The organism is Mycobacterium sp. RTGN6, assembly GCF_033804605.1.
Taxonomy (GTDB): Bacteria; Actinomycetota; Actinomycetes; order Mycobacteriales; family Mycobacteriaceae; genus Mycobacterium.
In genome coordinates, this window is sequence record NZ_JAPZKZ010000017.1 from 57,202 (window position 1) to 111,054 (window position 53,853).

The 53,853-nt window shown below is 67.0% G+C and carries 65 protein-coding genes (2 of these 65 cut by a window edge); 23 read left to right on the top strand and 42 right to left on the bottom strand.

The genetic code is table 11. The features are described from left to right. Nucleotides 1-68, top strand: partial view of an FAD-dependent oxidoreductase gene (locus tag SLQ33_RS31720; protein WP_319457904.1) — the 3' end only. 1,996 nt of this gene lie to the left of the window's left edge; 68 of the gene's 2,064 nt are visible here — the last part of the coding sequence; its start codon lies beyond the left edge, outside the window; it ends in the stop codon at nucleotides 66-68. Between the two features lie 8 nt (nucleotides 69-76). Here SLQ33_RS31720 and SLQ33_RS31725 read toward each other — a convergent pair whose 3' ends face one another. Beyond that, nucleotides 77-634, bottom strand: coding sequence for a CGNR zinc finger domain-containing protein (locus SLQ33_RS31725; protein ID WP_319457971.1), 558 nt, complete (start codon nucleotides 632-634; stop codon nucleotides 77-79). Between the two features lie 75 nt (nucleotides 635-709). On the opposite strand from SLQ33_RS31725, the gene SLQ33_RS31730 reads away from it, so the two are divergent. Genes SLQ33_RS31730 through SLQ33_RS31745 form a run of 4 tightly spaced genes read left to right on the top strand, consistent with a single transcriptional unit; the run spans nucleotide 710 to nucleotide 3,852 of the window. Then, nucleotides 710-1,732 (top strand): EamA family transporter, encoded by a 1,023-nt coding sequence (locus SLQ33_RS31730; protein ID WP_319457905.1) that lies wholly within the window; start codon nucleotides 710-712, stop codon nucleotides 1,730-1,732. A 19-nt stretch (nucleotides 1,733-1,751) separates the two neighbouring features. Further along, nucleotides 1,752-2,420, top strand: coding sequence for a cutinase family protein (locus SLQ33_RS31735; RefSeq protein WP_319457906.1), 669 nt, complete (start codon nucleotides 1,752-1,754; stop codon nucleotides 2,418-2,420). A 24-nt stretch (nucleotides 2,421-2,444) separates the two neighbouring features. Continuing rightward, entirely contained in the window at nucleotides 2,445-3,119 is a 675-nt protein-coding gene (locus tag SLQ33_RS31740; RefSeq protein ID WP_319457907.1) for a cutinase family protein, read from the top strand. 31 nt (nucleotides 3,120-3,150) lie between these two features. Beyond that, complete coding sequence (locus SLQ33_RS31745) at nucleotides 3,151-3,852, top strand: cutinase family protein (RefSeq protein WP_413467689.1); 702 nt, start codon at nucleotides 3,151-3,153, stop codon at nucleotides 3,850-3,852. Between the two features lie 74 nt (nucleotides 3,853-3,926). Here the strand turns inward: SLQ33_RS31745 and truA are convergent, their stop codons facing one another. The 8 genes from truA to infA all read right to left on the bottom strand — a co-directional run bounded on the left by truA (nucleotide 3,927) and on the right by infA (nucleotide 8,602). Next, nucleotides 3,927-4,808 carry a tRNA pseudouridine(38-40) synthase TruA gene (truA, locus tag SLQ33_RS31750; RefSeq protein ID WP_319457908.1) on the bottom strand — a complete coding sequence of 294 codons (882 nt, stop codon included), beginning with the start codon at nucleotides 4,806-4,808 and terminating at the stop codon, nucleotides 3,927-3,929. 10 nt (nucleotides 4,809-4,818) lie between these two features. Next, on the bottom strand, nucleotides 4,819-5,400 hold the full coding sequence (gene rplQ / locus SLQ33_RS31755; RefSeq protein ID WP_319457909.1) for a 50S ribosomal protein L17: 582 nt from the start codon (nucleotides 5,398-5,400) through the stop codon (nucleotides 4,819-4,821). A 56-nt stretch (nucleotides 5,401-5,456) separates the two neighbouring features. Continuing rightward, nucleotides 5,457-6,509 carry a DNA-directed RNA polymerase subunit alpha gene (locus tag SLQ33_RS31760; protein WP_319457910.1) on the bottom strand — a complete coding sequence of 351 codons (1,053 nt, stop codon included), beginning with the start codon at nucleotides 6,507-6,509 and terminating at the stop codon, nucleotides 5,457-5,459. Between the two features lie 79 nt (nucleotides 6,510-6,588). Further along, nucleotides 6,589-7,194 (bottom strand): 30S ribosomal protein S4, encoded by a 606-nt coding sequence (rpsD, locus tag SLQ33_RS31765; RefSeq protein ID WP_319457911.1) that lies wholly within the window; start codon nucleotides 7,192-7,194, stop codon nucleotides 6,589-6,591. A 20-nt stretch (nucleotides 7,195-7,214) separates the two neighbouring features. Next, nucleotides 7,215-7,631, bottom strand: a complete 417-nt coding sequence (gene rpsK, locus SLQ33_RS31770; protein ID WP_319457912.1) for a 30S ribosomal protein S11 — start codon at nucleotides 7,629-7,631, stop codon at nucleotides 7,215-7,217. Nucleotides 7,632-7,637: 6 nt separating this feature from the next. Then, nucleotides 7,638-8,012, bottom strand: coding sequence for a 30S ribosomal protein S13 (gene rpsM, locus SLQ33_RS31775; RefSeq protein ID WP_319457913.1), 375 nt, complete (start codon nucleotides 8,010-8,012; stop codon nucleotides 7,638-7,640). Nucleotides 8,013-8,180: 168 nt separating this feature from the next. Continuing rightward, on the bottom strand, nucleotides 8,181-8,294 hold the full coding sequence (gene rpmJ, locus SLQ33_RS31780) for a 50S ribosomal protein L36 (RefSeq protein ID WP_003879483.1): 114 nt from the start codon (nucleotides 8,292-8,294) through the stop codon (nucleotides 8,181-8,183). 86 nt (nucleotides 8,295-8,380) lie between these two features. Further along, nucleotides 8,381-8,602 (bottom strand): translation initiation factor IF-1, encoded by a 222-nt coding sequence (infA, locus tag SLQ33_RS31785; protein ID WP_003418601.1) that lies wholly within the window; start codon nucleotides 8,600-8,602, stop codon nucleotides 8,381-8,383. Nucleotides 8,603-8,935: 333 nt separating this feature from the next. Here infA and SLQ33_RS31790 point away from each other — a divergent pair, with 333 nt between their 5' ends. Genes SLQ33_RS31790 through rfbC form a run of 6 tightly spaced genes read left to right on the top strand, consistent with a single transcriptional unit; the run spans nucleotide 8,936 to nucleotide 15,510 of the window. After that, the gene (locus SLQ33_RS31790) at nucleotides 8,936-10,633 is read left to right on the top strand and encodes an FAD-dependent oxidoreductase (RefSeq protein WP_319457914.1); all 1,698 of its coding nucleotides are present in this window, start codon (nucleotides 8,936-8,938) and stop codon (nucleotides 10,631-10,633) included. A 12-nt stretch (nucleotides 10,634-10,645) separates the two neighbouring features. After that, the gene (locus tag SLQ33_RS31795; protein WP_319457915.1) at nucleotides 10,646-12,115 is read left to right on the top strand and encodes an ATP-binding protein; all 1,470 of its coding nucleotides are present in this window, start codon (nucleotides 10,646-10,648) and stop codon (nucleotides 12,113-12,115) included. A 58-nt stretch (nucleotides 12,116-12,173) separates the two neighbouring features. After that, entirely contained in the window at nucleotides 12,174-13,019 is an 846-nt protein-coding gene (locus SLQ33_RS31800) for an LLM class F420-dependent oxidoreductase (RefSeq protein ID WP_319457916.1), read from the top strand. A gap of 17 nt (nucleotides 13,020-13,036) precedes the next feature. Then, complete coding sequence (locus SLQ33_RS31805; RefSeq protein WP_319457917.1) at nucleotides 13,037-13,888, top strand: LLM class F420-dependent oxidoreductase; 852 nt, start codon at nucleotides 13,037-13,039, stop codon at nucleotides 13,886-13,888. Nucleotides 13,889-13,906: 18 nt separating this feature from the next. Beyond that, complete coding sequence (gene rfbB, locus SLQ33_RS31810) at nucleotides 13,907-14,902, top strand: dTDP-glucose 4,6-dehydratase (protein ID WP_319457918.1); 996 nt, start codon at nucleotides 13,907-13,909, stop codon at nucleotides 14,900-14,902. After that, nucleotides 14,845-15,510: a dTDP-4-dehydrorhamnose 3,5-epimerase gene (gene rfbC / locus SLQ33_RS31815; protein ID WP_413467688.1), complete on the top strand. Its 666-nt coding sequence runs from the start codon at nucleotides 14,845-14,847 to the stop codon at nucleotides 15,508-15,510. Before rfbB ends, rfbC begins: the two co-directional genes overlap by 58 nt. Before the next feature lies 1 nt (nucleotide 15,511). On the opposite strand, the gene SLQ33_RS31820 is transcribed toward rfbC, so the two are convergent. Next, on the bottom strand, nucleotides 15,512-16,387 hold the full coding sequence (locus tag SLQ33_RS31820) for a dioxygenase (RefSeq protein WP_319457973.1): 876 nt from the start codon (nucleotides 16,385-16,387) through the stop codon (nucleotides 15,512-15,514). 249 nt (nucleotides 16,388-16,636) lie between these two features. On the opposite strand from SLQ33_RS31820, the gene SLQ33_RS31825 reads away from it, so the two are divergent. From SLQ33_RS31825 to mmsB, 3 genes are read left to right on the top strand one after another with little or no spacing between them, the layout of a single operon-like run. Beyond that, nucleotides 16,637-18,157, top strand: a complete 1,521-nt coding sequence (locus tag SLQ33_RS31825; protein WP_319457920.1) for a CoA-acylating methylmalonate-semialdehyde dehydrogenase — start codon at nucleotides 16,637-16,639, stop codon at nucleotides 18,155-18,157. A gap of 15 nt (nucleotides 18,158-18,172) precedes the next feature. After that, nucleotides 18,173-19,336: an acyl-CoA dehydrogenase family protein gene (locus tag SLQ33_RS31830; RefSeq protein ID WP_319457921.1), complete on the top strand. Its 1,164-nt coding sequence runs from the start codon at nucleotides 18,173-18,175 to the stop codon at nucleotides 19,334-19,336. 18 nt (nucleotides 19,337-19,354) lie between these two features. Continuing rightward, nucleotides 19,355-20,230, top strand: coding sequence for a 3-hydroxyisobutyrate dehydrogenase (mmsB, locus tag SLQ33_RS31835; RefSeq protein ID WP_319457922.1), 876 nt, complete (start codon nucleotides 19,355-19,357; stop codon nucleotides 20,228-20,230). A 15-nt stretch (nucleotides 20,231-20,245) separates the two neighbouring features. Here the strand turns inward: mmsB and SLQ33_RS31840 are convergent, their stop codons facing one another. The 3 genes from SLQ33_RS31840 to SLQ33_RS31850 form a co-directional block, all read right to left on the bottom strand. Then, nucleotides 20,246-20,662: a type II toxin-antitoxin system VapC family toxin gene (locus SLQ33_RS31840; protein ID WP_319457923.1), complete on the bottom strand. Its 417-nt coding sequence runs from the start codon at nucleotides 20,660-20,662 to the stop codon at nucleotides 20,246-20,248. After that, a complete protein-coding gene (locus SLQ33_RS31845) occupies nucleotides 20,659-20,892 on the bottom strand; it encodes a type II toxin-antitoxin system Phd/YefM family antitoxin (protein WP_319457924.1) in 234 nt (77 codons plus the stop codon). Before SLQ33_RS31845 ends, SLQ33_RS31840 begins: the two co-directional genes overlap by 4 nt. A 157-nt stretch (nucleotides 20,893-21,049) precedes the next feature. Further along, on the bottom strand, nucleotides 21,050-21,817 hold the full coding sequence (locus tag SLQ33_RS31850) for an HAD hydrolase-like protein (protein ID WP_319457925.1): 768 nt from the start codon (nucleotides 21,815-21,817) through the stop codon (nucleotides 21,050-21,052). A 105-nt stretch (nucleotides 21,818-21,922) separates the two neighbouring features. Here SLQ33_RS31850 and SLQ33_RS31855 point away from each other — a divergent pair, with 105 nt between their 5' ends. Further along, nucleotides 21,923-22,576, top strand: coding sequence for a response regulator transcription factor (locus SLQ33_RS31855; protein WP_319457926.1), 654 nt, complete (start codon nucleotides 21,923-21,925; stop codon nucleotides 22,574-22,576). A gap of 56 nt (nucleotides 22,577-22,632) precedes the next feature. Next, the gene (locus tag SLQ33_RS31860) at nucleotides 22,633-23,829 is read left to right on the top strand and encodes a GAF domain-containing sensor histidine kinase (protein ID WP_319457974.1); all 1,197 of its coding nucleotides are present in this window, start codon (nucleotides 22,633-22,635) and stop codon (nucleotides 23,827-23,829) included. 7 nt (nucleotides 23,830-23,836) lie between these two features. Here SLQ33_RS31860 and SLQ33_RS31865 read toward each other — a convergent pair whose 3' ends face one another. The 11 genes from SLQ33_RS31865 to secY form a co-directional block, all read right to left on the bottom strand. Continuing rightward, complete coding sequence (locus tag SLQ33_RS31865) at nucleotides 23,837-24,409, bottom strand: RICIN domain-containing protein (protein WP_319457927.1); 573 nt, start codon at nucleotides 24,407-24,409, stop codon at nucleotides 23,837-23,839. Nucleotides 24,410-24,536: 127 nt separating this feature from the next. Further along, nucleotides 24,537-25,052, bottom strand: coding sequence for a MarR family transcriptional regulator (locus SLQ33_RS31870; RefSeq protein WP_319457928.1), 516 nt, complete (start codon nucleotides 25,050-25,052; stop codon nucleotides 24,537-24,539). Nucleotides 25,053-25,090: 38 nt separating this feature from the next. Next, a complete protein-coding gene (locus tag SLQ33_RS31875; protein ID WP_319457929.1) occupies nucleotides 25,091-26,110 on the bottom strand; it encodes a pyridoxal phosphate-dependent aminotransferase in 1,020 nt (339 codons plus the stop codon). Beyond that, the gene (locus tag SLQ33_RS31880; protein WP_319458280.1) at nucleotides 26,107-27,168 is read right to left on the bottom strand and encodes a 3-oxoacyl-ACP synthase III family protein; all 1,062 of its coding nucleotides are present in this window, start codon (nucleotides 27,166-27,168) and stop codon (nucleotides 26,107-26,109) included. Before SLQ33_RS31880 ends, SLQ33_RS31875 begins: the two co-directional genes overlap by 4 nt. Continuing rightward, entirely contained in the window at nucleotides 27,165-27,812 is a 648-nt protein-coding gene (locus SLQ33_RS31885) for an SRPBCC family protein (protein WP_319457930.1), read from the bottom strand. Before SLQ33_RS31885 ends, SLQ33_RS31880 begins: the two co-directional genes overlap by 4 nt. Continuing rightward, entirely contained in the window at nucleotides 27,793-29,454 is a 1,662-nt protein-coding gene (locus SLQ33_RS31890) for a thiamine pyrophosphate-binding protein (RefSeq protein ID WP_319457931.1), read from the bottom strand. Before SLQ33_RS31890 ends, SLQ33_RS31885 begins: the two co-directional genes overlap by 20 nt. A 72-nt stretch (nucleotides 29,455-29,526) precedes the next feature. Continuing rightward, nucleotides 29,527-30,267, bottom strand: coding sequence for a zf-HC2 domain-containing protein (locus SLQ33_RS31895; protein ID WP_319457932.1), 741 nt, complete (start codon nucleotides 30,265-30,267; stop codon nucleotides 29,527-29,529). Further along, nucleotides 30,264-30,779 carry a sigma-70 family RNA polymerase sigma factor gene (locus SLQ33_RS31900; protein ID WP_319457933.1) on the bottom strand — a complete coding sequence of 172 codons (516 nt, stop codon included), beginning with the start codon at nucleotides 30,777-30,779 and terminating at the stop codon, nucleotides 30,264-30,266. Before SLQ33_RS31900 ends, SLQ33_RS31895 begins: the two co-directional genes overlap by 4 nt. 127 nt (nucleotides 30,780-30,906) lie before the next feature. Then, a complete protein-coding gene (gene map, locus SLQ33_RS31905) occupies nucleotides 30,907-31,710 on the bottom strand; it encodes a type I methionyl aminopeptidase (protein ID WP_319457934.1) in 804 nt (267 codons plus the stop codon). Beyond that, nucleotides 31,711-32,256, bottom strand: a complete 546-nt coding sequence (locus SLQ33_RS31910) for an adenylate kinase (RefSeq protein WP_319457935.1) — start codon at nucleotides 32,254-32,256, stop codon at nucleotides 31,711-31,713. Then, entirely contained in the window at nucleotides 32,253-33,578 is a 1,326-nt protein-coding gene (secY, locus tag SLQ33_RS31915; RefSeq protein WP_319457936.1) for a preprotein translocase subunit SecY, read from the bottom strand. The genes SLQ33_RS31910 and secY overlap by 4 nt, the downstream gene beginning before the upstream one ends. Before the next feature lie 272 nt (nucleotides 33,579-33,850). On the opposite strand from secY, the gene SLQ33_RS31920 reads away from it, so the two are divergent. The 3 genes from SLQ33_RS31920 to SLQ33_RS31930 are packed head-to-tail and all read left to right on the top strand — an operon-like array spanning nucleotide 33,851 to nucleotide 36,602. After that, complete coding sequence (locus SLQ33_RS31920) at nucleotides 33,851-34,780, top strand: class I SAM-dependent methyltransferase (protein ID WP_413467687.1); 930 nt, start codon at nucleotides 33,851-33,853, stop codon at nucleotides 34,778-34,780. Then, entirely contained in the window at nucleotides 34,777-35,682 is a 906-nt protein-coding gene (locus tag SLQ33_RS31925; protein ID WP_319457937.1) for a class I SAM-dependent methyltransferase, read from the top strand. The genes SLQ33_RS31920 and SLQ33_RS31925 overlap by 4 nt, the downstream gene beginning before the upstream one ends. An 11-nt stretch (nucleotides 35,683-35,693) precedes the next feature. After that, nucleotides 35,694-36,602 carry a class I SAM-dependent methyltransferase gene (locus SLQ33_RS31930; protein ID WP_319457938.1) on the top strand — a complete coding sequence of 303 codons (909 nt, stop codon included), beginning with the start codon at nucleotides 35,694-35,696 and terminating at the stop codon, nucleotides 36,600-36,602. On the opposite strand, the gene sppA is transcribed toward SLQ33_RS31930, so the two are convergent. Next, complete coding sequence (gene sppA / locus SLQ33_RS31935) at nucleotides 36,599-38,377, bottom strand: signal peptide peptidase SppA (protein ID WP_319457939.1); 1,779 nt, start codon at nucleotides 38,375-38,377, stop codon at nucleotides 36,599-36,601. The two genes, SLQ33_RS31930 and sppA, sit on opposite strands and share 4 nt — an antisense overlap. Before the next feature lie 140 nt (nucleotides 38,378-38,517). On the opposite strand from sppA, the gene SLQ33_RS31940 reads away from it, so the two are divergent. Then, entirely contained in the window at nucleotides 38,518-38,856 is a 339-nt protein-coding gene (locus SLQ33_RS31940) for a PE-PGRS family protein (protein WP_319457940.1), read from the top strand. A gap of 54 nt (nucleotides 38,857-38,910) precedes the next feature. Here the strand turns inward: SLQ33_RS31940 and rplO are convergent, their stop codons facing one another. The 14 genes from rplO to SLQ33_RS32010 form a co-directional block, all read right to left on the bottom strand. Continuing rightward, the gene (gene rplO, locus SLQ33_RS31945; RefSeq protein ID WP_319457941.1) at nucleotides 38,911-39,354 is read right to left on the bottom strand and encodes a 50S ribosomal protein L15; all 444 of its coding nucleotides are present in this window, start codon (nucleotides 39,352-39,354) and stop codon (nucleotides 38,911-38,913) included. 7 nt (nucleotides 39,355-39,361) lie between these two features. Continuing rightward, complete coding sequence (gene rpmD, locus SLQ33_RS31950) at nucleotides 39,362-39,541, bottom strand: 50S ribosomal protein L30 (RefSeq protein ID WP_319457942.1); 180 nt, start codon at nucleotides 39,539-39,541, stop codon at nucleotides 39,362-39,364. A gap of 2 nt (nucleotides 39,542-39,543) precedes the next feature. Beyond that, nucleotides 39,544-40,221, bottom strand: a complete 678-nt coding sequence (gene rpsE, locus SLQ33_RS31955; protein WP_319457943.1) for a 30S ribosomal protein S5 — start codon at nucleotides 40,219-40,221, stop codon at nucleotides 39,544-39,546. Nucleotides 40,222-40,249: 28 nt separating this feature from the next. Then, nucleotides 40,250-40,663, bottom strand: a complete 414-nt coding sequence (gene rplR / locus SLQ33_RS31960; protein WP_319457944.1) for a 50S ribosomal protein L18 — start codon at nucleotides 40,661-40,663, stop codon at nucleotides 40,250-40,252. Nucleotides 40,664-40,665: 2 nt separating this feature from the next. Continuing rightward, nucleotides 40,666-41,205: a 50S ribosomal protein L6 gene (gene rplF, locus SLQ33_RS31965; RefSeq protein ID WP_319457945.1), complete on the bottom strand. Its 540-nt coding sequence runs from the start codon at nucleotides 41,203-41,205 to the stop codon at nucleotides 40,666-40,668. 13 nt (nucleotides 41,206-41,218) lie between these two features. Further along, nucleotides 41,219-41,617, bottom strand: a complete 399-nt coding sequence (gene rpsH, locus SLQ33_RS31970; protein ID WP_319457946.1) for a 30S ribosomal protein S8 — start codon at nucleotides 41,615-41,617, stop codon at nucleotides 41,219-41,221. A gap of 101 nt (nucleotides 41,618-41,718) precedes the next feature. Next, on the bottom strand, nucleotides 41,719-41,904 hold the full coding sequence (locus SLQ33_RS31975) for a type Z 30S ribosomal protein S14 (RefSeq protein WP_056557202.1): 186 nt from the start codon (nucleotides 41,902-41,904) through the stop codon (nucleotides 41,719-41,721). A 4-nt stretch (nucleotides 41,905-41,908) separates the two neighbouring features. After that, on the bottom strand, nucleotides 41,909-42,478 hold the full coding sequence (gene rplE / locus SLQ33_RS31980) for a 50S ribosomal protein L5 (RefSeq protein ID WP_319457947.1): 570 nt from the start codon (nucleotides 42,476-42,478) through the stop codon (nucleotides 41,909-41,911). After that, nucleotides 42,475-42,798, bottom strand: a complete 324-nt coding sequence (gene rplX, locus SLQ33_RS31985) for a 50S ribosomal protein L24 (protein ID WP_319457948.1) — start codon at nucleotides 42,796-42,798, stop codon at nucleotides 42,475-42,477. The genes rplE and rplX overlap by 4 nt, the downstream gene beginning before the upstream one ends. Beyond that, a complete protein-coding gene (gene rplN / locus SLQ33_RS31990) occupies nucleotides 42,799-43,167 on the bottom strand; it encodes a 50S ribosomal protein L14 (RefSeq protein ID WP_319457949.1) in 369 nt (122 codons plus the stop codon). It lies immediately after the preceding gene. A gap of 367 nt (nucleotides 43,168-43,534) precedes the next feature. After that, nucleotides 43,535-44,416, bottom strand: coding sequence for a formylglycine-generating enzyme family protein (locus SLQ33_RS31995; protein WP_319457950.1), 882 nt, complete (start codon nucleotides 44,414-44,416; stop codon nucleotides 43,535-43,537). A gap of 14 nt (nucleotides 44,417-44,430) precedes the next feature. Next, a complete protein-coding gene (locus tag SLQ33_RS32000) occupies nucleotides 44,431-45,132 on the bottom strand; it encodes a hypothetical protein (protein WP_319457951.1) in 702 nt (233 codons plus the stop codon). Beyond that, nucleotides 45,132-47,483, bottom strand: coding sequence for a sulfatase-like hydrolase/transferase (locus SLQ33_RS32005; RefSeq protein ID WP_413653781.1), 2,352 nt, complete (start codon nucleotides 47,481-47,483; stop codon nucleotides 45,132-45,134). The genes SLQ33_RS32000 and SLQ33_RS32005 overlap by 1 nt, the downstream gene beginning before the upstream one ends. Before the next feature lie 11 nt (nucleotides 47,484-47,494). Continuing rightward, a complete protein-coding gene (locus SLQ33_RS32010; protein WP_319457952.1) occupies nucleotides 47,495-48,172 on the bottom strand; it encodes a DUF2306 domain-containing protein in 678 nt (225 codons plus the stop codon). Nucleotides 48,173-48,227: 55 nt separating this feature from the next. On the opposite strand from SLQ33_RS32010, the gene SLQ33_RS32015 reads away from it, so the two are divergent. The 3 genes from SLQ33_RS32015 to SLQ33_RS32025 all read left to right on the top strand — a co-directional run bounded on the left by SLQ33_RS32015 (nucleotide 48,228) and on the right by SLQ33_RS32025 (nucleotide 52,853). After that, complete coding sequence (locus tag SLQ33_RS32015) at nucleotides 48,228-48,956, top strand: TetR/AcrR family transcriptional regulator (protein ID WP_319457953.1); 729 nt, start codon at nucleotides 48,228-48,230, stop codon at nucleotides 48,954-48,956. Nucleotides 48,957-49,041: 85 nt separating this feature from the next. Continuing rightward, nucleotides 49,042-50,541 (top strand): glucose-6-phosphate dehydrogenase, encoded by a 1,500-nt coding sequence (gene zwf / locus SLQ33_RS32020; RefSeq protein ID WP_319457954.1) that lies wholly within the window; start codon nucleotides 49,042-49,044, stop codon nucleotides 50,539-50,541. A gap of 374 nt (nucleotides 50,542-50,915) precedes the next feature. After that, the gene (locus SLQ33_RS32025; protein ID WP_319457955.1) at nucleotides 50,916-52,853 is read left to right on the top strand and encodes a cellulose biosynthesis cyclic di-GMP-binding regulatory protein BcsB; all 1,938 of its coding nucleotides are present in this window, start codon (nucleotides 50,916-50,918) and stop codon (nucleotides 52,851-52,853) included. A gap of 66 nt (nucleotides 52,854-52,919) precedes the next feature. On the opposite strand, the gene rpsQ is transcribed toward SLQ33_RS32025, so the two are convergent. The 3 genes in view from rpsQ to rplP are tightly spaced (each overlapping or abutting the next) and all read right to left on the bottom strand, a layout consistent with a single transcriptional unit that may run on beyond the window. Further along, nucleotides 52,920-53,237, bottom strand: coding sequence for a 30S ribosomal protein S17 (gene rpsQ / locus SLQ33_RS32030; protein WP_319457956.1), 318 nt, complete (start codon nucleotides 53,235-53,237; stop codon nucleotides 52,920-52,922). After that, a complete protein-coding gene (gene rpmC / locus SLQ33_RS32035; protein ID WP_319457957.1) occupies nucleotides 53,237-53,470 on the bottom strand; it encodes a 50S ribosomal protein L29 in 234 nt (77 codons plus the stop codon). Before rpmC ends, rpsQ begins: the two co-directional genes overlap by 1 nt. Next, nucleotides 53,470-53,853, bottom strand: partial view of a 50S ribosomal protein L16 gene (rplP, locus tag SLQ33_RS32040; protein WP_319457958.1) — the 3' portion only. 33 nt of this gene lie beyond the right edge of the window; only the last 384 of its 417 coding nucleotides appear in the window; its start codon lies off the right edge, out of view; its stop codon occupies nucleotides 53,470-53,472. Before rplP ends, rpmC begins: the two co-directional genes overlap by 1 nt.

Sequence of the window (53,853 nt, forward strand, 5' to 3'; positions counted from 1 at the left end):
TACAGGCAGCCAACGCGATCCTCGGACACGGCCGCTTTCACCGCGTACGAGGTTTCTACCTCCCTTAACACGCCCGTCAGCCCTCCTCCTTCGCCCGCCGTTCGCGATACGCGGCCACGTGCTGGCGGTTTCCGCAGTTGCCGGTGTCGCAGAACATGCGGGATCGGTTGCGCGACAGGTCGACCAGCACGGCCTCGCAGTCGGACGCCGCGCAGCTCTTGAGCCGACGCAACTCGCCCGCACGGATGAGGTCGGCCAGTGACATCGCCATCTCGGCGCCCATGCGCTGCCAGAGCGGGTCGTGGATGGACGCCAGGTGCAGGTGCCACTCGGGCATCTCCGCGTGCCTGGTCAGCCACGGCGAGGCCCGGGTGTCGCTCAGGAGGGCGTTGACCTGGCCGACGGCACGCTCCTCGTCGTCGGCGGTGGCCCAGATCGTGCCGACCCGTTCCCGTAGCCGATGGACCGACTCGAGCTCGGCGCCGTCCTTGTCGCGGCGCCCGGTCCAGCCGAAGCCGTCGAGATATTCGTCGAGCGACGCCATGTCGCCGAGTCGCTCGCCGTCGACTCGATCGGTGTTGACCAGCACACATGCAGCTCGCAGTGTGAGCTCAGTGTCATGAGTGAAAATCAATTGACTCATGACTCCTCTCAGCGGTAACGTCATGACCAATATTGATTTTACTCATTACATGCCCGGAGGTGCCACATGACTGCACAGATGGACAAGAGCCAGGGCACCGTCGACCACTTCCGGCTGGGTCTGTTGTTCGCGGTCGCCTCGGCCTTCGCGTTCGGCCTGTCCGGGCCGCTGGCCAAGTCGCTGATGGAGGCGGGCTGGAGCCCGACCGCCGCGGTCACCGCACGGCTGGCCGGCGGCGCGCTCGCGATGGCACTGTTCGCGACCGCCATGAAGCCCGACTGGATCCGCGAGGCGCTCGCCCACTGGAAGACCGTCGTGGCCTACGGCCTGGTCCCCATCGCCGGGGCACAGCTCTGCTACTACAACGCCGTCGGGCACCTGTCGGTCGCCGTCGCCCTGCTGCTCGAGTACACCGCTCCGCTGCTCGTCGTCGGATGGCTCTGGGCCACCACCCGCCGCCGCCCGAGCACCCTGACGATGGCGGGCGTCGCCCTGGCGATCGCGGGAATCATGTTGGTGCTGAACGTGTTTTCGGGCGCGCACATCAACCTCGTCGGCGTGGGCTGGGCCCTGGCCGCCGCGGTCTGCGCGGCGTGCTACTTCGTCATGTCCGACGAAGTCACCGCCGACGGCAGCGGGTTGAACTCCATCACGCTGGCCGCGGGCGGGCTCGTCGTCGGCGCGGTCGCCGTGGCGCTGCTGGGGCTCTCCGGCCTCATGCCGTTGACCTTCACCACCAACGACGCCGTCATCGCGGGGTGGACGACGTCCTGGGTGATCCCGGTCATCGCGCTGGCGCTGGTGCCTACCGCGATCGCGTACACCCTCGGCATCATGGGCATCGCTCGGCTACGGCCGCGGTTCGCCTCGCTCGTCGGGCTCTCCGAGGTGCTGTTCGCGGTGCTCGCGGCCTGGGCCCTGCTCGGGGAGGCCATCACCCTCACCCAAGCCGTCGGCGGCGCGGTGGTTCTCGTCGGGCTGACATTGGCTCGCCAGGGCGACCGCAGCGAGAAGGTGGCGCAGGCCGAATGGCCGGAGACCCCGGTCGACGGCGCCTGCTCCGAGCAAAGAGCAAACGGTTGGTCGTAGCTGAGCTCGATATGTGAAGATGGCGTACGTGAACTTGCTCAAAGCGGCTTACCGGCTCGGCGCCATCGCGTCGGTGCTCGTGGGCAGTGCAGCCCTGCTCAGCGCGGCGCCCGCCGTCGCAGAGGGTGCGTGCCCCGACATCGAGGTGATCTTCGCTCGCGGCACCAACGACTCCCCGGGAGTGGGACGAGTCGGCCAGGCCTTCATCGACGGGCTGCGCCCGCTGGTCGGCAGTCGCACGGTCACCAGCTACGCGGTGAACTATCCGGCCAGCTACGACTTCCTGGACGCGGCCCAGGGCGCCAACGACGCGGCCGCCCGCATCGAGCTCATGGGCACACAATGCCCCTCCACCAAGCTCGTGCTCGGCGGTTACTCGCAGGGCGCGGCGGTGGTCGACATGCTGGCCGGCGTTCCACCGCTCGGCAACAAGATCGGTGACGTCGGCTCCGCCCCGCCGCTGGACCCCAGTCTGCAGCAGACCATCGCCGCGGTCGCGGTGTTCGGCAACCCGTCCACGAAGTTCTCACTGCCGCTCACGAGCTCGGTCTGGGGTGGCCGGGCAATCGATCTGTGCAAGGACGGTGACCCGATCTGTTCGCGTGGCCGCAACCCGTTCGCGCATAGCGATTACGTCAGTGCTGGCCTCGCCCAACAGGCCGCGAACTATGTCGGCGGGTTCATTTAGCCGATCTTCCGGTTATCATTCGGCGTGACGTTTGATCGAATTCGCCGTTATGTCGTTGCCACTGCGACGGCCGCACTCACCGCCTCCGCCGCCCTCCTGGTGCCCGTGATGTCGCCGACGGCCATCGGTGGGCTCGGTACCGCGTCGGCCGACTGCCCCGACATCGAGGTCGTCTTCGCCCGCGGCACCGACGACACCCCCGGCCTCGGACGCGTCGGCGGGGCATTCGTGGACTCGTTGCGCAACAAGGTCGGAGGCCGTTCGGTCGGCGCCTACGCGGTGAACTATCCCGCCAGCTTCGACTTCCTGGCTGCCGCCGGCGGCGCCAACGACGCCAGCGGCCACATCCAGTTCATGATGGGCGCCTGCCCCAACACCCGGCTAGTGCTCGGCGGCTTTTCGCAGGGTGCGGCGGTCATCGACGTCATCGCCGCGGTGCCCATCCCGGCGATCGGCTTCAACAACCCGCTGCCACCCAACGCGCCCGACTTCGTCGCGGGAATCGCCGTGTTCGGCAACCCGTCGGCCAAGCTGGGCCTGCCGCTGACCACCAGCCCGGTGTGGGGCGGACGGTCCATCGACCTGTGCAACGGCGGCGACCCGGTCTGCCAGACCGACGGCGAGAACCTCAAGGCCCACAGCGCGTATCCGGGCGGACCGACCAACGCTGCCGCCAACTTCATCGCCGGGTTGCTGTAACCACGCATGATTTCGAGCTACGCGCGCGTCAATGCGTTCGGCTAGCATCGATTTCGTGATCCGTCGCCCGCTTCGTAGGTTCGTCGTCTCCGCTGCCATCGCGGCATTCACGGCAAGCGCGGTGTTGGTGACGCCCACCGTCGCAGGCGTCGGCATTCCATCGGCGTCCGCGGCCTGCCCCGCCGTCGAGGTGATCTTCGCGCGCGGGCGGCTCGAACCGGCCGGCGCCGGACAGATCGGCAACACGTTCGTCGGCGCGCTACGCCAGAAGTCGGGCAAGAACGTCAACCTCTACGCGGTGCAATACCCCGCCGACAACCAGATCGACGTGGGTGCCAACGACATGAGCCGGCGCGTTCAGAGCACCATGGCGAACTGCCCCGACACCCGGATCGTGCTCGGTGGGTACTCCCTTGGCGCCGCGGTCACCGACGTCGTGCTGGCGCTGTCGTTCGGGTTCTTCGGGTTCAAGGAGCCGTTGCCACCGGGCGCCGACCAGCACATCGCCGCGGTCGCGCTGTTCGGCAACGGCAGCCAATGGGTGGGACCCATCACGAACTTCAACCCGCTCTACAGCGAGCGGACCATCGAGTTGTGCCACGGCGACGATCCGGTCTGCAACCCAGCCGATCCGGACACCTGGGAGAACAACTGGTCGGATCACCTCGCCAAGGCCTACATCGGCGCGGGCATGCCCAATCAGGCCGCCGACTTCGTGGCCGGCCGGGTCTGAACCACTGCCGAGACTGCGGTGAGATCGTCAAATTCGCAAAATTCGCGATCTCACCGCAGTCTCGGCGGTGAGCGTTAGCGTCCGATCTCGTCGGCTGACCGCACGTCCCGCGTGACCCTGCTACGCGCCGCGAGTTCCGCGTCATCCGGATAGTCGACGCGAACCAGCGTCAGGCCACGGGCGGGCGCGGCGGTGAAGTCGCTGGACCGTGCGGTCGAGTTGAGCAGTGCCGCACACCAGCCGGGATCGCGACGGCCCTCCCCCACCGCGAGTAGGGCACCGACGAGCGAGCGCACCATCGACCAGCAGAACGCATCCGCGGTGACGTAGGCGGTGACGCGGTCGCCGTCGCACTCCCAATCCAGCCGTTGCAGGTCGCGGATCGTGGTGGCGCCCTCGCGATGTCGACAGAACGCGGCGAAGTCGTGCAGCCCCACCAGGTGTCGCGACGCGTCGGTCATGGCGTCGACGTCGAGCCGCCGCGGCCACGTCGTCACGTAGCGGGCGAGCTGCGGCTCGACGCCATACGGCGCCGTAGACAGCCGATACTCGTAGTGTCTGCGCAGTGCCGAGAAGCGCGCGTCGAAACCGTCCGGTGCCCTGGCGACGTCGAACACCCTCACGTCGGCGGGCAGGAAGCGTCCGAGTCTGCGTACCAGCGGCGAGAACTCGGGCTCACTGGGACGCGGGGTGCGTGGCTGGGCGTGTACGAGCGCCTCTTGGGGAACGTCGACGTGCGCGACCTGACCGGTGGCGTGGACGCCGGTGTCGGTGCGCCCGGCGGCCCGCACCTGCACGGGCACCCGGAACACCGTCGAGAGCGCCTCGTCGAGCACACCGGCCACCGTCCGCTGGCCGGATTGTGCGGCCCAGCCCGCGAATTCGGTTCCGTCGTAAGCAACGTCGAGGCGAATACGAACGAGCCCGCCACCGGATTCGATGGCGGGCTCGTTCATGGCGTCGGTGCTACGACTTGGCGTCGTCGGCCTTGTCGTCCTCGGCGGCCTCTTCAGCTTCGGCAACCTCTTCGGCAGCCTCGGCTTCCTGAGCCTCCTCGATGGCCTCGTCCTCAGCCTTGACGTCCTCGACGGTCTCCTCGGCGGGAGCGTCCTCGACCTCGGCAGCGGCCGGGGCCGCCGGGGCCTTCGACGACGCGGCGCGGCGGGCCCGGTCGGCCTCGTTGGTCGCAGTCTTCTCGCGCACCAACTCGATGACGGCCATCGGGGCGTTGTCGCCCTTGCGTGCCTCCACCTTGATGATGCGGGTGTAGCCACCCTCGCGGTCGGCGAAGAACGGACCGATCTCGGCGAACAGGACGTGGACGATGTCCTTGTCGCGGATCTTCTTCATCACCTCACGCCGGTTGTGCAGCGTGCCCTTCTTGGCGTGGGTGATGAGCTTCTCCGCGTAGGGCCGCAACGCCCGCGCCTTGGGCTCGGTCGTCTTGATACGGCCGTGCTCGAAGAGCGACGTGGCCAGGTTGGCCAGCAGCGCCTTCTGGTGCGAGGACGACCCGCCGAGGCGGGGACCCTTGGTGGGCTTGGGCATTGCGACTATCTCCTAATGTGGCCGATCCCCGTATCAGGTAGGACCGGGACGGTTTGTTAGAGCTGTTCGGTTTCGGCGAAGTCCTGGTCGCCGTCCAGGTCGTAGCTGGCATCGCTGTTCCAGGTGCCGGTTGCGACGTCGTAGCCCGCAACCTCCGACGGGTCGAACGTCGCCGGGCTGTCCTTGAGCGAGAGCCCCAACTGGTGGAGCTTGATCTTCACCTCGTCGATGGACTTCTGCCCGAAGTTGCGGATGTCCAGCAGGTCGGACTCGGTGCGCGAGACCAGCTCGCCCACCGTGTGCACACCCTCGCGCTTGAGGCAGTTGTACGAACGAACCGTGAGCTCGAGGTCGTCGATCGGCAGCGCGAACGACGCGATGTGGTCGGCCTCGGCAGGCGAGGGACCGATCTCGATGCCCTCGGCCTCGACGTTGAGTTCCCGTGCCAGACCGAACAACTCGACGAGCGTCTTGCCGGCCGAGGCCAGCGCGTCACGCGGGGTGATCGAGTTCTTGGACTCGACGTCGAGGATCAACTTGTCGAAGTCGGTGCGCTGCTCGACGCGGGTGGCCTCCACCTTGTAGGTGACCTTCAGCACCGGGCTGTAGATGGAATCGACTGGGATGCGGCCGATTTCGGCACCCGACGCCTTGTTCTGCACGGCGGGGACGTAGCCACGGCCACGCTCGACGACGAGCTCGACCTCGAGCTTGCCCTTGTCGTTCAGCGTCGCGATGTGCATGTCGGGGTTGTGCACCGTCACGCCGGCAGGCGGAACGATGTCACCCGCGGTGACGGCACCGGGGCCCTGCTTGCGCAGGTACATGGTGACCGGCTCGTCCTCCTCGGACGACACGACCAGGCCCTTGAGGTTCAGGATGATGTCGGTGACGTCTTCCTTCACCCCGGGAACGGTGGTGAACTCGTGCAGCACGCCGTCGATGCGGATGCTGGTGACCGCTGCGCCCGGGATGGACGACAGCAGCGTGCGCCGAAGCGAATTGCCAAGGGTGTAGCCGAATCCCGGCTCCAACGGCTCGATGACGAACTTCGAGCGGTTCTCGGCAAGCGACTCTTCGGACAGGGTGGGACGCTGAGAGATCAGCATGGTTTCTTCTATCTCCTTCTCGGCACCCGCTATTTGATGCCGTCTGGGTGTCTTACCGGCCGGGTGGCCGGTGCGACGATTACTTCGAGTAGAACTCGACGATCAGCTGCTCGGAGAGCGGCACGTCGATCTGCGCCCGCACCGGCAGCTGGTGGATGAGGATGCGCTGGCGTTCGCCAACGACCTGCAGCCACGCCGGGATCGGACGCTCACCCGCGACGGCGCGCGCGATCACGAACGGGTCGGTGTTCAGCGACTTGTCGCGCGCGTCGATGATGTCGTACTGCGAGACGCGGTAGCTGGGGATGTCGACCTTCACGCCGTTGACGGTGAAGTGGCCGTGGCTGACCAGCTGACGAGCCATGCGACGCGTACGGGCGAGCCCGGCGCGGTACACGACGTTGTCGAGCCGGCTCTCCAGAATCTGGAGCAGGTTCTCACCCGTCTTGCCTGCGACGCGGTTGGCCTCTTCGTAGTAGCGGCGGAACTGCTTTTCCATGACGCCATAGGTGAAGCGGGCCTTCTGCTTCTCCTGCAGCTGGTCACGGTATTCGCTCTCCTTGATCCGCGCGCGGCCGTGCTGGCCGGGCGGGTAGGGGCGCTTCTCGAATGCTTGATCTCCGCCGACGAGGTCGACGCCGAGGCGGCGCGACTTGCGCGTGACGGGTCCGGTGTAACGAGCCATCTGTCTCTAACTCCTCTTCCCTAGACCCGGCGCCGCTTGGGCGGACGGCAGCCGTTGTGCGGCTGAGGGGTGACGTCGGAAATGGCGCCGACCTCGAGGCCGGCAGCCTGCAGGGAACGGATCGCGGTTTCGCGGCCCGAGCCAGGACCCTTGACGAACACGTCGACCTTCTTCACGCCGTGCTCCTGCGCCTTGCGTGCGGCGTTCTCGGCAGCCAGCTGCGCGGCGAACGGCGTCGACTTGCGCGAACCCTTGAAGCCGACGTGGCCCGAGGACGCCCAGGCGATGACGTTGCCCTGCGGATCGGTGATCGAGACGATCGTGTTGTTGAACGTGCTCTTGATGTGCGCGGCGCCGTGAGGAACGTTCTTCTTTTCCTTGCGGCGGGTCTTCTGCCCCTTCTTGGGGGCAGCCGCGGCCTTCTTTGCTGGTGGCATCGGGGTTTACCTGGCCTTCTTCTTGCCGGCGATGGTGCGCTTCGGGCCCTTGCGGGTGCGCGCGTTGGTCTTGGTGCGCTGGCCACGCACGGGCAGGCCGCGGCGGTGCCGCAAGCCCTGGTAGCAGCCGATCTCGATCTTGCGACGGATGTCGGCCTGCACCTCGCGGCGCAGGTCACCCTCGACCTTGAGATTGCCTTCGATGTACTCGCGCAGCTGGGACACCTGATCGTCGGTCAGGTCCTTCGTGCGCAGGTCCCGGTCGATGCCGGTGCCTTCCAGGATCTCCTGGGAGCGGGTACGGCCGATGCCGTAGATGTAGGTCAGCGCGATCTCCATGCGCTTGTCACGCGGGAGATCGACGCCCATGAGACGTGCCATCAGGCAGTGTTTCCTTCTCTATGCGGAGGTCTGTTCCCAGTCCGTTCCCACCTCGTGGGGTCCGGCCTCCGTGCCGGACGTGATGAGCAGCCACTACTACGTCTTTTTGGCGCTGGCGCGCCTGCTGCTCAGTGGTACTGGGAGGTCTGCATTCAGTTGTGGGTACTGCTAGCCCTGCCGCTGCTTGTGACGCGGATCTGAGCAGATCACCATGACCCGCCCATGCCGGCGGATCACCCTGCACTTGTCGCAGATCGGCTTGACGCTCGGGTTCACCTTCACGGCTGTTCGATCCTTCTGGGTTTCATGTGTGACTCGCGCAAGCGCTCGTCACGTGGTCTAGAGGTGGTTCGTGAGTTCGACGCGGGTTACTTGTACCGGTACACGATGCGGCCCCGGGACAGGTCGTATGGAGACAGCTCCACGACGACGCGGTCCTCGGGCAGGATGCGGATGTAGTGCTGCCGCATCTTGCCGCTGATGTGGGCAAGCACCTTGTGACCGTTCTCCAACTCAATGCGGAACATCGCATTGGGTAGAGGCTCGACCACGCGGCCCTCGACCTCGATGGCACCGTCTTTCTTGGCCATACTCTTGTAGCGATCCTTGCTTTTGGTTTCGTATGTGATTGCGCCCGCTGCAGCGCAGCCTTCGATCCGACTAAAAAACGTGAGCCGGATCGGGAGAATTCCCAAGGGTCCGAGACAAAGCACGCAGAAAGTCGGCGCGGAAGCCGCACCGTTGGTCCATGGTACTCGCTCGACGGGCCCACCCAAAATCGCCGCCAAGGGCAGGTCACGCATCACTTTACGGGCGATGCCCGCGCAGCGCAGGAGAAGGCGACGGCCCCCGAGGCGGCGTTCGCTCAGAGCAGCAGACCGTGACGCGATATCCGCTGGACGACCGGCGCATAATTGGTAGCGATGACTGGACCTGCGCCCCAGCCCCGTAACCCCGTGATCCTCACTGTCGACGACGACCCTGCCGTGTCGCGGGCCGTCGCCCGAGACCTGCGCCGCCACTACGGCGAGCGGTACCGCATCGTGCGAGCCGAGTCTGGCCCGGACGCGCTCGCGACCATCAAGGAGCTCAAGCTCCGCGGCGAGACCGTCGCGGTGTTCGTCGCCGACTACCGCATGCCCCAGATGAACGGCATCGAGTTCCTCGAGAAGGCGATGGACCTCTTTCCGCTCGCCCGCCGGGTGCTACTGACGGCGTATGCGGACGTCCACGCCGCGATCGACGCCATCAACGTGATCGACCTCGACAAATATCTGCAAAAGCCGTGGGACCCGCCCGAGGAGAAGCTCTACCCCGTCATCGACGAACTCCTCGAGGAGTGGCACGCCGTCGGTGACCGCGCCATCCCGTACACGAAGGTGATCGGTCACCGCTGGAACCAGAGGTCATGGGAGGTGCGTCAGTTCTTGGCGCGCAACCAGTTCCCCTTCCGCGCGTTCATGGCCGACGAACCCAAGGGCATGCAGCTGCTCGAAGCCGCAGGGCAGGACGGCCGGCAACTGCCGGTGGTGATCACCGAGAAGGGGTCCGTGCTCGTCGAACCCGCCGACGGCCAGCTGGCCGAACTGCTCGGATTGTCCACCGAACCCTCGTTGCCGATGTACGACCTTGCGGTCATCGGCGGTGGGCCGGCCGGCTTGGCCGCGGCGGTGTACGGGGCGTCGGAGGGGCTCGGCACCGTGCTCATCGAGCGCACCACCACCGGCGGGCAGGCTGGCCGCAGCTCGCGGATCGAGAACTACCTCGGGTTCGAGAACGGCGTCTCGGGCGCCACCCTCACCACGTCGGCCCGAAGGCAAGCAGAGCGGTTTGGCGCCGAGGTGATCACTACCCGGGACGTGGTCAAGCTCCACGTCGGTGAGTCGGCCCCCACCATCGAGTTCGAGGACGGCAGCACAATCGGTGCCCGATCGGTGATCCTCGCGACTGGCGTCGAGTATCAGCAGCTGCGGGTCGTGGGTTGTTGGAGCGACCCGGAGGATCCCGACGGCTCCAACTACGTCGGGCGCGGCGTCTACTACGGCGCATCGGTGTCGGACGCCGAGGAATGCCGCGACGAGGACGTGTACATCGTCGGTGGCGCCAATTCGGCGGGCCAGGCGGCGATGTTCATGTCGAAGACGGCCAAGTCGGTGACGCTGCTGGTGCGCGGGCCGTCGCTCGAGGCATCGATGTCGCACTATCTGATCGAGCAGATCGAGAACACCGCCAACATTTTCGTCCGGACCTGCACCGAAGTGGTCGACACGTGCGGTGAGGACAACCACCTCTCCGGGCTCTGGCTCGAGGACAAGCGCACCGGGGCGCGCGAGAAGGTCGACTGCGGACGCTTGTGCTGCTTCATTGGGGCAACGCCTCGCACCGGCTGGCTCGACGGTGTGCTCGCCCTCGACGACCGCGGCTTCGTGCTCGCCGGGCCCGACCTCAAGGACGTCTGCGGCTGGAATCGGGAACGGCCGCCTCACCACTTGGAAACAAGTGTGCCCGGTGTGTTTGTTGCAGGAGACGTGCGTGCCGAATCCGCGAAGCGGGTGGCAGCTGCCGTCGGCGAAGGATCGATGGCAGTGATGCTGGTACACCGCTACCTGGCCGAGGCCTAGAAAGGACCACCCATGGGCGAGACGTGCCTGCCCGACGAACTTCGGACGCTATTCCTGTTCGAGAAGCTCACCGACCGCCAACTGGAGTCGCTGTGCGTGCACGGGTACGTAGCTCGCTACGAGCCGGGGCCCATCTGCCTTGAGGGTGAGGCGGCGACGTGCTTCTACGTGCTCATCGAGGGTGAGCTGGTGATGTCGAAGCGCTCGGGCGGCGCGGACATCGAAACCGGCCGGACGTCGCAGCGCGGCGTCTACTGCGGGGCGTGGAGCGCCTACGTCGACGGAGTCCCACAGGTCTACGAGTCGTCGGTGCGGGTCACCAAGCCGTCCAAGTTCTTCGTGCTCGACGCGACGGCGTTCGGCGAGTTCGTCAAGACCGAACTGCCCATGGCGGTCCACCTTCTGGAGGGCCTCAAGGTCGGCGGGTTGCGGCAGCGGCAGATCATCGACCAGCGGGAGAAGCTGCTTGCGCTCGGCCAGCTCTCCGCCGGCCTGACGCACCAGCTCAACAACCCCGCCGCGGCCACGGCCCGCGCCGTGTCCGACCTGCGCGAGACCGTCGGCAAGATGCGCCACAAGCTGGCAATGCTGGCCGACGGCAAGTTCACCCCCGAGGCCTTGCGGGTGCTGGTCAGCATCCAGGACGAGGTCGCCGAGCAGGTGGCCAAGTCCAAGTCGCTGGAACTCTCCGCGCTCGAGACCTCAGACCGCGAGGACGCGATCGGCGACTGGCTGGAGGGGCACGACATCATCGGCGCCTGGGACTACGCGCCAACATTCGTCGAAGCCGGGTTGGACACCGACTGGCTCGAGCGGATCCTGGCGTCGGTCGACGAGGTCGACGCGACGGCGTCGTTGCAGGGCGCGCTCGGCTGGCTGAAGTACACCATCGACACCGAGCAGCGCATGAACGAGATCGCCGAGGCGAGCAGTCGCATCTCCGCGCTGCTAGCCGGCGCCAAGCAGTACTCGCAGATGGACCGTGCGCCGTATCAGAGCGCCAACGTCCACGAGTTGCTGCGCAGCACGATCATGATGTTCGGCGAGAAGGTGGGCAAGGACAAGCCCGTCAAGCTCATCAAGGAGCTGGACCACTCGCTGCCCGAATTACAGTGCTACCCAGGTGATCTCAACCAGGTGTGGACCAACATCATCGACAACGCGATCCAGGCGATGGGCGGTCACGGCACGCTGACGATCCGCACCTGTCCCGTCGGGGAGGACGCGATCAAGGTGGAGATCTGCGACGACGGGCCCGGCATTCCCGCGGACATCGTCGACCGCATCTTCACGCCGTTCTTCACCACCAAGGCCTTCGGCGAGGGCACGGGTCTCGGCCTGGACCTGGCGTGGCGCATCGTCGCGCAGAAGCACCACGGCAACATCCGCGTCGAGTCGAAGCCCGGCGACACGCGTTTCAGCATCGTCTTGCCGCTGGTGGCGCCCAAGCCGGAAGAGGCGCCCGCCGACAGCGCGGATTAGTTCGGATCAAACTGAGCGATTCGGAATAGTCGCAACGGCGTATCGGGTTGTCGCAACCATGACGACTCCCAATCTCGGCAAGTTCGGCGTGTTCGGCCACTACACACAGTTCCAGCAGCTCTCCCCCGCGCAACTGAAGGACATCGAGGCCCTCGGCTACGGGGCCATCTGGGCAGGCGGATCGCCGCCCGCCGAACTCGACTGGATCGATCCCATCCTCGGCGCCACGGACAAGCTGCAGCTCGCCACCGGCATCGTCAACATCTGGTCCGCGGCGGCAGGCCCCGTCGGCGAGTCGTTTCACCGCATCGACAAGGCGTACCCCGGCCGGTTCCTGCTCGGCATCGGCGTCGGTCACCCCGAAGCGGTCACCGAGTACAAGAAGCCCTACGACGCGCTCACCGAGTACCTCGACGAGCTCGACACGTACGGGGTCCCGAAGGACCGCCGGGTAGTCGCCGCCCTGGGCCCGCAGGTGCTCAAGCTGTCGGCCAGGCGCAGCGCGGGCGCACACCCCTACCTGACCACGCCGGAGCACACCGCGCAGGCCCGCGAGCTCGTCGGGCCCGACGCGTTCATCGCACCCGAGCACAAGGTGGTGCCGACCACCGATACCGCGGAAGCGCGCGCCGTCGGGCGCAAGGCACTCGAGATCTACCTGAACCTGGCGAACTACCTGAACAACTGGAAGCGGCTGGGCTTCACCGACGACGACGTCGCCAAGCCGGGCAGCGACGCGCTCGTCGATGCGGTCGTCGCGTACGGAACCACCGAGGCCATCGCGGCCCGGCTCACCGAACACCTCACCGCGGGTGCCAACCATGTTCCAGTTCAGGTGTTGACGGGTACTGACAAGCTGGTGCCCGCGCTGGCCGAACTCGCTGGCCCGCTCGGCCTCGTCTGATCAACGAAGGGATCCACATGACCGACCCCGTGAACCTCAAGCCCGAGCTCGGCCGATTCGGGGTGTGGACCTTCGGCGCACCCAAACCGGACCAGGCCGTCGAGATCGAGAAGCTGGGCTACGGCGCGGTATGGATCGGCGGCTCCCCTGCCGGCGACCTGTCCTACGTCGACCCGATCCTGGCGGCCACCGAGACGCTGCAGGTGGCCACCGGCATCATCAACGTCTGGACGGTGAAGGCAGAAGAGGTCGCCGACGCCTACCACCGCGTCGAGGGTGCGTATCCGGGTCGGTTCCTGCTCGGCATCGGTATCGGGCATCCCGAGCACACCGAGGAGTACCGCAAGCCCTACGACGTGCTGGTCGAATACCTGGACGCGCTGGACGCCGCGAAGGTGCCGACCAGCCGGATGGTGGTTGCGGCGCTGGGGCCCAAGGTGCTCAAGCTGTCGGCCTCACGCAGCGCGGGTGCGCACCCGTACCTGACCACGCCGGAGCACACGGCGCAGGCGCACGAGCTCATCGGCAACACGGTGTATCTGGCGCCGGAGCACAAGGTGGTGCTGACCACCGACGCCGAGCAGGCGCGCAAGATCGGCCGCGACACGGTCGACTTCTACCTGAACCTGTCCAACTACCTGAGCAACTGGAAGCGGCTTGGCTTCACTGACAAGGACATCGCGAAGCCCGGCAGCGACAAGCTGATCGACGCGGTGGTTGCCCACGGCACGCCCGAGGACGTCGCGGCGCGGCTGACCGAGCACCTCGACGCCGGTGCCGACCACGTCGCGATTCAGGTGCTCGGCGGGTGGGACAAGCTGCTGCCGACGCTCACCGAGCTGGCGGGGCCGCTGGGCCTGAAGGGCTGACCCGCTAGTGTTTTGACCATGCGGTTGCTGGTCACCGGGGGCGCCGGATTCATCGGCGCCAACTTCGTCCACGGCGCGGTGCGCGAGCACCCGCAGGTGGCCGTGACGGTGCTCGATGCGTTGACGTATGCGGGTAGCCGCGAGTCGCTCACCCCGGTCGACGGCGCCATCCGGCTCGTTCAGGGCGACGTGACGGACGCCGAGTTGGTGGGCAAGCTCGTCGCAGAGTCCGACGCCGTCGTGCACTTCGCCGCCGAGACGCACGTCGACAATGCACTCGCCGATCCCGAACCGTTCGTGCGTACCAACGTGATTGGCACGTACACGGTGCTCGAAGCCGTTCGCCGCAGCGGCGTGCGACTTCATCACGTGTCCACTGACGAGGTGTACGGCGACCTCGCCCTTGACGACCCGCAACGCTTCACCGACGTCACGCCGTACAACCCGTCGAGCCCGTACTCGGCGACCAAGGCCGCGGCCGACCTGCTGGTGCGGTCGTGGGTGCGGTCCTACGGTGTGCGCGCAACGATCTCGAACTGCTCCAACAACTACGGGCCCTACCAGCACGTGGAGAAGTTCATCCCGCGCCAGATCACCAATGTGCTGTGTGGGCTGCGGCCCAAGCTGTATGGGGCGGGCGCCAACGTGCGCGACTGGATCCACGTGGACGATCACAACAGCGCGGTGTGGCGGGTGCTGTCCGACGGGCGGATCGGTCAGACGTACTTGATCGGCGCCGACGGTGAACGCGACAACCTGACCGTCATGCGCACCCTGCTCCGGCTGATGGACCGCGATCCCGACGACTTCGACCACGTGCTCGATCGCGCCGGACACGATCTGCGCTACGCCATCGACCCGTCGCTACTGCGCGACGAATTGGGTTGGGCGCCAGCGCACACCGATTTCGAAGCCGGGCTGGCAGCCACCATCGCCTGGTACCGGGCCAACGAATCATGGTGGCGCCCTTTGAAGGACGGCGTCGAGGCGGCATATGCGGAGCGTGGCCAGTGACCGTGCGCGCACTATCGGTCCCCGGCGCTTGGGAGCTCACGCCTGCGGTGCACGCCGATCCCCGTGGCGTGTTCTACGAGTGGTTCGCCGACCGTGAGTTCACCGCGATGACCGGGCACCGGCTCGACCTTCGCCAGGCCAACGTGTCGGTCTCTGCGGCAAGCGTGCTGCGTGGACTGCACTTCGCGCAGCTGCCGCCGAGCCAGGCCAAGTACGTGACGTGCCTACGCGGGTCGGTGTTCGACGTCGTCGTCGACATCCGGGTGGGGTCACCGACGTTCGGGCAGTGGGATTCGGTGTTGCTCGACGACGTCGACCACCGGTCGATCTACCTCTCGGAAGGATTAGCGCACGGATTCCTTGCGTTGCAGGATGATTCGACGGTGTCCTACCTGTGTTCGGCGGGCTATGCCCCCGAGCGCGAGCACACCATCTGCGCCACCGACCCGGCGCTCGACATCGAGTGGCCAGTGTCGGCACCGAAGCTGTCCGACCGTGACGCCGCGGCGCCCACGCTGGCCGAGGTCCGGGCCGCGGGCCTCTTGCCGACGTGGGACGAAGCGCGCGAGTTCACCGACGAGCTCAGCCGCCGCGCATCTGGAGTCTGAATCAATTGGGTGGCGGTCCTGGTGGGCGCTGACCCGAGGGCTGGCCGTCGCTACCTGGGGGCTGGGGTCCACTCGGCGCCTGATTGTTCGCGGACTTCTCGGCTACCCCGATCACCATCGTGATGGACATTCCCGTCGCGTCGCCAGTGACCGTCGCCAGCTCTGCATCCCAGCCATCGCCAAAGACGTTGTCGGAGTCCAGGCTGACCTGCGCGAGGTTCGTCACGCTGTCTGCATAGCCGCGGTCCGAGGCGAACACGGTCTCGCAGGCTTCTTGCGGTAGCGCGAGCTGCGACGTGAGGCGCGCATTGTCGCCGGCGACGGCGGACTCCAAGGAATCGAATACCTCGAAGTGGATGTGCGGCCACCGCCCGGGATAGCAGGCGGGAAAGATCGACGTGAACGACAGCAGGCCGTTGGCGTCGGCCACCTGCACACCCCGCAGGTAGTTCTGGTCCGCGATGGCTTCGCTGTACAGCGAGTACTCGCCCGCCCGGTTGCAGTGCCACAGGTACACGGCCATCCCGGCACCAGCCGCACATTCGTTGGCCAAATCCTTCAGCGTCATCGTGATGGATGCCGGAACGCCCTCCGCCGTCCCGGAGGACGTGCCAAAGCTGGAGCGGATGTCGCTGCGGACGATGCCAGACTCGATGAGCACATTGGGGCCGTTCGAACCGTCACTCGGGTAGGGGCCGGCGGTCTCCTGAGGCGCCGCCTCGGCGCAGGTAGCGGCCGCATCTCCAGTGGCCGTCGTCGAGCCTGCGCTGACGCTCGACGACGTCGACGAGGCAGTGTCCGATGCGCGGGTGGTGCACGCTACCAGCGTCGACGTACCGACTACGCCCGCGAGCACGAATGCTCGTCGCCGCGACATCACCGTGTGCAGATCGTGGGTCAACCCACGATCGTGTTCGTCGAGTGCCACCTCGGTCCTCCCTCCATGCCGCGCCCGACGACGCCATCGCACCACTTGCGTTACCCCGAAGGCTACGAATGAACCGTGAGTCGACGCTTTGCAATTGCTATGCGCCGCATGAGTGCGGCTGCCCTTGCGCCGAACGTCGAGAAGTTACTAGGATGTCCTAGTATCTCCGGATAAACGTCTTCGCATCGAGGGGTCCTCATGACCACAACAATTCCGCACTACATCAACGGCAAGCGCACCAATGGCACGTCCACACGCACGGCCGACGTGCTCAACCCCAGCACCGGTGAGGTGCAGGCGCAGGTGGTCCTCGGCTCGACGGCCGACGTCGACGCCGCGGTGGCGGTCGCGGTCGAAGCACAGAAGGACTGGGCGGCCTGGAACCCGCAGCGTCGGGCCCGCGTGATGATGAAGTTCGTCGACCTGGTGAACCAGAACTCCGACGAGCTCGCCGAACTCCTCTCGATCGAACACGGCAAGACCGTCGCCGACGCGAAGGGCGACATCCAGCGCGGCGTCGAGGTCATCGAGTTCGCCATCGGCATCCCGCACCTGCTCAAGGGTGAGTACACCGAGGGCGCGGGCGGCGGCATCGACGTCTACTCGCTGCGCCAGCCACTCGGCGTCGTCGCAGGTATCACGCCGTTCAACTTCCCCGCCATGATCCCGTTGTGGAAGGCCGGCCCAGCGTTGGCGTGCGGCAACGCCTTCATCCTCAAGCCCTCCGAGCGCGACCCGTCAGTCCCGGTGCGCTTGGCCGAGCTCTTCGCAGAGGCCGGTCTGCCGCCGGGCGTGTTCCAGGTCGTCCAGGGTGACAAGGAGGCCGTCGACGCCATCCTGCATCACCCCGACATCCAGGCCGTCGGCTTCGTCGGCAGCTCCGACATCGCGCAGTACATCTACTCGACGTCCGCGGCGAACGGCAAGCGCTCACAGTGCTTCGGCGGCGCCAAGAACCACATGATCGTGATGCCGGACGCCGACCTCGACCAAGCGGTCGATGCACTGATCGGCGCGGGCTATGGCAGCGCGGGCGAGCGTTGCATGGCCATCAGTGTTGCGGTGCCGGTCGGTGAGGACACGGCAAACAGGTTGCGCGCCAGGCTCGTCGAGCGCGTCAACGAGCTCCGCGTGGGCCACAGCCTCGACCCGAAGGCCGACTACGGGCCGTTGGTCACCGAAGCCGCGCTCAAGCGGGTGAAAGACTACATCGGCCAAGGCATCGAGGCGGGTGCCGAAGCCGTCATCGACGGCCGGGAACGCGCCAGTGACGACCTCACCTTCGATGACAACAGCCTTGAGGGCGGCTACTTCATCGGGCCGACGCTGTTCGACCACGTCACCACCGACATGTCGATCTACACCGACGAGATCTTCGGCCCGGTGCTGTGCATCGTGCGTGCGGACGACTACGAGCAGGCCCTGTCACTGCCGTCGAAGCACGAGTACGGCAACGGTGTCGCGATCTTCACCCGCGACGGTGACACCGCCCGCGACTTCGTCTCCCGCGTCCAGGTCGGCATGGTCGGCGTCAACGTGCCGATCCCGGTTCCGGTGGCCTACCACAGCTTTGGCGGCTGGAAGCGGTCCGGCTTCGGCGACCTCAACCAGCACGGGCCCGCGTCGATCCAGTTCTACACCAAGGTCAAGACGGTCACGCAGCGCTGGCCGTCGGGCATCAAGGATGGCGCCGAGTTCTCCATCCCCACCATGAAGTAGAGCTGAAGTAGCCCAATGGATTACTTCGGCCTCGACGACGACGAGCGCGTGATCGCCGAGACGGCGGGCGAGTTCGCCGAGAAGCGCATCGCGCCCCACGCGTTGGAATGGGATGCCACCAAGCACTTTCCGACGGACGTGCTGCGCGAGGCCGCCGAGTTGGGCATGGCGGCGATCTACTGCCAGGAGGACGCTGGTGGCAGTGGGCTGCACCGCCTCGACGGGGTGCGGATCTTCGAGCAGCTTGCCGTCGCCGATCCGACCGTGGCCGCGTTCCTCTCGATCCACAACATGTGCACCTGGATGGTCGACACGTACGGCACCGACGAGCAGCGCATGAAGTTGGTCCCGCGGCTGGCGTCGATGGAGCTCATCGCGAGCTACTGTCTGACCGAGCCGGGCGCGGGCTCGGACGCAAGCGCGTTGCGCACCAAGGCGGTTCGGGACGGCGAGCACTACGTGCTCGACGGCGTCAAGCAGTTCATCTCTGGCGCGGGCGTATCGGACGTGTACGTCGTGATGGCGCGCACCGGCGGCGACGGGCCGCGCGGCATCTCCGCGTTCGTCGTCGAGAAGGACACGCCTGGAGTCAGCTTCGGCGCCGACGAGTACAAGATGGGCTGGAACGCCCAACCCACCGCGCAGGTCGTGTTCGAGGGTGCTCGGGTGCCCGCCGACGCCATGCTCGGTGGCGCCGAAGGCGAGGGCACCGGGTTCGCCATCGCGATGAACGGGCTCAACGGCGGACGCCTCAACATCGCGGCGTGCTCACTCGGCGGCGCACAGGCGGCTTACGACAAGTCGGTCGCCTACCTCGCCGACCGCGAGGCGTTCGGCATGCGACTGCTCGACGAGCCCACCATCCGGTTCACGCTCGCCGACATGGCCACCACACTGGAGGCGTCGCGAAACCTGTTGTGGCGGGCGGCCTCCGCACTCGATGCCAACCATCCCGACAAGGTCGAGCTGTGCGCCATGGCCAAGCGCTACGTCACCGACGCGTGCTTCAACGTGGCCGACCAGGCCTTGCAGCTGCACGGCGGCTATGGCTACCTGCGCGAGTACGGGCTGGAGAAGATCGTCCGCGATCTGCGGGTGCACCGCATTCTCGAGGGAACCAACGAAATCATGCGCGTGGTCATCGGTCGGGCCGAAGCGGCCCGCGCCCGCGCGTCATAACTGGAGGAGGCACTGCAGATGGCGACGATCGCGTTCTTGGGGCTAGGCAACATGGGTGGCCCGATGGCGGCCAACCTGCTCGCCGCCGGGCACACCGTGCGCGGCTTCGACCCCGTGCCTGCGGCGAAGGTGGCCGCAGAAGCCAAGGGCGCCAGCGTCTTCGACAGCGGTGCCGAAGCCGTGGGCGGCGCCGACGTCGTCATCACCATGCTGCCCAACGGTGCGCTCGTCAAGAGCTGCTACGCCGAGGTGCTCCCGGCTGCGTCCACCGGCGCGCTGTTCATCGACAGCTCGACGATCTCGGTCGACGACGCCCGCGCGGTCAACGCGCAGGCCATCGAGCAGGGCTTCGCCCAACTCGACGCCCCGGTGTCCGGCGGCGTGAAGGGCGCAGTGGCCGGGACGCTGGCGTTCATGGTTGGCGGGGAGGCCGACGCGGTCGAACGGGGCCGCGAGGTGCTGGACGCCATGGCGGGCAAGATCATTCACTGCGGCGCGTCCGGCGCGGGCCAAGCAGCCAAGGTGTGCAACAACATGGTGCTGGCGGTGCAGCAGATCGCCGTCGGCGAGGCGTTCGTGCTGGCCGAGAAGCTCGGTCTGTCCGCCCAGTCGCTGTTCGACGTCATCACCGGCGCCACCGGCAACTGCTGGGCCGTGCACACGAATTGCCCAGTGCCGGGCCCGGTTCCGACGTCTCCTGCCAACAACGACTTCAAGCCCGGCTTTGCGACGGCGCTGATGAACAAGGACCTCGGGCTGGCGATGGCCGCCGTGAGCTCGACCGGCTCCGTGGCGCCGCTCGGCACCCATGCCGCCGAGATCTACGCCAAGTTCGCCGCCGACCACGCCGACAAGGACTTCAGCGCAGTCATCGAGCTGATCCGCAACGGCTAGCCGTACCCGACGCCGTTACGCCCCTTGGGTGTTCAACGTCGCGGTCAAGGCTGCGCGCAGGATCTGAGCATCACTCGTCGCGATGACCAGATTCCGCCGCGTCGCCTGCGCGACGAGCATGCGGTCGAAGGGATCGCGGTGCTCCCACGGCAGCCGACCAGCCAGGATCGCGTCGTCTGAGTCCATCGCCAACTCGGTCGCGGACATGCTCGCGACCACTTGCGACCACGCAGACAACAGCGGTGCACCATCGAGCCGCCCGAGCCTGGTCTTGATTGAGATCTCCCACGCCGAAGCCGCCGAGACCATGATGTCGGTGGTCGGGTCGCTCAATAATTCATGGGCGGACGCGGCGATCTGCTCTGGCGCGCTCACCAACCACAGCAGCGCATTCGTATCGAGCAACACCGACGTCGCGGACCCTGCGGTCACGACCGCGCTTCCCACGCCTCGATTTCCGCATCGGGAAGCGGTTCGTCGAAGTCGTCGGGGACGGCCAGGGTCGGCAGCTGTCCGAAGGTGCGCCGAGCGGGCTGTGCCGGCGTCAACACCGCCACCGGACGCCCGTGGCTGGTGATCGTCACCGAAACACCCGTTCGTTCGACTTCGGCAAGCAGCGCGTTCAGCTTGGCCTTCGCCTCTGTGCTGGAAATCGACTTCACGTCCACCACGATATCGGGACTAGTCTGATTAGACTAGTCCAAGCGGGTACACTGTTCTTACTCCGCCTCGAGACTGCGGAGAGATCGCGATTCTTCCGAGTTTCGCGATCTCTGAGCAGTCTCGGCGCCATGGTTTCCACCCAGCTAACGGGACGGGCTACCGGCCGGTCTGCCACCTACGGTGCAGTTGCTCGCACCCACCAACCAGCAGGCCGTCGTAGCGGGAACGCACCTCGACCGCACCGGTGAAGTCGCCTCCGACGGAGTAGCCGGTAGTGACCACCAGCGTCGCCAGCTTCGCCGCCCGCGCCGCCCGCAGCCCCCGCGACGTGCCCGCCACCGCCAGCGCCGCTTCCGGGCCCAGCCCCAACTCCCACAGCGCGTGGCCGTGCAGATCCGGGTCGCGGCCGGGCCTGGTCAGGTCGTCGGGGGTGACGATGGTCTCGGCGATGCCGTCGCCGATGAGCTGCCGCACCAGCGGGGCGACCCACCGGCGGGCGCCCGTGCTGACGACGGCGACCGGAATGCCCGCGAAGTACAGGCTGTTGACCAGGTCGTCGAGGCCGGGGCGCGGCGTCACGTCTCCGTTCAGCACGGATTCCTCGAACAGGTCGTTCTTGGTCCGGTAGACGTGGGCGGCAATCTCGGCGCTGACGCGGCCGAACCCCCGCCGACGCAGCGCCGAGGCGACGCGGCGCTTTTCGTCGGCGATGCAGACCAGCCGGCCGTACTCCTCGACGGTCCAGTGGATGTCCAGCCCGTGCTCGGCGAATGCGGCGTTGAACGCTCCCCGTTGCCCGTCGCGCTCGACGTCGGCGAGCGCGCCGTCGACGTCGAAGATGACGGCTCCGAGCGGCTCAAGCGATGCGTCGGCCGGTCGCCCGGTGTCCCACCAGTACGTCCGCTCCCCACACGTAACCGACATGCTTAGCAGGGTGTCCCACGTCACACCCGTTCAACCTCCCCCATCTGGGGGATTCGCACGGCCATCTTGGTGAACGACTGCCGCCGATGAACCTAGGGTGGTGGCATGCAGCCCGTGCGATTGGTGCTGGTAGACGACCACGAGATGGTCATCGAAGGGCTCAAGGCGATGCTTGCGGCGTTCGGTGACCGGGTGGAGGTAGTCGGCCAGGCGGTGGGCGCCGAGCGAGCGGTCGGCGTGGTCGCCGACCTCAACCCCGACGTCGTGCTGTGCGACGTCCGCATGCAGGGCGCCAGCGGGCTGGACCTGTGCGCCGACCTCCGGAGCCGCGAACCGAACCGCAAGGTCGTGATGCTCTCGGTGTACGACGACGAGCAGTACCTGTTCCAGGCGCTGCGGGTGGGCGCGTCCGGCTATCTGCTGAAGAGCATCGGCAGCGACGAGCTCGTCCGGCAACTGGAGCTCGTGCACCGCGGCGAGACGGCGATCGACCCCGGTATGGCCGCACGCGCCGTCGACACCGCGGCGCGGCTGCAGCGCGACGAGTTCTGGCCGGGCGCCCGCCAGGGGTTGACCCAGCGCGAAAGCGAGATCCTGTCGTGCGTCGTGAGTGGGCTGTCCAACAAGGGCATCGCCAACAAGCTGGTGATCGGCGACGAGACCGTGAAGACCCACTTGCGCGCGATCTACCGCAAGCTCGGCGTGGCCGACCGGACCGGCGCCGTGGCGACGGCGCTGAGGGAAGGGATCTACCAGTGACACCGGAGGGCAGGAGCGAAGCGACCCGGGAAGTGGCACAGGCGCGGCCGAATGCGGTGCGCGACCTCGTCGACGCCGACCGCGAACTCGCCCTGCTGCGCGAGCTGATTCAGGCGGCGTCGAGCGGTCCCGGCGTGGAGCCGCTCGCGGCGGCCGCGGCCCGGATGATCACCGCCGCGACCGCCACCGACGTCTGCTTCGTGCACGTGCTCGACGACACGGAACGCTCGCTGACGTTGACCGGCGCGACGCCGCCTTTCGACAGTGAGGTCGGCAAGATCCGACTTCCCCTCGGCCAGGGCGTGTCCGGCTGGGTGGCCCGGCACCGCGAGCCCGTCGTCATCATCCACGACAAGGAATCCGACCCGCGGTACATGCCGTTCGAGTCGCTGCGTGGGTCGGACTTCACGTCGATGGTGTCGGTGCCGATGGAAACCGATCCCGGCGGGCTGGTCGGCGTGCTCAACGTGCACACCGTGGCCCGCCGCGAGTTCGCCGACCGCGACGTTCAACTGTTGCTGGTGATCGGCCGGCTCATCGCGGGCGCCATGCACCAGGCCCGACTGCACCGTCAGCTAGTGGCCCGCGACCGTGCGCACGAGAACTTCGTCGAGCAGGTCATCGAGGCGCAGGAGATGGAGCGACGCAGGCTGGCCGGCGACATCCACGACGGCATCAGCCAACGCCTGGTGACGTTGTCCTACCGGCTGGATGCGGCCAGCCGCGCGGTGGGCGACGACTCAGGCGCGGCGGCCGAGCAACTGACGCTGGCCCGCGAACTCGTCGACCTCACGCTTGGCGAGGCCCGCGCGGCGATCAATGGGCTGCGCCCCCCGGTGCTCGACGACCTCGGGTTGGCCGGTGGGCTGGCGAGCCTGGCGCGGTCCATCCCGCAGGTCGACATCGACGTCGAGCTGGCGGACGCGCGGCTGCCCGACCACATCGAGATCGCGTTGTACCGCATCGCGCAGGAGTGCCTGCAGAACGTCGTCAAGCACGCGCAGGCCGCCAACGCCAAGCTGACGTTCTCGGTGAGCGACGAGCACGCCCGGCTCGACATCGTCGACAACGGAATCGGTTTCGACACCTTCTCCAAGCCGCTCGGCGGCGACGAGATGGGCGGCTACGGGCTGCTGTCGATGGCTGAACGGGCGGAGATCGTCGGCGGCCGGCTGAACATCAAGTCGCGGCCGGGTTCGGGAACCACGGTGACGGCGACGATCCCGTTGCCCTCGTCGCCGGGCACCCCTTAGCGCGAAGTCACTGGTTGTCGTCGATCCTTTGTCCAGGGCTCGGCTGTGCAGGGCTCGGCCAGATGAGCCGCCAGGTTCGCGACGGATGGTTGTCGCAGTCGAACTGCAAGGCGTGGACGTTGTTTTCGGTGCTCACGCCGCCGGCGATCGTCAGACACTTGCGAGTTTGCACGTTCTTGACCTTGTAGGTGCCGTCGGCCATCTTGTGAAGCGTCCATCTGCGGGACGGGTCGCTGTCGCAGTTGAACTGCAAGGCTTCGACGTTGTTTTCCGTGCTCACGCCACCCGCGATCGTCAGACACTTGCGAGTTTGCACGTTCTTGATCTGGTAGGTGCCGTCGGCCCAGCGGTCCAACATCCATGTGCGCGACGGATCGCTGTCGCAGATGAACTGAAGGGCTACCACGTTGTTTTCGGTGCTCACGCCACCAGCGATCGTCAGACACTTTCCGGTATTGCCATTTTGAAACTTCACCACCTCGGAGGCCGAGTTGGCGTAAGGGGCTGGGGCGTAAAGGACCCCGAGAGCTAAAGCGCCTGATGCAACCAGGCCGGCGCAAGCGCGATGGAAATTCGTCACGACGATTACTCCTTCGTCAATGAGTGGCGGGCGTAATTCTGGGTGTGGCATCACCAGATTGACGGCCGACGCATTTGTGCACACGCGTAGTCGACTACTCGACCTTGCCGTCGTAAGCCGAACGCGCCTAGAAGTCGCCCGCGTGCCGACGCAGTGTGTCGATGGCGGTCGCGAGCGCGCGGGAGTCCTCGTCAGACATTCCGACGTCGGCGAACACTTCCTTGTTCACCGTGACCGTGGCGTCCTCGACGGTCGACCGGCCCAGGTCCGTGAGCCGCACCAGCGTCGTCCGCCCGTCGGTGGGGTGCGGGATGCGCTCGACCAGCCCGTCACTCTCGAGCCTGCGGATCGCGTGCGTGACACTGGTGACGTGCACCTGGAGCCGGTCGGAGGCCTTGGTGATCGGCAGCGCGCCGGAACTGCTGAAGGCCAGCAGCCGCAGCAGCTCGTAGCGGGAGAAGCTGAGGTCGTAGGGGCGTAGCGCCGCCTCGACGCGGGCCAGCAGAATCTGGTGAGCGCGCATCACCGACGTCACGGCGACCATGCCGTCGGCCACCTCACCCCACCCGGCCCGCTCCCAGTTGGCACGTGCCAGCGCGATCGGATCGGGTTTGCCGGGTGGCGGGCTCTCCTCGGTGGGCACGCCTCTTCATACCGCACTTAGCCCGACGGTTGCGTGAATCAGGCCTGAGCCACCGCCGCCAGCACCGCTCGCGAGGACGCCCGGTTGCCCACGCTGATCCGCACCCCGCCGTCGGCGTAGCTGCGCACCCGCAGCTCCGTGTCGGCGAAGACCTCACGCCACGGCCGGGCCCGCGCAGGTAGGTAGACGAAGTTGGCGTGGCTGTCGGTGCTGTAGATCCCCATGGTGCGCAGCCGGGCACGCAGATACCGCCCCTCGAATCCAATCGCCCGGATGCGTTGCCGTAGTTCGGCTTCCGCGTCGTAGGATGCTGCGACGCCGACCAACCCCGTCGACCCGATGCCGAACGGCAGCTGCATCGTCCACAGGCTGCGCGCCAGCGCGGGTGCGCAGAAGCCGTATCCGACGCGTAGCCCCGCCAGGCCGTACGCCTTCGAAAAGGTGCGCAGCACCACCACATTCGGGTACCGCTCGACCAGCGCGGGCGCGTCGATCCGATGCTCGGGTGACAGGAACTCGACGTACGCCTCGTCGAGCACCACGACGGTGTCCGACGGAACACGGCGCAGAAATCGTTCGACGTCGGCGGCGGATTCGATGGTGCCCGTCGGATTGTGCGGACGGCACAGCACGACGACGCGGGCCCCGCTGGCCGCGTCGGCCATCGCGTCGAGGTCATGATGGCCGTGCCGGTCGAGCGCAACGGTCACCGATCGCAGCCGCGCCATTTGCGCGAAGATCGGGTAGCCGTCAAATGTCGGCGACGTCATCACGATCGTGTCTCCGGGACTGGTGACGGCATGCAGCACCTGCACCACGACACCGGTAGCGCCCGCACCGATCACCACCTGGTCGTCGCGCACGCCCACCCGGCCCGCGATCAGCGAGCGCAGCCGCTCGGGTAGGAACTCCGGATAGCGGTTGGCGGTGTCGAGCGACGCCGCCAGTGCCGAACGAACCGACGGCAGCGGTGGGAACGGATTCTCGTTGAGCGACAATGCAAACGGGCTCACTGCGGGCGTCAGCGACCCCACCGCGTGACCAAGCGCGGACGTCATGCGGTTCGCCCTCCCCACTTGACGGCGGCGGCACCCGCGAAGTCGCCTGCGTGTGCAAACGCGGCCATCATCACGACGTCGCCGTTGCGCAGCTGGCCCTCGGTGATCGCACGATCGAGGTTGACCGGGATGCCCGCGGCGAAGAGATTGCCGCACTCATCAAAAGTGTCGACGTGTCTCGACTCGGGCAACTCCAGCGCCTCGCGCCAGTTGCGCAGGAACACGCGGTTGGGCTGATTGGTCACCAGCAGGTCGAGTTCTGATGGCGCCACACCGATTCGGTCGCACACCGCGTACGCCACCTCGGGAACCTGCCGGTTGCCCCTGGCCAACACCTTGGTGATCTTGGCATCGGTGAACCCGATGCAGCCCTCGCCTGGCCCGGCCTGCCACCACTTGCGAGGCGGGTCCATCGCGATGGTCATGTCACCCGCGTACTCGCCGTAGGTGCGGCACTCGACGTCGAGGATCGGCGAGGCGTCCGACGTCGTCACCAGCCCGACGGCGGCCCCGTCCCCTGGCACCGCGGCTTGCGCCTTGCGTCGCACGGTCTCCTGGTCGAACACTTGCCCCGCCGCGTTCTGCGCGACGGCGATCAGCGCGGTGCGGCCCTCACCGGAGGCCAGCAGGTTGCGGGCCAACTTCAATGCCAGCACGAACGCCGCGCAGCCGCCGTTGTGCAGGTCGATCACCCAATTCGGCTTCATGCCAAGCCGATGCGCCATGGCGCCGCCGCCGCCGTAGAACGGCATGTCCGGCAGCTGCGTGTGCGTGATCAGCACGTCGACGTCGGCAAGCGTGTCGGTGCCGTGCCGGTCGACGAGGTCAGCGGCGGCCCGCTCCACCATGTCGACGGCGGTCTCGTCCTCGGCGACGTGATGCCGGAAGCGCGGCGCACGGAACATCAGGTTGTCGCGCAGGTCGTCGGAGTCGGCGAACTGTGCGTAGTAGTCGGCGCTGATCGGCCGGCCGGGCAGGTAGGTGGCGATGTCCATCAGGCTCACGGCGGGCAGGAGCGCAGCGACTCGGGGAGTGGTTTCGGTCACGGGCTCACTCATCTCATCCAGGCCGGTGATACCGGCAGGCCGTTGCGATGCCGGTATTCGGCGATCGCCTTGAGGTTCTTCAGTTCCAGCAGATGGCCTGCGCCGAACATGTCCCAGAAGTCGCCCACCCACACCGGTCGCCCTGGCGGCGCCGTCTCGGGGTATGGGTTGTCGTCGTAGAACGGGTGGTGGCAGTTGGTCCACAGCACCACCGAGCCGGGCTTGTCGAGCACCACCCGCGCGTCGACCACCCGCATCAGGTAGACCATCCACAGGTGGCGGCCCTGGTCCCACGCGCAGTGGTAGTCGACCGTGCGGGCTTCGCGGTTGGCGACTGTGCGCGTGTAGATCTCGGTCTCCGACCCCAGCCGGTCATACGCCAGCCACAGCCCGGGCTCGTCGGTGGGGGTGAACCCGCGCAGGCTGTACGTCCACTCCTCGAGGCTGCGGGTGTCGGACAGGTAGTCGAACAGTTCGTCGGGCGGGCAGTCGACGTAGTCGTTGACGGTGCAGTACTCGCCGAACACCTCGTCGTGCGGATACACCGACCGCATCATCTCCATGATGATCGGTGTCGCCCGTTCACGCGGTGCGTTCTCGATGCGGATGACCCCGTCGATCGGGGTGGCTATGTCGTCAAGCGCGGGCAGCGACATCGTGCGTCATCTCCTCAGGTGTCGAATGGTGTTGTGCGGGAGTAAGAAACGGGGCGAAGGGCGGGATCTCATCGGCCGAGCACTCGATGCTGACCACCGACGGCCCGTCGTGCGCGAAGGCGTCGCGCAACGCTGAAGGCAGCCCGTCGGCTTCGGCGACGTCGACCGACGACAGCCCGGGGAACATCGCAGCCAGCCCGGCCCCGAGCCGGCTCGGCGTGAAGCGGTTGTAGCTGTACCGGTCGTCGTAGAAGAGTCGTTCGCGGGTGACGCACATCGCGTGCGCGTTGTTGTTGAACAGCACGACGGTGACCGGCAGCCCGTACTGGATGGCGGTGTGCAACTCCATGCCGTGCATGAAGAACGACCCGTCGCCGGCGACCACCACGGTGCGCCTCCGCCTGGCGAAGCACATGCCGATCGCGGCGCCGAAGCTGTATCCCATGCCGCCCATGCCGAGCGCCACGACGAACCGCCCGCCGCGCCGCGCCGACAGGTGGTGAATGGCGGCCGCTCCACTGTTCCCCGCATCGACGACGAGGTCGGCGTCGTCGGGCACCAGGTCATCCAGCGCGGCCATCGCGTCGCCGTAGCGCACGCCAGGACCGTCGTACTCGGGTGGCCGTAACTCGCTGCGCGGCAAGGGTTCCAGCTTCCGACGCCGACGGCCGGTCATCGCCAGCGCGATGTCGTCCAGCGAGCGGCGCAGATCGTCGGAGTGCACGTGCTCACTCGACACGAACGGCTCCGCCGATCCGATCGAGATGGTCCGCGTTTGCGCCAGCGCGTCATCGAGTCCGGCGCGGGCGGTGACCGGGAGTCTGGTGCCGACGAGCAGGCAGACCGTGCTGCGGCTGATCGCCCGTTCCACGCCAGGGTGACCCATCACCCCGGTGACGAGCGGCGTGTGGGCGACGTCCTTGGCGTCGGGCACGGTGGCCACGTACGCGTTGAGCGCACGACCGAGCTTGCGGAGCTGCTCACGCGCGTCGTCACGGGCGACCTGTTCACCGGCGACGATGGTCACCGGTCCATGTGTGTGACGCAGCACTTCGATGATCGACGTCGGTTCGTCAACGCGGCGCAACGGTGCGATCGACGGTGGCCGCGTCCTGCCGATCAGGCTCTGCTGCACGTCCTTTGGCAGGAGCAACACCGCGGGCCCGCCCTCCAGCGCGGCGGCGATGGCCTCCGGCAGGGCCCAGACGACGTCCGCGGGCTCGACTAGCCGCCGACAGTACACCGAGACCGCGGAGAACACCGCGAGGGCATCGAGCGACCCGGCGAGCCCGCTGGTGTCCTGGAAGCTGCCGCGTCCGTCCATCCCGGTGGGCGGTTGGCCGACCAGCGCCAAGACCGGAACCCGGCTGGCATACGACTCCCCCAACCCCGCAACGAGATTCAGCGATCCACCGCCCGACGTCGCGGCCACCACGCCGAGGCCCGACGACGCTCGGCTGAACCCGTCAGCCATCGTCGCCGCCGAGAACTCGTGCTTGGCCAGTACCCCGGTGATGCCGGGATGGAAGTGCAGCGCGTCGTAGAGGTCCTCGATGTTGGCGCCGTCGACGCCGAAGACGTATTCGACTCCGCGGGCCGCGAGTTCGTCGACGACGTGGTCGACCACCCTGCGCTTGCTCACCGATGCTCACCTCTTCCCGGGTCTGCTAGTGACACGACGCGGGTGGCGCGGAGGTTCAGAGCATCAGCGAACTCACAGCTTGCGTTCGAGCAGCACCGTTCCCGACTCAACGGAAACCAGTTGCACGGCAGCGATTTCGCCGACGGGCATAGGGGTGTTCCCACTGGGCAGCGCGGTGGCGCCGGACAGCCCGAGCCACGTCGCGATCTGCGAGTGGCTTCCGTCGTGCCCGACGACGACCATGCCCAGGTTGCTCGGCGGTGCGCCGCCACCACTAGACCAATCGCCGTAGGTGCACGCCATGTCGATGCGGGTGCCCCAGGCGAAGCTGTTCAACGCGATGGTCGCGCTGAACGGCGTCTGCTCCAGCTTGGTCATCTCCAATTGCTGGGCCGTCGCCTGCTGCGTTCCGTCCTGCAGGCCGACGATGCCGGGCCGGATGGCGATCACCAGGCCGATGGCCAGCATCGCGGCGGCCAGGCCGATGGCAGTGGACGTCAGCAGGCGCGACCGGCGGCGACGCCAGCGCACCTTGTCCAACACCTGCTGGCGCACTTGCGGCGGCAGTGGCGGCGGCTCGGGCTGCTCCTTGTCCAGTGCACGCACGTCGTCGATGTCGAGCATGGCCAACAGAGCGGGCATGCCGCTGATGTCGGCGACGGCCGCACGGCAGCGGTCGCACGTTTCGAGGTGAGCCTCGAACTCACGGCGCTCGGCGCTGGACAGCGAGCCCAACACGTACGCGGCATCCCACGTTGAGTAGCGATCGCCCTCGACGGGTTCCAGGCTCCGGGGTCCTCCGAACTGAGTCACCGTGTCACCCCCATTTCCTGCAGGTTGAGTCGCAGTGCGCGCACCGCGTAGTGCAGCCGAGACTTCACGGTGCCCTCGGCGATCTGCAGTTCTCCTGCGATCTGCGCCACGCTCTGGCCCTGGTAGTACGCCCGGAGGATCACGGCGCGGTGATCGTCCGAGAGCTCACTCATGGCGGTGCTGAGCAACAGCCGATCCAATGCACCGTCCACTTCGTCCGGGCCGGCATGATCGGCGACGGCCTCGACGTCGGCGGTGCCGGTCTCGTTGCGAAACCGTGCGCTGCGCCGCTCGTCGATGATTTGGTTGCGCGCGACCGTGAACAGCCACGCCCGCGCCGATCGGTCGACGTCGGAGGTCACTTCGGGATGCCGCCACGCCCGCAGCAGTGTCTCCTGCACCACGTCCTCGGCACGCGCCGCATCACCGGTGAGCCGCACGACGTAGCGCCAGAGTGCGGCTGCGTGTTCGTCGTAGAGAACCCGCATCATGGCGGCCTCCGGATCATCCATTAACAACCTCCGCAGTTAACACGCAGGGGGTGCCTGATGGGTTCAACCAGGCAATCTTCGTTCAGATAGCGCGTGTGGCGCCAGCCACTCGAACGTCGTCGCCGCCAGCGCTATGTCAACGCAGAAGTTACGCCTCGAGCGTGAGGATCCGCGGGCCGTTCTCGGTGGCGGCCACAGTGTGTTCCCAGTGCGCGGCGCGGGACCCGTCGGAGGTGACGACGGTCCACTCGTCGGCCAGCACCTTCGTGTTGGTCGTGCCCAGCGTCAACATCGGCTCGATGGCCAGCACCGATCCGGTGACCAGGTAGGGACCGCGCCCCGGCGCGCCCTCGTTGGGCAGGAACGGGTCCATGTGCATTTGGCGGCCGATGCCGTGCCCGCCGTAGCCCGCGACGATCCCGTACTTGCGGTCGTGAGCCGCTTCCGCAGCGTGGGTGCCGTGCTCGATCGCATGGGAGACGTCGGTCAGCCGGTTTCCCGGCACCATCGCAGCGATGCCCGCCTCCATCGACAGCCGCGTCGCTTCGGAGAGCATCTCGTCGGCGGGGATCAAGGGCCCCACGCCGAACGTAAACGCCGAGTCGCCGTGCCAGCCGTCGAGGATCGCGCCGCAGTCGATGGACACCAGGTCCCCGGACGCCAGCAGCTCACCGGCGGCCGGGATGCCGTGGACGACGCGGTCGTTGACCGACGAGCAGATGCTGGCGGGGAAGCCGTGATAGCCGAGGAACGACGGGACGGCCCCTGCGTCGCGGATGACGGCCTCGGCGACCCGGTCGAGGTCCAGCGTGGACACCCCGGGTGCGGCCGCCACCTGAACCGCCCGCAGCGCCGCGGCGACCACCGCGCCAGCGGCCGCCATCGCGTCGAGTTCACCGTCGCTGCGCGCCGCGACGACCTTGCGGTGGCGCAGCCCGGGCAGGCTGACCATCTACTTGCCGAGTGCGCGCAGGGCGCGGGCGAACACCTCGTCCAGGCTGCCGACGGCGTCGACGGTCTTGAGTTCGCCCTGGTAGTAGTCCAGCAGCGGCGCGGTCTCGTCGCGGTAGACCTTCATGCGGTTGAGGATGACTTCCTCGGTGTCGTCGGCGCGGCCGCGGCTCTTCAGCCGGTCCAGCAGTTCGTCCTCGGAGACGCGGAACTCGACGACTGCGTCCAGCTTCAGGTCCCGCTTGGCGAGCATGTCGCGCAACGCCTCGGCCTGTTCGACCGAGCGCGGGTAACCGTCGAGGATGAAGCCGTCTGCCGCATCGGCGACGTCGAGCCGGTCGTCGACCAGCGCGTTGGTGAGGGTGGCAGGCACCAAGTCACCGGCGTCGAGGTACTTCTTGGCCTCGAGGCCCAGTTCGGTCGCGTTGCTGATGTTGTAGCGGAAGAGGTCGCCGGTGGAGATATGCGGGATGTTGAGCTTCTCGGCCAGCTTCTCCGCCTGCGTGCCCTTGCCCGCGCCTGGCGGCCCCAGCAAAACGATTCTCACTTGAGGAACCCTTCGTAGTTGCGCTGCATCAGCTGGCTCTCGATCTGCTTGACGGTGTCCAGACCGACGCCGATCATGATCAGCACCGCGGTGCCGCCGAACGGCAGGTTCTGTACGGAACCGGAGTTGCCGATCTCAAGGAAGAGGTTCGGCAACACAGCGATCACGCCCAAGTAGATCGATCCCGGAAGCGTAATGCGACTGAGCACATATCGCAGGTAGTCGGCAGTGGGTTTACCGGGGCGAATACCCGGGATGAACCCGCCGAACTTCTTCATCTCGTCAGCGCGCTCGTCGGGGTTGAACGTGATCGATACGTAGAAGTACGTGAAGAACACGATGAGCCCGAAGTAGATGACGATGTACGCGGGGCTGGCCGGGTTGGTCAGGTAGTTCGCGACGAACTTGCTCCACCAACCGTTGCCTGCGTCGGGGCTTCCGCTGTTGATCAGCTGTGTGATCAGGTGCGGGATGTAGATGAGCGACGACGCGAAGATGACGGGGATGACGCCGGCCTGGTTCACCTTGAGCGGCAGATACGTCGACGTACCGCCGTACATGCGGCGTCCGACCATGCGCTTGGCGTACTGCACCGGGATGCGGCGTTGGCCCTGCTCGACGAACACGACGCCGATGATGATGATCAGCGCGGCGACGCAGACCGCGGCGAAGACGACGCCGCCGCGGCTGTCGAGGATGGTCTTGCCCTCGGACGGGATGCGGGCGGCGATGCCCGCGAAGATCAGCAGCGACATGCCGTTGCCGATGCCGCGCTCGGTGACGAGCTCGCCCATCCACATCACCAGCGCCGCGCCCGCGGTCAGCACCAGCACGATGACGACGAGGGTGAAGATGCCCGAGTTCTGGATGATGTCGAGCGAGCAGCCCTGAAGCAGCCCACCGTTGGCGGCCAGCGCCACGATCGACGTGCCCTGCAGCAGTGCCAGCGCGACCGCGAGGTAACGCGTGTACTGCGTCATCTTGGCCTGGCCGGACTGGCCTTCCTTGCGCAGCTGTTCGAAGCGCGGGATGACCACGGTGAGCAGCTGCACGATGATGCTGGCGGTGATGTAGGGCATTACGCCGACCGCGAACACCGACAGCTGAAGCAGCGCGCCGCCGGAGAACAGGTTGATCAGCGAGTAGATCTGCGCCGAGTCACCGCCCTGGACCTGCTCGATGCACTTCTGCACGTTGGGGTAGTTGACGCCAGGAGACGGCACCGTGGCACCGACCCGATAGAGGATGACGATGCCAAGCGTGAAGAGGATCTTGCGCCTGAGGTCGGCCGTCCGCAACGACGAGATGAAAGCCGAAAGCACTCTTCCTCCTGCGCAGCCGAGACTTCTCGCGGCGTACCAATTGGGGCTGGATCGACCAGCATTTGGTTAAGTCGTGCGCGTTCCGTCCACGGATTCGCGGGCATGCCCACAACCAGCGACGTCGCGCGTCAAACAGTCTACGAGAGTAACAGTTGGCACCAGTCCAGCCTGCATCCGAGCTGCGCAACCGCAGCCCGGTTGGACCTTCAGGATCGAAGCGTACAGTCGGGTCAATTCATTACATCAGCTAACTAATGATTGGGGCACCTGACGTGGCGCGCACCGATGACGACACTTGGGATCTGGCGTCCAGCGTTGGCGCGACGGCGACGATGGTCGCGGCCGCCCGCGCCGTCGCCAGCCGCGCAGAGCAACCGCTCATCGCGGATCCGTTCGCCGAGCCGCTGGTCCGCGCGGTCGGCGTCGACCTGCTCAGCCGGCTCGCCGCAGGCGACGTCACCCCGGGTGAGCTCGGCGGGGACGCGGGGACGGGCATGCAGCGGATGGCCGACAGCATGGCCGTGCGGACGATGTTCTTCGACGACTTCTTTCTCGATGCGACGGAAGCGGGGCTCACCCAGGCAGTGATCCTGGCGTCCGGGCTGGACTCTCGGGCGTACAGGTTGCCGTGGCCGGCTGGCACGACGGTCTTCGAGATCGACCAGCCGGACGTCATCGCGTTCAAGACGGGCGCCATGGCCGAGCTCGGCGCGGAGCCCACCGCGACGCGGCGCACCGTGGCCGTCGACCTGCGTGACGACTGGCCCGCCGCACTGAAGGCCGCTGGCTTCGATCCGGCCACGCCGACGGCGTGGAGCGCCGAGGGCCTGCTCGGCTACCTTCCACCGGACGCACAGGACCGGTTGCTCGACACCATCACTGCGCTGTCGGCCCCGGGCAGCCGGTTCGCCACCGAAAGCACGCCCGGCCCCGACGCGGCTGACGACGCCATGCGGGAGCGCATGCGATCGGTCGCCGACCGATGGCGCGAGCACGGTCTCGACCTTGACCTGGCCGAGCTCGTGTACTTCGGCGACCGCAACGAGGCCGAGGGCTACCTCGCCGGGCACGACTGGCAGATGACTGGAAACTCGATCCGCGAGCTGTTCGCCGCGCACGGCCTCGCGCCGTTCGACGACGAGGAACTGGCCGGTTTCGGCGACGTGCGGTACGTGTGGGGTGTGCTCGGTGGTGACAGGTGACGCGTTCTGAGTCCGACAGCTGGGACCTCGGCTCGAGTGTCGGTGCGACGGCGACGATGGTGGCCGCCGCGCGGGCGCTGGCGTCCGCGGAGTCGAATCCGCTGATCTCCGACCCCTACGCCGCGCCGTTGGTCCGTGCCGTTGGCATCGACTTCTTCACCAAGCTGGTCGACGGCACCGTCTCCCCCGATGAGGCCGACGACGGCGGTGCCGCCAGGCTGATGACCACGATGATGGCGGTGCGCACCCGCTTCTTCGATGACTTCTTCACGGCGGCAACCGCTTCGGGAATTCAACAAGCGGTCATCCTGGCGTCGGGCCTCGACGCCCGGGCCTACCGGCTGCCGTGGCCGGACGGCACCGTCGTCTACGAGCTCGACCAGCCCGCGGTTATCGAGGCGAAGAGCGCGGCGATGACGGCCATCGGCGCCACCCCGACGTGTGATCGCCGCGTCGTCGCCGTCGATCTGCGCGATGACTGGCCCGAGGCGTTGCGCCGCAGCGGTTTCGACACGTCGGTGCCCACCGCGTGGACCGCCGAAGGACTGCTGGTATACCTGCCCCCGGAGGCGCAGGACCGGTTGTTCGACGACATCACGGCGCTGTCCGCGCCGGGAAGCCAGCTGGCCACCGAGTACCACCCGGACGGCGGCGCCAGCCTCGGCGAGCGCGCCAACGCGATCAGCGACGCCTGGTCCGATCACGGCTTCCGCGTGAACCTGAACGAACTGTTCTACAAGGGCGAGCGTCGGCCCGTCGTCGACTACCTCACCGGCCACGGCTGGGAGGTTCGCGCCCGCACCCGGCCCGAGGTGTTCGAGCACTACGGCCGCGACTTCCCCGACTCCGAAACCCTTGCGCCGATGCGCAATTCACTGTCCGTCACCGCAACGCGTCGATAGGAGACCGCACAATGACCAGAACAGACGACGACTCGTGGGACCTGGCGTCGAGCGTCGGTGCCACGGCGACGATGGTGGCGGCACAGCGGGCACTGGCCCATCGTGAGGGGTTGATCGACGACCCATACGCCGAGCTGCTGGTGCGGGCCGTGGGCATGGACTTCATGACCCGGATGCTCGATGGCGAGATCACTTTCACCGACATCGACCCGAGCTTCACCATCCGGCTCGCCGCCGAGAGCATGGCGGTGCGCACTCGGCACTTCGACAAGTTGTTCCTCGATGCTGCCGCGGCCGGTGTGCGGCAAGCGGTGATCTTGGCCGCGGGCCTCGACGCGCGGGCCTTCCGGCTGCCCTGGCCGGATGGGACGGTGGTCTACGAGGTGGACCAGCCGGAGGTCATCGAGTTCAAGACGAGGACGCTCGCCGGGCTCAACGCCGAACCGACCGCGACCCGCCGGGTGGTGGCGATCGACCTTCGTGAGGACTGGCCGAAGGCCCTTGCGGACAACGGTTTCGATCCGACGCAGCCCACCGCGTGGATCGCTGAGGGCCTTCTGATCTATCTGCCGCCCGAGGCGCAGGACAAGCTGTTCGACACCATCACCGCACTGTCGGCACCGGGCAGCCGCTTGGCCACCGAGCGCGTGCCCGACGTGAGCGACTTCGTCAGCGGGCGCCCCAAGGAGGTGGCGGAGAAGATGAAGGAACTGGGCTCCGACATCGCGATGGAGGACTTGGTCTACCACGGTGAGCGCGCCAACGTCGTCGAGTACCTGCAGAAGCTTGGCTGGACGGTGACAGAACAAAACTCCGCAGATGCTCACGTCGCCAACGGGTTTGAACTGCCCGACAACGACTTCACGCAGGAGTTCGGGAAGCTGAGTTACGTCAGCGCCGTCTTGGGTGACGCACCTTAGAAGCGGTGCTCCCCCAGCCACAGCGCACTGACGCCGGTCAGAGAGCGCTCCACCTGGCCGAGCAGGCCCGCGACGGACTGGCCGAGCAGCGCCCCGAGCGCATCAGGCAGCGACGCCGCGGCGGGCTGTGACGACGCCTTTGGCCGGAGCAGCTCCATCAGTCCCGAGCCGGGCAGCGTGATGAGCTTCACCTCGGCCTCGGCGTCGAATCCCGCCAGCACCTTGGCCCTGTCGATCGCCGTGCGCAACCCGCCGAGTTCGTCGACCAGGCCGCGCTCCTTGGCATCGGAACCGGTCCACACCCGCCCGCGGGCGACGGCGTCGACGGCCTCGACCGTCATGTCGCGGCCCTCGGCGACGCGTGCGACGAAGTCGGTGTAGAACAGGTCGGCTTCGGCCTCGACGTGCGCATGCTGTTCGTCGGTGAACGGCTGGTTCACCGACCAGGCGTCGGCATTTGCGTTGGTGCGCACCGAATCCGAGCCGACGCCGAGCTTGTCCTTGAGGTCGCGCGCTATGAGCTTGCCGGTGATGACGCCGATCGAACCCGTGATGGTGCCCGCGTTCGCGACGATCGCATCCGCGGCCATCGATACGTAGTAGCCGCCGGACGCGGCGACGGCGCCCATCGACGCCACGACGGGCTTGCCGGCCTCGCGGAGCCGGACGACCTCACGCCAGATGGTCTCCGACCCGGTGACCGACCCGCCGGGACTGTCGACGCGCAGCACCACGGCGGACACGTCTTCGTTGGCGCCTGCCTCGCGCAGCGCGGCGGCGATGGTGTCACCGCCGGCGGACGACGTGCCGAGCGGTGACAGTTGGCGGCCGCCGCGCCCGCTGACGATCGGCCCCGCGAGGGTGACGACGGCGACGGTTGGCTTCGACTTGCGACCTGGCAGCGTAGGCGTGGGCCCGCCCGTACCTGCGCGGGCGTACCGCGACAGATAGAGCCGCGGCGGCGCATCGTCTTCGTCCGGTCCGGCCGAAGACTCGGCCGTGCCAACGAGTTCGGTGATGCGGGCATACGCCTCGTCGCGGAACCCGATGCGGTCGACGAGCCGGCCCGCCACCGCGTCGTCGCGCAACAGCGGCGCCTTGTCGAGCAGCGCGTCGAGCTCTGCGGGGTCGAGGTGCCGCGCGGCGGCGACGTCGGCGAGCACCTGGGCGTGCAGGCTCTCGATGAGCCGGCTGTCGGCTTCCCGGTGCGCGTCGGTGTAGCTGTCCTGAGTGAACAGGTTCGCCGCCGACTTGTACTCGCCGCGTGCGATGAATTGGGCCTGGATTCCCGCCTTGTCCAGCGCGTCGCGCAGGAACATGGCGTTGGTGGCGAAGCCGATCAGCCCGACAGTGCCGGACGGCTGCATCCACACTTCACGGAACGCCGACGCGAGGTGGTACGACAAGGTGCCCGGGTAGGTTTCGGCCCACGCCAATGACGGCTTGGCATCGCTGAACGCCGCGACGGCCGCCCGCAGCTCCTGCACCGGGCCTGCTGCGGCAGCGGGCAGCTGCACCCGGGCGATCAGTCCTGCGACGCGGTCGTCCTCGGCGGCCCGGTGGATCGCCGCGACGGCATCGCGCAGAAGCAGTGGCTTGCCCGCGCCCGTGACGAAGGCCAACGGGTCGAAGTTGCTCGACTCCGGAGGCAGCGTTTGCAGGTCGAGTTCGAGCACGGTGCCATCCGGCACCCCGTGGTGGCGCGCGGTGTCCACCTTGCGGACGATGGCGCGAAGTTCGTCAGTGCCGGGGATTCCGGAGAGAAGGTGCAACATCCTGTGAGCCTACCGATCGAGCGCGCATGGCCTCGGCCCGTCCGCACGTCGGGCACGATAGGTAGCTGGACTAGGTACTGTGACGGAGATTGCAATTCAACCCCATTTACCCGTGCGCGAAACGGTGGTATTCCGGAAGTATGAAGAATGCACTCAGGTTCCTCAACGCAATGATCATGGCGGGTGCCGCGGCCACGGCCATCGCCGCGGCACCGGTTGCCGTCGCAGAGTCCTACGCGATCGCGGCGGGCGCCACCACCCAATTCGCCCCTCAGAGTCCGGGCGGAGACGGCTGCGCCAACGGTGTCTGCGGTCACGGCGACGCGGGCGGTGGCAGCGGTTGCACCACCGACGGGACGTGCGGGTCCGGCGGTCCGCTCGGTGGCGGCGGCTGTACGGCCGACGGCGTGTGCGGCCACGGCGGGCCTGGTTTCGGCGGTGGCTGCGTGCCCGGGGTGGGCTGCTTCGAGTGGGGCTGAGACGCGAAAGCCCCGCACGCCTGAGCGTGCGGGGCCTCGTGTCGTATCAGTCGATCAGGCCTCGGTGGCGGAACCGCCCGCGGCCGTGATCTTGTCGCGTGCGCTGTCGCTGAACTTGTGCGCGGTGATGTCGACCTTGACGGTCACCTTGCCGTCGCCGAGCACCTTCACGAGCTTGTTCTTGCGCACCGCACCGGAGGCCACCAACTCGTCGATGCCGACGGTGCCGCCCTTGGGGAACAGCTTGTCGAGGTCGCCGACGTTGACGACCTCGTAGGAGGTGCGGAACCGGTTCTTGAAGCCCTTGAGCTTCGGCAGCCGCATGTGGATCGGCATCTGGCCGCCCTCGAACGTCACGGGGACGTTCTTACGGGCCTTCGTGCCCTTGGTGCCGCGACCCGCGGTCTTACCCTTCGACCCCTCACCGCGACCCACGCGGGTCTTGGCCTTCTTCGACCCGGGAGCGGGTTTCAGGTCGTGCAGTTTGATGACACTCATTTTGTCCCTAAACCTCCTCAACCACGACGAGGTGGTTGACCACGGCGAGCAGGCCGCGGGTCTGCGGGTTGTCCTCACGGACGACGGACTGGCGGATCTTCCGCAGCCCGAGCGTCCGCAGGCTTTCCCGCTGCTTCCAGCGCGCACCGACGGTGCTACGCGTCTGGGTGATCTTGAGTTCGGCCATGGTTATGCGCTTCCTTCGCGTGCTGCGGTCGCAGCAAGGGCGTCGGCTTCGCGGCGCGCCTTGAGCATGCGTGCAGGTGCGACGTCCTCGATGGGCAACCCACGCCGGGCCGCGACCTCTTCGGGGCGCTGCAGCATCTTGAGTGCGGCCACGGTGGCGTGCACCACGTTGATCGCGTTGTCACTGCCCAGCGACTTGGCCAGGACGTCGTGCACCCCAGCGGCTTCCAGCACGGCGCGGACTGCACCGCCGGCGATCACACCGGTACCCGGGCTGGCCGGACGCAGCAGCACCACACCCGCGGACGCCTCGCCCTGGACGGGGTGGACGATGGTGGCACCGATCATCGGCACGCGGAAGAAGTTCTTGCGCGCTTCCTCGACGCCCTTGGCGATCGCGGCGGGAACTTCCTTGGCCTTGCCGTAACCGACGCCGACCATGCCGTTGCCGTCGCCCACCACCATCAGCGCGGTGAAGCTGAACCGGCGACCACCCTTGACCACCTTGGACACGCGGTTGATCGTGACCATGCGCTCGATGAGGTTGCTCTTCTCGCCGGAGTCGCGGCCACCACGGCCACCACGGTCGTCGCGGCGACCACGGCCACCATCACGACCGCCGCCGCGGTTGTCCCGGTTGTCCGTGCTCGACGGCCCGGCTCCACTAGCCTGATCGGCCATCATGCAGTCCTTCCGTAAGTCTTCGTCATCAGAATTTGAGCCCGCCTTCGCGCGCGGCGTCGGCCAGCGCGGCGATCCGTCCGCCATAGGTGTAGCCGCCGCGGTCGAACACCACGGTGTCGATGCCCGCGGCCTTGGCGCGCTCGGCGATCAGCTGCCCGACCCGCACACTGTGGGCCTTCTTGTCGCCGTCGACGGCACGCACGTCAGCCTCGATGGACGAGGCCGCGGCCAGCGTGACGCCGTCCTGGTCGTCCACCAGCTGCACGTGGATGTGCCGCGACGAGCGGTTCACCACCAGGCGCGGGGTTTCCGCAGTGCCCGCGACCTTCTTGCGCAGTCGGGCATGCCGGCGCAGCCGGGACGCCCGGCGGGTCTCGGAGATGTTCTGCCCGACGGTCCTCCGCTTTGCGGAGACTTCGTCGTTCTTAGTCGGAGCCATGATTACTTACCTGTCTTTCCGACCTTGCGGCGGATCTGCTCACCCTCGTAGCGAACGCCCTTGCCCTTGTACGGGTCTGGGCGACGCAGGCGGCGGATGTTCGCCGAGATCTGACCGACCTTCTGCTTGTCGATGCCGGTGATCGAGAACTTGGTGGGCGTCTCCACCGCGAACGAGATGCCCTCGGGGGCCTCGATCAAGACGGGATGGCTGTAGCCGAGTGCGAACTCGAGGGTCTTGCCCTTGAGCACGACGCGGTAGCCGACGCCGAAGATCTCCATCTTCGTGGTGTACCCCTCGGTGACACCGGTGATGAGGTTGGCCACCAGGGTGCGGGACAGCCCGTGCAGCGAGCGGTTGAGCCGCTCGTCGTTGGGGCGGGTCACCACGATGGCGCCATCGTCGTTGCGCGCGACCGAGATCGGCTCTGCGACGGCGAGTTCCAGCGTGCCCTTGGGGCCCTTGACGGACACGTTCTGTCCGTCGATCGTCACGTCGACCCCGGACGGAACCAGGACCGGTTGCTTACCAATGCGAGACATGTCTAGTTCTCCCTCACCACACGTAAGCGAGGACTTCGCCGCCCACGCCTTGTCGTGCTGCCTGACGGTCGGTGAGCAGGCCACCGGACGTGGAGATGATCGCCACGCCGAGGCCGCCCAGCACCCGAGGCAGGTTGGTGGACTTTGCGTATACCCGCAGACCGGGCTTGGACACGCGCTTGAGCCCCGCGATGCTCCGCTCCCGGGTGGGGCCGTACTTGAGATTCACCACGAGGGACTTGCCCACGCGGGCATCCTCGGTGTGGTAGTCGCTGATGTAGCCCTCCGCCTTGAGGATCTCGGCGATGTTGGCCTTGATCTTGCTGTGCGGCAGGGTCACTTCGTCGTGGAACGCCGAGTTGGCGTTGCGCAGACGTGTCAAGAAGTCTGCAATCGGGTCAGTCATCGTCATGACAACCGGCTCACCTTCCTCGCGGCGGTTCCCACTGGGTTCGAATCCCGCTGGGGCCTACCGCAATACATTTTCTAGGGTCTGTTGGACTTAGAGCTGGGCTACCAGCTGGACTTCTGGACACCGGGCAGTTCGCCGGCATGCGCCATCTCACGCAAGCAGATTCGGCACAGGCCGAACTTGCGGAAGACGGCGTGCGGACGCCCGCACTTGTTGCAGCGGGTGTAGCCGCGGACCTTGAACTTCGGCTTCTTGTTGGCCTTGTTGACCAGCGCCTTCTTTGCCATCTGCTCAGTTCTCCTTGAACGGGAAGCCAAGCGCACGCAGCAGCGCACGGCCTTCGTCGTCGTTCGTCGCCGACGTGACGACGGTGATGTCCATGCCCCGGGGCCGGTCGATGTTGTCCACGTCGATCTCGTGGAACACCGACTGCTCGGCCAGTCCGAAGGTGTAGTTGCCACTGCCGTCGAACTGCTTGGGGCTCAAGCCGCGGAAGTCGCGGATACGCGGAAGCGCGATCGACACCAGGCGGTCGAGGAACTCCCACATGCGGTCGCCACGCAGCGTGACGCGCGCGCCGATTGGCATGCCCTCGCGCAGCTTGAACTGTGCGATCGACTTGCGCGCCTTGCGGATCTCCGGCTTCTGGCCGGTGATCAGCGCCAGGTCGGTGACCGCGCCGTTGATGAGCTTGGCGTCGCGGGCGGCGTCACCGACACCCATGTTCACGACGACCTTCACCACGCCGGGGATCTGCATGACGTTGTCGTAGCCGAACTCCTTGTTCAGCGCGTCCTTGATCTCTTCGCGGTAGCGCTGCTTCAGGCGGGGAAGCGTTTTGGTGGTTTCAGCAGTCGTCATGCTCCGATGTCCTTGCCGTTCTTCTTCGACACGCGCACCTTCTTGCCGCTCTCGTCATCGACGCGGTAGCCGATGCGGGTGGGGTTGCCGTCGGAGTCGATGACCATCACGTTGCTCACGTGGATGGCCGCCTCCTGCGTGACGATGCCGCCGGATTGGGCGCCGCGCTCATTGCGTGAGACGGCGGTGTGCTTCTTGATCCGGTTGACACCCTCGACCAGAACCTTGTTGCGCTCTGGGTAGGCGTGCAGAACCTTGCCCTTGGCGCCCTTGTCCTTGCCGGAGATGACCAGCACGGTGTCGCCTTTGTGCACCTTCATTTACAGCACCTCCGGTGCCAGCGAAACGATCTTCATGAACTTCTTCTCGCGCAGCTCACGTCCGACGGGCCCGAAGATGCGGGTACCGCGCGGGTCGTTGTCGGGCTTGATGATCACTGCGGCGTTCTCGTCGAACTTGATGTAGCTGCCATCGGCGCGGCGACGCTCCTTGACGGTGCGCACGATGACGGCCTTGACGACCTCGCCACGCTTGATGTTGCCGCCTGGGATGGCGTCCTTCACCGTCGCCACGATGACATCGCCGATACCGGCATAGCGTCGCGCCGAGCCGCCGAGCACGCGGATGCACAAGATCTCCTTGGCGCCCGTGTTGTCGGCGACCTTGAGCCGCGATTCCTGCTGAATCACTCGATCTCCTCGGTTTCAATGCACGACGAGCAGCACGAAATCGCTCGACGTACGGTCTTCGTTGCCGAAGGGCACGCAGGGTTCTCGCGAACGACAACCGAGGTCTGCCCAGGGCAACCCCTACATACTAGGTGACCTCAGGCAATGCTCCAAATCGCCCCCACCAGCGATTTCGGCACCCCTCCCCCGGCGAGCGCGCGTGTCTGAGGGCGACACGCCGACGACGAGTCCAATTTTGCGCGCGCTCGCGGGGCGTCGAAGAACTGCTGGGCGGTCGACTAGCACTCGCTCCTGCTCGCTGAGTTCTGCACCAGGGTCGTGGATTCTGACGATCAACGACCGCCACGCAGAAGTCGACCCAAGGCGGCTAAGCGCGCGAGACGACGCAGCGGAAGCCGATGTGGGTGGCCGCGCTGTCCTGTGACTGCGCCGAGCGGGCCGCCGGCCGGTAGCGCTGGCAGTACTCCGGCGCGCACAGGTGCGAGCCGCCCTTCAGTGTCTGGCTGACGCTCGGATCAGGCTCCTGACCAGGCGTGCAACAACCCGCGACGCCGTCCGCGAGGTGGTGCTCCGAGAACCGTGTCGTGGTCCACTCCCACACGTTGCCGATCATGTCGACCAGTCCATACGCGTTCTCGGGAAACGTGCCAACCGGTGACGTGCCCCGCCACCCAAGCGCGCCGTCGTTGCGGTACGGGAAGCGGCCCTGCCAGGTGTTGGCCATCAGTCGGCCCCCCGGCGTGACGTCGTCACCCCACGCATACGTCGTCGTCGCGCCGCCGCGCGCGGCGTACTCCCACTCCGCCTCGGTGGGCAGTCGGCGTCCGGCCCAGCGCGCATACGCTGCCGCGTCCGTGTACGCGACCTGCACGACGGGGTGCTCGGCCAGGTCCGCCGCGTCGCTGTCGGGGCCGAACGGGTGACGCCAGCACGCGCCGGGCGCCCAGTCCCACCACTGCCGCCAGTCGGTCAGGTCGACCGGTCCCGGCGTGGGACGAAACACCAGTGTTCCCGGCAGCAGATCCCGTTCGGCGACGCCCGGGTACAGCGCGGGGTCGAGTGGCCGCTCGGCGACGGTGACGTAGCCGGTGTCTGCGACGAACTCGGCGAACTGCGCATTGGTGACGGGATGCCGTTCGATGGCGAACGCAGCCACCGTGGCCGTGTGGACGGGCGCTTCTTCCGGATAGAAGCTCGTCGACCCCATCCGGAACGCGCCGCCGGGCAGTGCGACGAGGTCGGTCACCATGGGTTCGGCGCCACTTAGGGAATCGCGATCTCGACATCGGTGGTGATCGCCGCGCTGGCGGCGTCGAGCGCGTCGACGCCGGTGGGCGCCTCGACGTGGATCGCGATCAGGTAGTTCGTCGTGTTGGTCCAGACGTGCGCGACGCGGTCGAAGAACTCGACCGAGTTCTGCGGGGTGTCCGACCACGCCCCCATCAACTTCTGCCCGCTGTACTCGCAGAGTTCCGCGGGCAGGATGCTGACGGTGCTGACCGCCGACTGCGCCATGATCTTGTCCGTGTAGTCCCGGAACGCCGCTTCGGGTTCGAGCGTGGTGGGCGCGATGGACACGAAGGCCGACATGCCGTCGGGGCCCTGCATGCGCACGCCGACGTCGCCAGCTCCCTTAGAGGTGCTCCACCCGTCCGGTACCCCGACGGTGACCCGTGGGGCGGTCGGGTCGCCGACGACGGCCACGACCGAGACGGGCGACTTGTTGGCCGGCGCGCAGGTGACCGCGTTGGCGGGAATCGGTACCTGCAGCGTCGGCTGGATGCCGGGCGGCGCCTGATCGAGGTCGGCGGTGGTGGTCGGGATGGTCGAACGCGCCGACGATGACGAGGACGCGGAGCCAGCCGATTCCGCGACGGGCAGCCCCTCGCTGGTGCGAACGCATGCGGACATCACAGTGGCGGCCACGCACGCGGTGACCAGGCCGGTCGTTCGCCAGTAGTTCATCAGTCCTTCGAGAATGCCCTCGCAAGTTCTCGTTCCACGTCGACGTAGGGCGTGCCCGAGATATCGACGACTACCTTAGCGATCGAGCCGCCGGTGAACGGGTATGGCGCCGTGTAGGAGCGCGATATCGCTTGACCACCGTTTCGGCCCACCGCGACGCCGCCGCCGGCGAGGCCGAAGCTGCCGGGATGTGCCCGCACCCCATCCCGTGTCGCGACCTTGTCGCCGTCGACGTAGAGCGAGACGTCTCCGAGCGGGGTGTGACTGCCCTCGACGGTGCCGGTCCTGTCGTAACGCACGCCGAAGACGTGGCTGCCCAACGGGATCGGGTCCGGGGCGGTCAGCCGTTGCTCCTCCTCGCCCATGAAGTTGTAGACGTACTGCAGCCTGCCGTCCTGGACGAACAACACGTGGCCACCGTGCCCGGCACCCTGTTTGAAGATGACGCCCTCTGCGCCGACGGTGTCTACCGCGACCTCGGCCAGCACGGAGAAGGACTGCCCGCGAAGCTCGACGGCCGCACCGATGCCGACCTCGGCATTGTCGGGATAGTAGGTGAAGGTCTTCCGGTCGCTGGACAGATACGGCCGGAACCGGCCCAGGGTCTCGAAGATGTTGAGGTCGCCCAGCGGCAGCCCGTTGTACTTGGCCGCCTCGGCGAACCACAGGGCCTTGAGTTCCTCCAGCTTCTCGGGGTGTTCGGCCGCCAGGTCGTGGCACTGGCTGCGGTCGGACGAGATGTGGAACAGCTCCCAACGGTCCTGGTCGAAGTGCGACCAACCAGCCGGGCTGGCGGCGTGCACGGTGTTGGCGAACCAGCCGTCGTGCCAGATGCCGCGAGTGCCGAGCATCGTGTAGAACTGCGTCTTCTTGCCGGTATCCGCGGTCGAATCGTCAAGTGCGGCTTTGAAGCTCATCCCGTCGAGCGGTCGCTGCGCGATGCCGGCAACTTCATCCGGCGGGGTGATGCCGAGCAGGTCGTAGATGGTCGGGGTGACGTCGCAGACGTTGACGTAGTTGTCGCGGACCTCGCCATGGGCCTTGATTCCGTTGGGCCAGCTGATGATCGCCGTGTCGGCAATGCCGCCTTCGTGGGATGCGTAGCGCTTGAACAACTTATACGGTGTGTTGAACGCCATCGCCCACCCGATTGGGTAGTGATTGTAGGTTTCGGGTCCGCCCAGCTCGTCGTAGAAGCGCATGCTCTCCTCGACGGTGTCGATGTAGCCGTTGAAGAACTTGTTCTCGTTGACCGATCCGTTCGGGCCACCCTCACCGCTGGCCCCGTTGTCGGAAATGACCACGACGATGGTGTTGTCGAGCTGCCCGGATTCCTCGAGGTAGTCGAGGACGCGGCCGAGCTGCGCATCGGTGTAGGACAGAAAGCCGGCGAACACCTCGGCCATCCGGCTGAACAGTCGCTTCTCTTCGTCATTGAGCGTGTCCCACGGCCGCACGGTGTCCTGGTAGGGCCAGGCCTCGCCGTTGGGTCCCTTGACGTCGAGATACGGGTTGACGGGCGACAATTCGGTGTCGGGCGGCACGATGCCGAGCTTCTTCTGGTTCTCCAGCACCAGCTCGCGGTAGGCCTCGTAGCCCATGTCGAACTTGCCGGCGTACTTGTCGGCCCACTCCTTGAAGACATGGTGTGGCGCGTGCCCCGCACCGGGGCACAGATAGCTGAACCACGGCTTGTCGGGTGCGATCACCTTGGCATCGCGGATGAACTCGATGGTCTTGTCCGCCAAGTCCTTCGACAGGTGGTAGCCCTCCTCGGGGGTGGCGGGCGGCGCGACGGGGTGATTGTCGTACATCAGTTCCGGATACCACTGGTCGGTCTCGCCGCCCATGAAGCCGTAGAACCGCTCGAAGCCGCGGCTCAGCGGCCAATGCCGTTTGGTGGCAGCGAGATTGGACTCCTCGAGTGGAGTGAGGTGCCACTTGCCGACGCAGTAGGTGTTGTAGCCGCGCTCGGCGAGTACCTCCGAGAGCAGTGCGGTGTCGGCCGGAATCCGCCCGTTGCAGTTGGGGAAGCCGTCGGTGAACTCCTCGATTGTGGCCATGCCGACGGTGGTGGCGTTGCGGCCGGTGAGCAACGACGCCCTGGTGGGCGAGCACAGCGCGGTGGTGTGAAACTGCGAGAGCCGTACGCCACGTTCGGCGAGTCTGGTCATGGCGGGCATCTCGACGAGCCCACCGAAGCAGTCCCAGGTGGCGATGCCCGTGTCGTCCCACACCAGATAAAGAACGTTTGGCGCGTCCTTCGGTGCGGTCGGCGCGGCGTAGGGACCCCAGTCGGGCTCCGAGTCGCGGATGTCGAGCTCGATCTTGCCCTTGAAGTCTTGGGTCACGGCCTGCGAGATTACACCCGCGACGTATGCCACGGCTGAGAAATTGACGACGACGTCGCGACGGTTCGGCGGCGCATCCACCACCACGCGGTGAACAACGGAATCGTCCAACCCAGCCACGCGCCGAGGCCCGCGGCGAACCACAGGAAGTGCTCCTCGTTGCCGCCAAAGACGCTGTTCTGCAATGGATTGAGTGCGATGAATAGTAGAGGCGTCCAGATCCGGTTGGTGATGATGGACAGCGTCAGCGTGGCACTGTAGATCATGTTGCGGCGATGCTCGCCGATGTGTCGTCGCCGACCCGCGAGGTAGCCGTTGACGGTGAACCACATCCACAGCGCAGCGAGCACGACGTTGCCGACGGCGAGGATCGGCCCAAACGGCGTCGCGGCCCCGATCACCATCGCGCATGCCGCCGCGGGCAGCGCCGCGGCGACGTAGACCCGCCCGACACGGCGATGCACGGCCGGACGGCGGACACGTAGCCCGGGCCAGGCCTGAAGCACGACCGCCACCATCGCCACGCTGGCCAATACGACGTGGCCGACGAGCAGTGGGTAGTGCAGCAGGAAGGTCGCGGGCACTCGCGATTGCTCGGGATCCGCGGTGACGTAGGGCGGCAGCGAGAAGGCCAGGAAGGCCGCGACGACCAGCGCGAGCGCAAAGGGCCAGCGATATGCGTATGTCATACGCAGGAGCGTATAGGATACGCAAGCGGCTCGTCTTCCGATACGCTGATTGCTCGTGACCAGCCATCCGGACGACGAGCCGGCGCTCCCCCGCGCGCTCGAACTGCTTTGGCAGGAGTCGGCGCCCCAGCGGGCGGGGCTCAACCGGCACCGCATCGTCGCCTTCGCGATCGAGCTGGCCGACGCGGACGGGCTCACCGCGCTGTCGATGGCCCGGCTCGCCGAACGGCTCGGCTGCGGAACGATGTCGCTGTACCGCCACGTCGCGAACAAGGACGAGTTGGTGGTCTTCATGTCCTCGGCGGCCCCCGGCCCACCCCCCGAGCCGGCCGAAGGCGCGAATTGGCGTGATGCCCTTGATGATTGGGCGAACGGACTGTGGGACGTCTACCACGCCCACCCCTGGATCCTGCAGACGGCGTCATCGGGCCTGCCCGCCGACCCCGGGCAGCTCGCGTGGCTGGACGCCGGGCTGGCCGCACTCGCGGGCACGGCGCTGCCAGAACGAGCCAAGCTCGCCGCCGTCATGTCGGTGCTCTATTTCGTACGCGGCGCGGCGGCGCTGAACCTGGACGCCGGTGCCCACGACGCGACGCGGTATCCCGAACTGCTGGCCCGGCTGGTCGAGCCCGCTCGGTTCCCGGCGCTGGCGGCGGCCCTCGCCGCGGGCGTGTTCGACGACGCCGAGGGTCCACGCGCCGGACTCGACTCCGGCTTGCAGCGGCTGCTCGACGGAATCGGGGTCGAGGTCGCCGCGGCGGAGGGACCTGGCCGTCGAAGGTGACGCGGAGTCGACGTGAGCACGAGTTCGCGGTGACGGAGTAGCCGTGCACCCTGCGCCGGCGTGGAGTCGGTGAAAGTATGCGGGCATGCCGACGGACAACCCACAGACCATCGCCTATCCTGCGCCGGGCGCGCGCACGAGCCGTGGCGAGACCGACGCGCTGGCGCCACACGTCATCGTGCTGTTCGGCGCGACGGGAGACCTGGCCAAGCGCAAGCTGCTGCCCGGCATGGCATATCTGGTGCAATCGGCGCTGGCACCCAAGATCCGTGTGGTCGGTACGTCGCTGGAGGACATGACCGACGACGAGTTCCGCGCGCTGACAAAGGAGGCCGTCGACTCCTTCGGAAGTCACAAGCTGACCGACGAGCAGTGGGCGCACTTCGCCAGCCGAGTCTCCTACGTCCCCCAGGGCGCAGGTCCCGAGGCGCTGGCCGCGGCGGTCGCCGCCGCGGAGGCTGAACTGGGGCCTGAAGTGCAACGGCTGCACTATCTTTCGGTGCCGCCCAAGGCCGCGCGGGCAGTGATCACGATGCTCAAGGACGCCCACCTGGTCGAGCGCTCCCGGGTGGTGATGGAGAAGCCGTTCGGCACCGACCTGGCCAGTGCGATCGAACTCAACGACTTCGTGCACGAGACCTTCCGCGAGCGGCAGATCTTCCGCATCGACCACTTCCTCGGCAAGGAGGCCGCGCAGAACATCCTGGCGTTCCGCTTCGCCAACGGCCTTTTCGAACCGATCTGGAACCGCAACTTCATCGACCACATTCAGATTGACATCCCCGAGACCCTCGGCCTGGATCAGCGGGCCAATTTCTACGAAAGCACGGGCGCCTACAAAGACATGGTCGTTACCCACCTGTTCCAGGTGATGGCGTTCGTCGTCATGGAGCCGCCGACGGCGCTTGAGCCGCGCGCGATCAGCGAGGAGAAGAACAAGGTCTTCCGCTCGATGCTGCCCATCCACTGCTCGGAGGTGGTCCGCGGCCAATACATCGGATACCGCGACGAGACGGGCGTCGCACGGGATTCGGACACCGAGACGTTCATCGCGTTGAAGGTCGGCATCGACAACTGGCGCTGGGCGGGCGTCCCGATCTACTTGCGCACGGGCAAGAAGATGGCCGAGGGCATGCGGATCATCTCGATCGCCTTCAAGGAGGCGCCGCGCACCATGTTCCCGCCCGGGTCCGGCGTCGGCTCGCAGGGGACGGATCACCTGACCTTCGACCTCGCCGACGCATCGAAGGTGTCGTTGTCGTTCTATGGCAAGCGGCCCGGTCCCGGCATGAAACTCGACAAGATGTCGATGCAGTTCTCCACGCAGGAGACCGAGCAACTCGGCGACGTGCTGGAGGCCTACGAGCGGCTGATCCTGGACGCGATGCGCGGCGACCATACGCTGTTCACCACCGCCGAGGGCATCGAATCGCTTTGGGAGCGTTCGGTTCAACTGTTGGAGGACCCGCCTCCGGTGAAGTCCTACCAGCCCGGCACCTGGGGGCCCAACGCGATTCATCAGCTCATCGCCCCCAACGCGTGGCGGTTGCCGTTCGAGCGGGCCTGGCGCGAGAAGAAGAAGTAGGGCAACACTGTCCGATTGCCAGAACCACGCGCCGCCGAACGAACGTGCCCGAATCAACCACCTCAGCGAACGACGGAACCGTACGTCGTGCGGGCAGATTGGCTCGCACGATGCATCACGGACCGTGTGCTGCACGCGCTGCTAGCAAATGCCTATCCGTCACGATGGGACGCTCACCGCCGACGCATGGACCGTAGCCACCGAACGCATCGAAGCCATTGATCATGCTCCTAGCCGACGCGATTTATGCACTGCAGCAATGAGATTCGACTCGATCCGATCGGATCCGGCCGTTCGGGACGTGTTCACATACTCAAGTGGCTACATTGGCGGAGGTGATAGCGAGAACTCTCCGAGCACGTCGGTCAGCGATCTTGATCCTCGTCGCCCTCATCGCGATGGTGCTGACGTCACCGCAGGTGTTCGCCGAGCCCGTGGGCAGCGGTCAGGTGGCCACCAACCCGTCGCTCGGACTGCGCGACCTCGGCACCAGCCCGACCTTGTCGTTCTACGGCCTGCAGGGTGCGCAGTCGCTTGTGATCCCGGTACCGCCCGGGCTGACGCCGGCTGCCGTGACGGCGTCGGTCGAGCTTCCCTTCACGCTGCGAAGGGAGCTTCCCTTCGACCCTCCGATCGGAAGCTTCACGGTGGTTCAGGACGACCGGACGATCTCCCGCGTCGATCTGCCGGGGTCCGACAACGCGGCGATCAGGCTTCCGCTCACCGGCGCAGAGGTGCGCGACAACAGCATCACCGTGCAGATCCGCACCAATCTGCTTCCGCCGGAGGGCTATTGCGTCGCCGACCCGTCAACCCCGCTACGGCTCAACAACACGGCCGTCGACTTCACCGGGACCGAGCGTGTCCCGGCCACCGTCGCCGAGTTCCTGCCGCCCGTCCTGGCGCGGCTCACCATCTTCCTGCCAGCGAGTCCGACCAGGGCGGAGTCCGACGCGGCAGTGCAGCTCACGGCCGCCGTCGTCGCCCACTACGGCGACCAGCCCACCGCGGTGACCGTCGCACGGCTCGACGGCGACGCACCCCTGCCGCAGGCGCAGCCGTTCGAGCGTCAACTCGTCATCCGCGAGAGCGCCGCGGCCGCCGTCCAACTCGAAGGCTCCACCGGCGTGCCCGCGCTGCTCGTCACCGGACCGGCAGACGAGCTGCTCAACCAGGCCCGCCTGATATCCAATGGAGCCCTCGTCCAGCTGGCGTTGAGTTCGAAGGCGGTGGTCGGGCCGCTCGAGAACACCCCGCGACTCGCCGCCGACCTGATGACGCTGCGCGACCTCGGCCAGCCCGGGCCGAAGGCGACGGCCCTGGCCAACCCGCAAGTCAGCATCGCCCTCGACCAGACGCGACTCGGCCGGGCCGCCCACGCGCTGCGCGTCCACCTCGAGGGTTCCTACACCCCGTTGCCGTCCAACCTCAGCGGCCAGTTGGTCGTCTCCGTCAACGGGGAGATCATCGACCGCTGGGCTGCCGAGGACAGCGGGACGATCGACCGCTGGGTCGACGTGCCCGATCGCCTTCTTGCGCGCTTCACCAACCTCGGGGTGGCAATGAACGCGGCGGGCGACACCGGCGGGTGCGGAGAGTCCCAGCCGATCACGTTGACGATCGACGGTGACAGCACCGTCTCGAGCAACGGGGCCGGCCCGCCCGTTCCGCCTGGCTTCCAGTCGATCCCGCAGGCCTTCCTGCCCAGGGTCGAGATCGGCATCACCGACGACGCCTTCGCCGACACCGTCCGGGCGGCCACCATCGTCGCGGGGCTTCAGCGCCTCAGCGCGCTACCCCTCGACACCTCCGTCGTGTCCCTGGCCGACGCCATCGCGTCGCCGAATCCCGCCGTGCTGATCGCCGCGAAGGAGTGGACGGATAGCCGGCTGACACTCCCAGTCGACGCCTCCGACGACACCGCTCGGCTCGACGCGAGAGGCGAATCGGGCGAGCCAGTGTCGCTGACGTTGGCCCCTGGGCTTCGCTTCGGCTCACTACAGACGGTCTACACCGGTGATCGGACGGTGCTGATCGCCACGTCCAACGAGGCGCCCGCGCAGCTCGATGCGCTGCTCAGTTGGCTCAACGCCGACTCGCGGCGCTGGGACCGACTCGATGGTGCCGCGGTGATCGCGCCGCTGGGCCAGGAGCCGGTGACCATCGCGGTGGACACCGCGCCCCCGCCGAAACCACAACTGCAGCAGAGTGATTCGACCCGGTACTGGCTGGTCGGTGCGGGCGTGATCGCCGCCGTCTTGCTCGGGGCCGGCCTGATCTACCTGCGGACCAGGAGTCACCCCGGGTCGTAGCCTCCCCGCCAGACGCAAAAGCCCCTCAATCACTGAGGGGCGTTTGCGTCTGTTCAGCGGAGAAGGTTACTTGGCCTTCTCGAGGATCTCGACGAGGCGCCAGCGCTTGGTGGCCGACAGCGGACGCGTCTCCATCAGCGACACGCGGTCGCCGATGCCTGCGTCACCGTTCTCGTCGTGCGCCTTGACCCGCTTGCTCGTACGAATGATCTTGTCGTACAACGGGTGCTTCACGCGGTCCTCGAGCTCGACCACGATGGTCTTCTGCATCTTGTCGCTCACCACGTAGCCGATGGCCGTCTTGCGACGGTTGCGCGGCGTCTCGGTGCGCGGGGTGTGCCTAGGACCAGGCGTGGTGCCCTTGTCCGTCTTGCTATCTGCCATTACGAATCCTCACCAACGGGTCCGGATGCCAGACCCAACTCACGTTCACGAAGCACGGTGTACACGCGTGCGATCTCTTGGCGCACCACGCGCAGCCGACGGTTGTTGGCCAACTGGCCGGTCGCCATCTGGAACCGAAGGTTGAACAGCTCTTCCTTCGACTCGCGCAGCCGGATCGTCAGCTCTTCCTCGGTCAGCTCGCGCAGCTCTCCTGGCGAAGTTCCCACTGCCATCAGAACTGCTCCTCTCTGGTCACGATGCGAGCCTTGATCGGCAACTTGTGGATGGCGCGCGTCAGCGCCTCCCGTGCGATCTTCTCGTCGGGGTAGCTCAGCTCGAACAGCACACGGCCGGGCTTGACGTTGGCGACCCACCACTCGGGCGAGCCCTTACCGGAACCCATGCGGGTTTCGGCGGGCTTCTTGGTCAGCGGACGGTCGGGGAAGATGTTGATCCACACCTTGCCGCCACGCTTGATGTGCCGGTTGATGGCGATACGAGCGGACTCGATCTGCCGGTTGGTGATGTAGGCATGGCCGAGGGCCTGGATGCCGTAGTCACCGAAGGACACGGTCGTGCCGCCGCTCGCAGTCCCACGCTGGCGCGGGTGGTGCTG

Bases quoted from the DNA above. Each gene is read 5' to 3' on its own strand.
- SLQ33_RS32000 (WP_319457951.1), bottom strand. From the start codon at position 45,132: ATGAACTACTGGCGAACGACCGGCCTGGTCACCGCGTGCGTGGCCGCC.
- rfbB (WP_319457918.1), top strand. From the start codon at position 13,907: ATGCGGTTGCTGGTCACCGGGGGCGCCGGATTCATCGGCGCCAACTTC.
- rfbC (WP_413467688.1), top strand. From the start codon at position 14,845: ATGGTGGCGCCCTTTGAAGGACGGCGTCGAGGCGGCATATGCGGAGCG.
- SLQ33_RS31825 (WP_319457920.1), top strand. From the start codon at position 16,637: ATGACCACAACAATTCCGCACTACATCAACGGCAAGCGCACCAATGGC.
- SLQ33_RS31805 (WP_319457917.1), top strand. From the start codon at position 13,037: ATGACCGACCCCGTGAACCTCAAGCCCGAGCTCGGCCGATTCGGGGTG.
- SLQ33_RS31880 (WP_319458280.1), bottom strand. From the start codon at position 27,168: ATGAGTGAGCCCGTGACCGAAACCACTCCCCGAGTCGCTGCGCTCCTG.
- SLQ33_RS31800 (WP_319457916.1), top strand. From the start codon at position 12,174: ATGACGACTCCCAATCTCGGCAAGTTCGGCGTGTTCGGCCACTACACA.
- zwf (WP_319457954.1), top strand. From the start codon at position 49,042: ATGCCGACGGACAACCCACAGACCATCGCCTATCCTGCGCCGGGCGCG.
- rplF (WP_319457945.1), bottom strand. From the start codon at position 41,205: ATGTCTCGCATTGGTAAGCAACCGGTCCTGGTTCCGTCCGGGGTCGAC.
- rpsD (WP_319457911.1), bottom strand. From the start codon at position 7,194: ATGGCTCGTTACACCGGACCCGTCACGCGCAAGTCGCGCCGCCTCGGC.
- rpsM (WP_319457913.1), bottom strand. From the start codon at position 8,012: ATGGCACGTCTCATGGGCGTCGATCTCCCGCGTGACAAGCGCATGGAG.
- SLQ33_RS31730 (WP_319457905.1), top strand. From the start codon at position 710: ATGACTGCACAGATGGACAAGAGCCAGGGCACCGTCGACCACTTCCGG.
- SLQ33_RS31975 (WP_056557202.1), bottom strand. From the start codon at position 41,904: ATGGCAAAGAAGGCGCTGGTCAACAAGGCCAACAAGAAGCCGAAGTTC.
- SLQ33_RS31760 (WP_319457910.1), bottom strand. From the start codon at position 6,509: ATGCTGATCTCTCAGCGTCCCACCCTGTCCGAAGAGTCGCTTGCCGAG.
- SLQ33_RS32010 (WP_319457952.1), bottom strand. From the start codon at position 48,172: ATGACATACGCATATCGCTGGCCCTTTGCGCTCGCGCTGGTCGTCGCG.
- SLQ33_RS31930 (WP_319457938.1), top strand. From the start codon at position 35,694: ATGACCAGAACAGACGACGACTCGTGGGACCTGGCGTCGAGCGTCGGT.
- SLQ33_RS31830 (WP_319457921.1), top strand. From the start codon at position 18,173: ATGGATTACTTCGGCCTCGACGACGACGAGCGCGTGATCGCCGAGACG.
- SLQ33_RS31885 (WP_319457930.1), bottom strand. From the start codon at position 27,812: ATGTCGCTGCCCGCGCTTGACGACATAGCCACCCCGATCGACGGGGTC.
- mmsB (WP_319457922.1), top strand. From the start codon at position 19,355: ATGGCGACGATCGCGTTCTTGGGGCTAGGCAACATGGGTGGCCCGATG.
- SLQ33_RS31735 (WP_319457906.1), top strand. From the start codon at position 1,752: ATGGCGTACGTGAACTTGCTCAAAGCGGCTTACCGGCTCGGCGCCATC.
- truA (WP_319457908.1), bottom strand. From the start codon at position 4,808: ATGAACGAGCCCGCCATCGAATCCGGTGGCGGGCTCGTTCGTATTCGC.
- SLQ33_RS31855 (WP_319457926.1), top strand. From the start codon at position 21,923: ATGCAGCCCGTGCGATTGGTGCTGGTAGACGACCACGAGATGGTCATC.
- rplE (WP_319457947.1), bottom strand. From the start codon at position 42,478: ATGACGACTGCTGAAACCACCAAAACGCTTCCCCGCCTGAAGCAGCGC.
- rpsH (WP_319457946.1), bottom strand. From the start codon at position 41,617: ATGACGATGACTGACCCGATTGCAGACTTCTTGACACGTCTGCGCAAC.
- SLQ33_RS31875 (WP_319457929.1), bottom strand. From the start codon at position 26,110: ATGACGTCCGCGCTTGGTCACGCGGTGGGGTCGCTGACGCCCGCAGTG.
- rplO (WP_319457941.1), bottom strand. From the start codon at position 39,354: ATGAGTGTCATCAAACTGCACGACCTGAAACCCGCTCCCGGGTCGAAG.
- SLQ33_RS31745 (WP_413467689.1), top strand. From the start codon at position 3,151: ATGCGTTCGGCTAGCATCGATTTCGTGATCCGTCGCCCGCTTCGTAGG.
- SLQ33_RS31940 (WP_319457940.1), top strand. From the start codon at position 38,518: ATGAAGAATGCACTCAGGTTCCTCAACGCAATGATCATGGCGGGTGCC.
- rpmD (WP_319457942.1), bottom strand. From the start codon at position 39,541: ATGGCCGAACTCAAGATCACCCAGACGCGTAGCACCGTCGGTGCGCGC.
- rplR (WP_319457944.1), bottom strand. From the start codon at position 40,663: ATGGCTCCGACTAAGAACGACGAAGTCTCCGCAAAGCGGAGGACCGTC.
- rpsK (WP_319457912.1), bottom strand. From the start codon at position 7,631: ATGCCACCAGCAAAGAAGGCCGCGGCTGCCCCCAAGAAGGGGCAGAAG.
- SLQ33_RS31790 (WP_319457914.1), top strand. From the start codon at position 8,936: ATGACTGGACCTGCGCCCCAGCCCCGTAACCCCGTGATCCTCACTGTC.
- rplX (WP_319457948.1), bottom strand. From the start codon at position 42,798: ATGAAGGTGCACAAAGGCGACACCGTGCTGGTCATCTCCGGCAAGGAC.
- infA (WP_003418601.1), bottom strand. From the start codon at position 8,602: ATGGCCAAGAAAGACGGTGCCATCGAGGTCGAGGGCCGCGTGGTCGAG.
- rplQ (WP_319457909.1), bottom strand. From the start codon at position 5,400: ATGCCCAAGCCCACCAAGGGTCCCCGCCTCGGCGGGTCGTCCTCGCAC.
- rpsQ (WP_319457956.1), bottom strand. From the start codon at position 53,237: ATGGCAGATAGCAAGACGGACAAGGGCACCACGCCTGGTCCTAGGCAC.
- rpmC (WP_319457957.1), bottom strand. From the start codon at position 53,470: ATGGCAGTGGGAACTTCGCCAGGAGAGCTGCGCGAGCTGACCGAGGAA.
- rpsE (WP_319457943.1), bottom strand. From the start codon at position 40,221: ATGGCCGATCAGGCTAGTGGAGCCGGGCCGTCGAGCACGGACAACCGG.
- SLQ33_RS31820 (WP_319457973.1), bottom strand. From the start codon at position 16,387: ATGTCGCGGCGACGAGCATTCGTGCTCGCGGGCGTAGTCGGTACGTCG.
- SLQ33_RS31995 (WP_319457950.1), bottom strand. From the start codon at position 44,416: ATGGTGACCGACCTCGTCGCACTGCCCGGCGGCGCGTTCCGGATGGGG.
- sppA (WP_319457939.1), bottom strand. From the start codon at position 38,377: ATGTTGCACCTTCTCTCCGGAATCCCCGGCACTGACGAACTTCGCGCC.
- SLQ33_RS31795 (WP_319457915.1), top strand. From the start codon at position 10,646: ATGGGCGAGACGTGCCTGCCCGACGAACTTCGGACGCTATTCCTGTTC.
- map (WP_319457934.1), bottom strand. From the start codon at position 31,710: ATGGTCAGCCTGCCCGGGCTGCGCCACCGCAAGGTCGTCGCGGCGCGC.
- SLQ33_RS31850 (WP_319457925.1), bottom strand. From the start codon at position 21,817: ATGTCGGTTACGTGTGGGGAGCGGACGTACTGGTGGGACACCGGGCGA.
- SLQ33_RS31900 (WP_319457933.1), bottom strand. From the start codon at position 30,779: ATGGATGATCCGGAGGCCGCCATGATGCGGGTTCTCTACGACGAACAC.